This is a genomic window from Pyxidicoccus xibeiensis, assembly GCF_024198175.1.
In the GTDB taxonomy this organism is placed as follows: Bacteria; Myxococcota; Myxococcia; order Myxococcales; family Myxococcaceae; genus Myxococcus; species Myxococcus xibeiensis.
This window is the reverse complement of the sequence record NZ_JAJVKV010000001.1, coordinates 1,207,791-1,265,127: the sequence shown is the minus strand read 5'-3', so window position 1 is coordinate 1,265,127 and position 57,337 is coordinate 1,207,791. Positions and strand designations below refer to the sequence as shown.

The 57,337-nt window shown below is 70.9% G+C and carries 46 protein-coding genes and 1 tRNA gene (2 of these 47 only partly in view); 30 read left to right on the top strand and 17 right to left on the bottom strand.

Features of this window, described 5'->3' with window-relative positions:
- The 8 genes from LXT23_RS05100 to LXT23_RS05065 form a co-directional block, all read left to right on the top strand.
- On the top strand, positions 1-806 hold the 3' portion of the coding sequence (locus LXT23_RS05100; RefSeq protein ID WP_253978927.1) for a VWA domain-containing protein. Its footprint begins 208 nt before the window's first position; the window shows 806 of its 1,014 coding nt (coding positions 209-1,014); its start codon lies beyond the left edge, outside the window; it ends in the stop codon at positions 804-806.
- Positions 807-918: 112 nt separating this feature from the next.
- Entirely contained in the window at positions 919-3,396 is a 2,478-nt protein-coding gene (locus LXT23_RS50045; protein ID WP_267146672.1) for a hypothetical protein, read from the top strand.
- Positions 3,397-3,539: 143 nt separating this feature from the next.
- Positions 3,540-4,589: a DUF1986 domain-containing protein gene (locus LXT23_RS05090; RefSeq protein WP_253978926.1), complete on the top strand. Its 1,050-nt coding sequence runs from the start codon at positions 3,540-3,542 to the stop codon at positions 4,587-4,589.
- Between the two features lie 65 nt (positions 4,590-4,654).
- Complete coding sequence (locus tag LXT23_RS05085; protein WP_253978925.1) at positions 4,655-5,650, top strand: VWA domain-containing protein; 996 nt, start codon at positions 4,655-4,657, stop codon at positions 5,648-5,650.
- Between the two features lie 81 nt (positions 5,651-5,731).
- Complete coding sequence (locus LXT23_RS05080; protein ID WP_253978924.1) at positions 5,732-8,026, top strand: hypothetical protein; 2,295 nt, start codon at positions 5,732-5,734, stop codon at positions 8,024-8,026.
- Positions 8,027-8,028: 2 nt separating this feature from the next.
- On the top strand, positions 8,029-10,233 hold the full coding sequence (locus LXT23_RS05075; protein ID WP_253978923.1) for a hypothetical protein: 2,205 nt from the start codon (positions 8,029-8,031) through the stop codon (positions 10,231-10,233).
- 64 nt (positions 10,234-10,297) lie between these two features.
- Positions 10,298-10,615 (top strand): hypothetical protein, encoded by a 318-nt coding sequence (locus LXT23_RS05070; protein ID WP_253978922.1) that lies wholly within the window; start codon positions 10,298-10,300, stop codon positions 10,613-10,615.
- A 70-nt stretch (positions 10,616-10,685) separates the two neighbouring features.
- The gene (locus tag LXT23_RS05065) at positions 10,686-11,327 is read left to right on the top strand and encodes an FMN-binding negative transcriptional regulator (RefSeq protein ID WP_253978921.1); all 642 of its coding nucleotides are present in this window, start codon (positions 10,686-10,688) and stop codon (positions 11,325-11,327) included.
- 295 nt (positions 11,328-11,622) lie between these two features.
- On the opposite strand, the gene LXT23_RS05060 is transcribed toward LXT23_RS05065, so the two are convergent.
- The gene (locus tag LXT23_RS05060; RefSeq protein WP_253978920.1) at positions 11,623-14,418 is read right to left on the bottom strand and encodes a protein kinase domain-containing protein; all 2,796 of its coding nucleotides are present in this window, start codon (positions 14,416-14,418) and stop codon (positions 11,623-11,625) included.
- A 437-nt stretch (positions 14,419-14,855) separates the two neighbouring features.
- Here LXT23_RS05060 and LXT23_RS05055 point away from each other — a divergent pair, with 437 nt between their 5' ends.
- From LXT23_RS05055 to LXT23_RS05045, 3 genes are all read left to right on the top strand, one after another.
- Positions 14,856-16,523, top strand: coding sequence for a hypothetical protein (locus LXT23_RS05055; RefSeq protein WP_253978919.1), 1,668 nt, complete (start codon positions 14,856-14,858; stop codon positions 16,521-16,523).
- A gap of 50 nt (positions 16,524-16,573) precedes the next feature.
- Positions 16,574-17,629, top strand: a complete 1,056-nt coding sequence (locus LXT23_RS05050) for a metallophosphoesterase family protein (protein ID WP_253979527.1) — start codon at positions 16,574-16,576, stop codon at positions 17,627-17,629.
- Positions 17,630-17,788: 159 nt separating this feature from the next.
- Positions 17,789-18,313, top strand: coding sequence for a hypothetical protein (locus tag LXT23_RS05045; RefSeq protein WP_253978918.1), 525 nt, complete (start codon positions 17,789-17,791; stop codon positions 18,311-18,313).
- Between the two features lie 64 nt (positions 18,314-18,377).
- Here the strand turns inward: LXT23_RS05045 and moeB are convergent, their stop codons facing one another.
- The 10 genes from moeB to LXT23_RS04995 all read right to left on the bottom strand — a co-directional run bounded on the left by moeB (position 18,378) and on the right by LXT23_RS04995 (position 30,117).
- On the bottom strand, positions 18,378-19,535 hold the full coding sequence (gene moeB / locus LXT23_RS05040; protein ID WP_253978917.1) for a molybdopterin-synthase adenylyltransferase MoeB: 1,158 nt from the start codon (positions 19,533-19,535) through the stop codon (positions 18,378-18,380).
- Positions 19,536-19,581: 46 nt separating this feature from the next.
- Complete coding sequence (locus tag LXT23_RS05035; protein ID WP_253978916.1) at positions 19,582-20,754, bottom strand: zinc-dependent alcohol dehydrogenase; 1,173 nt, start codon at positions 20,752-20,754, stop codon at positions 19,582-19,584.
- 11 nt (positions 20,755-20,765) lie between these two features.
- On the bottom strand, positions 20,766-21,626 hold the full coding sequence (locus tag LXT23_RS05030; RefSeq protein WP_253978915.1) for an SRPBCC family protein: 861 nt from the start codon (positions 21,624-21,626) through the stop codon (positions 20,766-20,768).
- 161 nt (positions 21,627-21,787) lie between these two features.
- Positions 21,788-23,173: a hypothetical protein gene (locus tag LXT23_RS05025; protein ID WP_253978914.1), complete on the bottom strand. Its 1,386-nt coding sequence runs from the start codon at positions 23,171-23,173 to the stop codon at positions 21,788-21,790.
- A 29-nt stretch (positions 23,174-23,202) separates the two neighbouring features.
- Complete coding sequence (locus tag LXT23_RS05020; protein ID WP_253978913.1) at positions 23,203-26,241, bottom strand: TonB-dependent receptor domain-containing protein; 3,039 nt, start codon at positions 26,239-26,241, stop codon at positions 23,203-23,205.
- Positions 26,242-26,364: 123 nt separating this feature from the next.
- Positions 26,365-26,793, bottom strand: coding sequence for an ExbD/TolR family protein (locus LXT23_RS05015; RefSeq protein WP_253978912.1), 429 nt, complete (start codon positions 26,791-26,793; stop codon positions 26,365-26,367).
- Between the two features lie 12 nt (positions 26,794-26,805).
- Positions 26,806-27,213: an ExbD/TolR family protein gene (locus LXT23_RS05010; RefSeq protein ID WP_253978911.1), complete on the bottom strand. Its 408-nt coding sequence runs from the start codon at positions 27,211-27,213 to the stop codon at positions 26,806-26,808.
- A complete protein-coding gene (locus tag LXT23_RS05005) occupies positions 27,197-27,949 on the bottom strand; it encodes a MotA/TolQ/ExbB proton channel family protein (protein WP_253978910.1) in 753 nt (250 codons plus the stop codon). The genes LXT23_RS05010 and LXT23_RS05005 overlap by 17 nt, the downstream gene beginning before the upstream one ends.
- A 33-nt stretch (positions 27,950-27,982) precedes the next feature.
- Positions 27,983-28,753, bottom strand: a complete 771-nt coding sequence (locus LXT23_RS05000) for an energy transducer TonB (protein WP_253978909.1) — start codon at positions 28,751-28,753, stop codon at positions 27,983-27,985.
- 116 nt (positions 28,754-28,869) lie between these two features.
- On the bottom strand, positions 28,870-30,117 hold the full coding sequence (locus LXT23_RS04995) for a glycosyltransferase family 87 protein (protein ID WP_253978908.1): 1,248 nt from the start codon (positions 30,115-30,117) through the stop codon (positions 28,870-28,872).
- A 304-nt stretch (positions 30,118-30,421) separates the two neighbouring features.
- On the opposite strand from LXT23_RS04995, the gene LXT23_RS04990 reads away from it, so the two are divergent.
- Entirely contained in the window at positions 30,422-30,931 is a 510-nt protein-coding gene (locus LXT23_RS04990; RefSeq protein ID WP_253978907.1) for a hypothetical protein, read from the top strand.
- A 41-nt stretch (positions 30,932-30,972) separates the two neighbouring features.
- On the opposite strand, the gene LXT23_RS04985 is transcribed toward LXT23_RS04990, so the two are convergent.
- Complete coding sequence (locus LXT23_RS04985; RefSeq protein ID WP_253978906.1) at positions 30,973-32,370, bottom strand: dihydrolipoyl dehydrogenase family protein; 1,398 nt, start codon at positions 32,368-32,370, stop codon at positions 30,973-30,975.
- A gap of 474 nt (positions 32,371-32,844) precedes the next feature.
- Between LXT23_RS04985 and LXT23_RS04980 the strand changes: the two genes are divergently transcribed.
- The 8 genes from LXT23_RS04980 to LXT23_RS04945 all read left to right on the top strand — a co-directional run bounded on the left by LXT23_RS04980 (position 32,845) and on the right by LXT23_RS04945 (position 38,641).
- Positions 32,845-33,396 carry a ribosome-binding factor A gene (locus LXT23_RS04980; protein WP_253978905.1) on the top strand — a complete coding sequence of 184 codons (552 nt, stop codon included), beginning with the start codon at positions 32,845-32,847 and terminating at the stop codon, positions 33,394-33,396.
- On the top strand, positions 33,393-34,550 hold the full coding sequence (locus LXT23_RS04975; protein WP_253978904.1) for an RtcB family protein: 1,158 nt from the start codon (positions 33,393-33,395) through the stop codon (positions 34,548-34,550). The genes LXT23_RS04980 and LXT23_RS04975 overlap by 4 nt, the downstream gene beginning before the upstream one ends.
- A gap of 245 nt (positions 34,551-34,795) precedes the next feature.
- A tRNA-Gln gene (locus LXT23_RS04970) sits at positions 34,796-34,869 on the top strand.
- A gap of 63 nt (positions 34,870-34,932) precedes the next feature.
- Entirely contained in the window at positions 34,933-35,460 is a 528-nt protein-coding gene (locus tag LXT23_RS04965; RefSeq protein ID WP_253978903.1) for a non-proteolytic archaemetzincin-like protein, read from the top strand.
- Positions 35,461-35,564: 104 nt separating this feature from the next.
- On the top strand, positions 35,565-36,539 hold the full coding sequence (locus LXT23_RS04960) for a TolB family protein (RefSeq protein WP_407692867.1): 975 nt from the start codon (positions 35,565-35,567) through the stop codon (positions 36,537-36,539).
- Between the two features lie 4 nt (positions 36,540-36,543).
- Positions 36,544-37,365 (top strand): alpha/beta hydrolase, encoded by an 822-nt coding sequence (locus LXT23_RS04955; RefSeq protein ID WP_253978902.1) that lies wholly within the window; start codon positions 36,544-36,546, stop codon positions 37,363-37,365.
- 64 nt (positions 37,366-37,429) lie between these two features.
- On the top strand, positions 37,430-37,900 hold the full coding sequence (locus LXT23_RS04950) for an ankyrin repeat domain-containing protein (protein ID WP_253978901.1): 471 nt from the start codon (positions 37,430-37,432) through the stop codon (positions 37,898-37,900).
- Between the two features lie 186 nt (positions 37,901-38,086).
- Positions 38,087-38,641 carry a DUF2378 family protein gene (locus tag LXT23_RS04945; RefSeq protein ID WP_253978900.1) on the top strand — a complete coding sequence of 185 codons (555 nt, stop codon included), beginning with the start codon at positions 38,087-38,089 and terminating at the stop codon, positions 38,639-38,641.
- A gap of 112 nt (positions 38,642-38,753) precedes the next feature.
- On the opposite strand, the gene LXT23_RS04940 is transcribed toward LXT23_RS04945, so the two are convergent.
- Positions 38,754-40,967, bottom strand: coding sequence for a (Fe-S)-binding protein (locus tag LXT23_RS04940; protein WP_253978899.1), 2,214 nt, complete (start codon positions 40,965-40,967; stop codon positions 38,754-38,756).
- 578 nt (positions 40,968-41,545) lie between these two features.
- Here LXT23_RS04940 and LXT23_RS04935 point away from each other — a divergent pair.
- From LXT23_RS04935 to LXT23_RS04910, 6 genes are all read left to right on the top strand, one after another.
- Positions 41,546-41,710, top strand: a complete 165-nt coding sequence (locus LXT23_RS04935; protein ID WP_253978898.1) for a hypothetical protein — start codon at positions 41,546-41,548, stop codon at positions 41,708-41,710.
- Between the two features lie 413 nt (positions 41,711-42,123).
- Entirely contained in the window at positions 42,124-43,377 is a 1,254-nt protein-coding gene (locus LXT23_RS04930) for a vWA domain-containing protein (protein ID WP_253978897.1), read from the top strand.
- A 200-nt stretch (positions 43,378-43,577) separates the two neighbouring features.
- Positions 43,578-45,902, top strand: a complete 2,325-nt coding sequence (locus LXT23_RS04925) for a protein-disulfide reductase DsbD family protein (protein ID WP_253978896.1) — start codon at positions 43,578-43,580, stop codon at positions 45,900-45,902.
- A gap of 39 nt (positions 45,903-45,941) precedes the next feature.
- Complete coding sequence (locus LXT23_RS04920) at positions 45,942-46,523, top strand: thioredoxin family protein (protein WP_253978895.1); 582 nt, start codon at positions 45,942-45,944, stop codon at positions 46,521-46,523.
- A 179-nt stretch (positions 46,524-46,702) separates the two neighbouring features.
- Entirely contained in the window at positions 46,703-46,942 is a 240-nt protein-coding gene (locus tag LXT23_RS04915; RefSeq protein ID WP_253978894.1) for a hypothetical protein, read from the top strand.
- A gap of 93 nt (positions 46,943-47,035) precedes the next feature.
- Positions 47,036-47,665, top strand: a complete 630-nt coding sequence (locus LXT23_RS04910; protein WP_253978893.1) for a DUF6992 family protein — start codon at positions 47,036-47,038, stop codon at positions 47,663-47,665.
- 93 nt (positions 47,666-47,758) lie between these two features.
- On the opposite strand, the gene LXT23_RS04905 is transcribed toward LXT23_RS04910, so the two are convergent.
- Positions 47,759-48,370: a DUF998 domain-containing protein gene (locus LXT23_RS04905; RefSeq protein WP_253978892.1), complete on the bottom strand. Its 612-nt coding sequence runs from the start codon at positions 48,368-48,370 to the stop codon at positions 47,759-47,761.
- Positions 48,371-48,888: 518 nt separating this feature from the next.
- Between LXT23_RS04905 and LXT23_RS04900 the strand changes: the two genes are divergently transcribed.
- Both LXT23_RS04900 and LXT23_RS04895 read left to right on the top strand, forming a co-directional pair.
- On the top strand, positions 48,889-49,449 hold the full coding sequence (locus tag LXT23_RS04900; protein ID WP_253978891.1) for a hypothetical protein: 561 nt from the start codon (positions 48,889-48,891) through the stop codon (positions 49,447-49,449).
- Between the two features lie 542 nt (positions 49,450-49,991).
- Complete coding sequence (locus LXT23_RS04895; protein WP_253978890.1) at positions 49,992-51,329, top strand: M12 family metallopeptidase; 1,338 nt, start codon at positions 49,992-49,994, stop codon at positions 51,327-51,329.
- Between the two features lie 161 nt (positions 51,330-51,490).
- Here the strand turns inward: LXT23_RS04895 and LXT23_RS04890 are convergent, their stop codons facing one another.
- Positions 51,491-52,318: a helix-turn-helix domain-containing protein gene (locus LXT23_RS04890; RefSeq protein WP_253978889.1), complete on the bottom strand. Its 828-nt coding sequence runs from the start codon at positions 52,316-52,318 to the stop codon at positions 51,491-51,493.
- 161 nt (positions 52,319-52,479) lie between these two features.
- On the opposite strand from LXT23_RS04890, the gene LXT23_RS04885 reads away from it, so the two are divergent.
- Positions 52,480-53,436 carry an alpha/beta hydrolase family protein gene (locus LXT23_RS04885; RefSeq protein WP_253978888.1) on the top strand — a complete coding sequence of 319 codons (957 nt, stop codon included), beginning with the start codon at positions 52,480-52,482 and terminating at the stop codon, positions 53,434-53,436.
- A 604-nt stretch (positions 53,437-54,040) separates the two neighbouring features.
- On the opposite strand, the gene LXT23_RS04880 is transcribed toward LXT23_RS04885, so the two are convergent.
- Complete coding sequence (locus tag LXT23_RS04880; protein WP_253978887.1) at positions 54,041-55,336, bottom strand: iron chaperone; 1,296 nt, start codon at positions 55,334-55,336, stop codon at positions 54,041-54,043.
- Between the two features lie 56 nt (positions 55,337-55,392).
- Here LXT23_RS04880 and LXT23_RS49550 point away from each other — a divergent pair, with 56 nt between their 5' ends.
- On the top strand, positions 55,393-55,869 hold the full coding sequence (locus tag LXT23_RS49550) for a transposase (RefSeq protein WP_407692874.1): 477 nt from the start codon (positions 55,393-55,395) through the stop codon (positions 55,867-55,869).
- 294 nt (positions 55,870-56,163) lie between these two features.
- On the opposite strand, the gene LXT23_RS04870 is transcribed toward LXT23_RS49550, so the two are convergent.
- A protein-coding gene (locus tag LXT23_RS04870) for a carboxypeptidase regulatory-like domain-containing protein (protein WP_253978886.1) crosses the window boundary here: on the bottom strand, positions 56,164-57,337 show its final stretch. It continues 1,868 nt past the right edge of the window; the window shows 1,174 of its 3,042 coding nt (coding positions 1,869-3,042); its start codon lies off the right edge, out of view — the gene reads right to left on this strand; it ends in the stop codon at positions 56,164-56,166.

Genomic DNA, 57,337 nt, shown 5'->3' with positions numbered 1-57,337 from the left:
CCCCCACGCCCCGGCGCTATGCGTTCTGGAGGTTCTCCGGGACGGCCGCCACGCCCGTCTTCACCATCGACCAGAACAGGACGGCCGCGGAGGTCAAGGCGGCCGTCAACGCCTCGGTCGCGAGCGGCAACACCCCGCTGGCGCACTCCATCTGCGCGGGCATCGACCACCTGCTGAACTTCCTGCCCGCCCAGCTCCACACCAAGCGCGTGTACCTGGCCACCGACGGCCAGGAGAACACCACGCCGACCACGGACCAGTGCTACGGCCCGTACAGCTCGACGGCCTGGCCCACCCTGTCGGTGGGCAGCTGGCAGTGGAAGGTCCGCAACAAGGCGTGCACGGGCCTTCCCAACGAGCCCGGCGCCTGCGGCGACTTCCCCCCGCCGTACCCGGACGGGCTGACGATGATTGTCGACGTGGACCACCTGTTCACGGACACCATCCCCTTCGGCGCGGACGCGCGCTTCGACGGCGCCGAGGACGCCGAGCGGACCGCGAGCCTCACCGCGGGCGCCTCGCTGAACGCGGACGCCGCGTTCTTCCAGGGCGTCTCCCAGGAGACGCGGGGCCGCTACGCGGGCATCACCCCGACCACGCCTCCGGCCCAGGCCACGCCGCTGCCCGGAGACGCCAACCGGGACGGCTGCGTGAATGTCTCGGACCGCTCGCTGGTGCTGAGCCTGTACAACAAGCCCGTGCCGCCCGGCACGCCGTCTGACTTCAACCGCAACCTGGTCGTCGACGCCTCGGACCACCAGACGGTGGTGAACAACTACGGCCGCGGCTGCATCGCCGCGAAATAGCCGCCTCACGCCGCAAGCGCCGGGCGCGGCTCGAGTTCCGCGCCCGGCGTCCCCTTGTCTGTCCCGGCGAGCTCCGGTGGCGCCGGCACCGGAGTCCAGGAAGGTCCCTGCCATGTTGCTCCCAGGCTGGTCGCGAGTGCCGGTGTGTCTCCTGGTCGCGTTGCTCATGGCGTGCGCCGGGGATGCGCCGGGCGTTGTTCCTCCCGACGACGCGGGGAGCGAGGACTCCGGAGGAGCGCCCGACGCCGGTGGGCCCGACGGAGGCGTGCCGGACGCCGGTGGGCCGGATGCCGGTGGGCCCGACGCCGGTGGGCCGGACGGAGGCGAGTCCGACGCCGGAGCGTGTCACGACGACGACCCGTGCACGGCGGAGCGGCTCGACGAGTCCGGCAGCTGCATCTACCCCGCCGCGCCGGATGGCACCGCCTGTGATGACGGCGAGCGGTGCACGGCGGCGGACCGCTGCCTGGCGGGCGCGTGCCGGGGGGAGCCTGTGTCACGCCCCGCCGCGACGTTCGGCACCCTGTGGAGCTACGGCGCCGCCCCGGTGGAGCGCGGGGGGCCGCCGCTGGAGGGCCTGGCGGAGTCCGTGTCGGACGACCGCATCCTGTTCGGCGAGCGCCTGGGCGGAGGCGGGCTGTCGGTGTCCCTGGTCCGCGTGGCCCCGGAGGGGCTGGTGCGGTTGGACCAGCGCACCCTGGACCTGTACGTCGAGCGCTTCCTGGGGAGCTGGGACTGGTCGGACCGCTTCACCACCTTCTTCATCCCCCTGGGCCCGGAGCGCGTCGTCGTCGTGGGGACGCGGCAGCGCGTGGAGCTGCTGGGGCTGGAGGAGGACCGCCTCACCTCGCTGTCGCGGTACGCGCTGCACCCCGGCGGCGACAGCATCGTCGCCGGGGCCGGGCGGGGAGACCGCTTCTGGACGTGCGCGGGCTACGCGGTGACGGCCTGGCGCGTCGGGGGGGACCACTCGCTGAGCCAGGACGCGGCGCACACCTTCCAGCTCCCCGGAGGCACCTGCCGCGCGCTGGCGCTGTCTCCGGACGGCCACACGCTGTGGGCGGCCACCTCGGTGGGGCTCGTGCCGGTGCAGGTGTCCTCACCGTCGGGCCCCGTCGTCGGGGCTCCCCGCTTCAACACCCAGGCCTTCTTCCACGTGCAGGTGCGGGGCGCGTTCGTCGTGGCACACGAGCTGCTGCGCTACGGAGAGCTGGGCCGCATCTACGTGTACCGCGCGGCGGACCTGGCCGGCACGGGGACGCCCTCGCCGCTGGCGACCTTCGCGCCCCTGGAGGGCGCCGGGCGCTGGGAGCGGCCCCTGGGCTTCGTGCTGCTCGACGGCGAGCTGCTCGTCGAGTGGTTCCGCCTGAAGGGCACCGTCCGCACGTACACGCTGGAGCGGCACACGCTGACGGCGGGGGGCGTGTCGCCGGTGGTGGGCAGCCTCGCCCTGCGCGAGGGCGAGGAGGTGGGGCTGCACCTGTCGCCGCTGCTGCTCACCGGCGCGGGCCGGCACGCCGTGTCCCAGCCCTGGCGCCGCGTGCTCACGCTGGAGGACGGCGGGGCCCTGCGCTTCAAGACGGGCGTCCACCATGGCGCCCTGGAGCGCGTGCGCACCGCCCCGGACGGCACCCTCCAGGCCGTGGGGCCCTTCGAGTCCCACCGCGTGGACCTCTCCAACCCCGACCAGCCCACCCTGGCCGCGGGCGGCGTCCTGCTCCCGGCGGACACGCGGCGGCTGAGGCTCGCGCCCCCCGGCTCGGGGCCAGGCCCGCTGGAGTTGGTGACGGTGCCCGCGAGCGGCCCCAACGTGCACCAGGAGGAGGGCACCGCGGTGCTGAGCTGCCTGCGCCCTGGCGACGGAGGGCTGCTGGAGGCGGCCGGCCACGTCAGCGTCACGGGAGGTCCGGCGGCCCTGGCCTCCTCGAAGGGGCAGCTCTTCCAGGTGGCTCCCACGTCGCAGGGCTACCGGCTGCGGCGCTTCACGCTGCCGGGCACCTGCGCGGGCGCGGTGCTCGCTCCCGCGTCGGAGCGGACCGCCACACCGGAGGCTGGCGCGGGGACGCGCACGGGCTGGGCCTTCGCGGTGGACGGAGAGCACGAGGAGGTGCTGCTGGGCGAGGTCCGCTTCGAGGACCCCGCGAAGCCCTCGCGGCTGTCGCTGCACTGGTCCTCCTGGACGGGCGCGGGCGCGGCCACCGGCACGCTGTCCGGGACGACGGACCAGTTCACCGCCGTCGCGCTCGCGAAGGGCCTCGCCCTCGTCATCGAGAACGGCCGGCAGCTCCACCTGCTGGAGCGCCAGGGCACCCGCATCGTCACCCGGAAGCACGTGGACCTGTCCCTGCTCCCGACGCCGCTGGACGTGCGGCACATCCTCGCCTTCGACGGCGCGGTGGCGTACCTCGCCCTGGCGGCGCCGCCCTTCGGAGTCGTCGCCCTCGGCACGGACGACCTCTCCGTGCTCGCGCGCTACCCCACCCCCAGCGCCGTGCGCTCCCTCGCGTCCTCGGGCGAGTGGCTGGTGCTGGGCATGAACGACGCACTCACCGTGGCCACGCCGGTCTGTGGAGGAAATCAGTCTAGATAGGTTTTGCGCGAAGAAGTAAGGCCATTCCCGTTTTCATTTCGTGGCGGGTCTCATTCATGTCTGTCCTGGGCGCCCGGGTCTCCCGAGGTGCGCGTGAGACGTGTGTCTGCCATTGCAGCGAACAACCCAAGAAGGAGCGCCGCATGAAGACGGAGTCCTTGCAAGCGAGCAGGTCGGGCCTGGGGGCCGGGGGCGTGCTGCTGTGTCTGGCCCTGGTGGTGCCGCAGTCGGGCTGTGTGCCGTCCGAGGTCGAGGAGGCCGGGGACGGGGCCCTGGAGCCCGTGGCGTCCGTGGAGTCGGACATCATCGGCGGCACCGTGGCCGACGTGGGGGAGTACCCGTGGCAGGCGCAGCTCGCCGTGCCGGGGTACTCGCACTATTGCGGGGGCTCGCTCATCGACAGCGACTGGGTGCTCACCGCGGCCCACTGCGTGACGGGGCTGAGCGCGGGCAGCTTCACCGTCCGCCTGGGCGCGCACCGGCGGTCCGCCCCGGACAGCTACGTGCAGACGCGCAGCGTCCGCCGCGTCGTGAGGCACCCGTCCTACAACAGCGGGTCGCTGGAGAACGACGTCGCGCTGCTCGAGCTGACCACGCCCGTGACGTTCACCCCGCGCGTGCAGCCCATTGCCCTGCGGGAGACGGACGCCGCGGTGGGCGCCACCGCGCGGGTGAGCGGCTGGGGCAACACCTCGCCGGGGAGCGGCTCCTCGGACTACCTGATGGAGACGCTGCTGCCGGTGCAGGACACCACCACGTGCAACAACGCGGGGACGCTGCCGCTGACGGTGCGCGACAGCATGGTGTGCGCGGGCTACCTCAACGGCACGTCCGGCGGCTGCCACGGTGACAGCGGCGGGCCGCTCGTGGTGGAGAGCGGCCGGTTCAGCGGCGGCTGGGAGCAGATTGGCATCGTCAGCTGGGGCGTGGGCGGCAGCTGCAGCAGCTACACCGTCTTCTCTCGCGTGAGCCGGTTCGTGACGTGGATTCGCGGCTACACCGGCGCCGTCACCGTGTTCGGCGACGTCAACGCGGATGGCTGTGTGAACGACACGGACCTGAACCAGGTCACCGCGGCCTTCGGTCAGACGGTGCCTCCCGCGGACCCCGCGCTCGACCTGACGCGCGACGGCGTCATCAACATCCAGGACCGCCTCATCGTCCTCCAGAACTACGGGCAGGGTTGCCCGTAGCCCCGCCGTAGGCAGTGAACGAAGCGAAGTCGAAGCAGTGCATGAGCAATCCATGGGGGTTTCAAATGAAGACTGTGTTTCAGCGAGTATTTCCTCGGGCGGCGATGGGCGTGGCGTGCGCGGCGGCACTGACCTCCGGGGTGGCGAGCGCGGATGAGCACGTGCTCGTCCTGCTCGACAGGACCGGCAGCATGTCGCTCGAGTCCGTGCCCGGGAAGACGCGCTTCCAGGTCGCCAAGGAGCGCATCAACGCCTTCCTGGACATCGTTCCGCCGGTGGCCACGAGGTATTCCTTCTGGACCTTCGAGGGCACGGGCTACGTCCCGGTCTTCTCCTTCGCCCAGAACAAGACGGCGGCGGAGGTGAAGGCGGCGGTGAACGCGGCCGTCCTGGGTGGCAACACGCCGCTGGCCCACTCGGTGTGCGCCGCGGTGGACGAGCTCATCAACTTCCTGCCCAACCAGTTCCACTCCAAGCGCATCTACCTGGCGACGGACGGCGAGGAGAACGCCACGCTGACCACCGACCAGTGCTACGGCCCCAACAGCGCGACGGCCTACCCCACGCTGGCGACGAACAGCTGGCAGTGGAAGGTGCGCAACAAGGCGTGCACCGGCAATGCGAATACCCCGGGGCCCTGCTCCGCCGGCATCCCCCCCGCGGGGCTGACGCTCATCGTGGACATCGACCACCTCTATGACTTCGTCTCGTTCCAGGCCGGCGCCGTCACCGAGGACGGGGAGACGCCCCGCGACAGCTTCGCCGCAGCCGCGTCGCTGAACAACGACGCCACGTTCTTCGGCGGGCTGAGCAACGAGACGCGCGGCCGCTACGCGGGCATCACCCCGTCGACGCCGCCCAACCAGGCCACCCCGGTGCCGGGTGACGCCACCGGCGACGGCTGCGTCAACGTGACGGACCGCTCCGCCGTGCTCTCGCAGTTCGGCCAGACGGTGCCCGCCGGCACGCCGACGGACTTCAACCGCGACCGCATCGTGAACATCTACGACCACAACACGGTGCTCCAGAACTACGGCCGCGGCTGCACGAGCGCGAAGTAGCCAGACGTTTCTCACCGCGGCCCGGGCATGGCTGTCCTGCCCGGGCCGCGGCTGTCCTTCGCTCAAAGGGGAACCGGACCCATGAACCCGCCCGACGTGATGACGCCCGTGGTGTCTCGGAGCAGCGTGCTCCTGCTGGCCCTGCTGTCCTGCGCGTGCTCGGCCGGCGCGGCCCCTTCCCACGCCGAGGCTCCACCGGAGCAGGACGGCGCGTGGCACGCGGGCGCCATGGACACGCCGGAGCAGGACGGCGCGTGGCACGCGGGAGCCGTGGACACGCCGGGCGCGGCGTCCTGGTCCTCGGGCACGGTGCTCAGCTACGGCGCGGACCCGGCCGAGGGCGGACGTCCTCCGCTGGAGGGGCTGGCGGAGTTCGTCTCGGAGGACCGCATCCTCTTCGGCGAGCGGCTGGACGGCGCCGGCATGTCCGTCTCCCTGGTCCGCGCGGGCCCTGACGGGCTGCGCCTGCAGGACCAGCGGGTGTTCGACATGTACGTGGACCGCTTCTTCGGAAGCTGGGACTGGTCGGACCGCTTCACCACCTTCTTCATCCCCCTGGGGAACGCGCGCGTCGTCGCCGTCGGCAGCCGGCAGCGGCTGGAGCTGCTGGACCTGGCGGCGGACCGCATCGACACGCGGTCTCGCTACGCGCTGTCGCCCGTCAGCGACAGCATCCTCTCCGGCGCGGGCCGGGGAGACCGCTTCTGGACGTGCTCCAGCTACTGGGTGACGGCCTGGCGCGTGGCGCCCGACGGCACGCTGAGCGCGGACACCGCGCAAAGCTTCGCGCTGCCGGCGGTGTGCCGCTCGCTGGCCCTCTCGCCGGATGGCACCCGGCTGCTCGCCAGCACCCAGCGGGGCTTCGTGTCCGTGGACGTGTCCCTCCCCACGCCCGTCGTGGGCCGCCAGCACTTCCCGCGGCAGGCGTTCTTCCAGGTGCAGGCGCATGGCGCCCACGTGCTGGCGCAGGAGCTGGTCTCCTATGGCGGCATGGGGCGCATCCTCGTGCTGCGCGCGGCGGACCTGAACGGCGCGGCGGACCCCGTGCCCGTGAAGACGTTCGCGCCCCGGAACACGCCGCAACTCTGGGAGGCCCCGGTGGGCTTCCTGGTGAACGACGCGGGGCTGCTCGTGGAGTGGTTCCGCGTGCGGGGCGCCACGCGTGCCTACGAAGTGGAGTCCCATGCGCTGACGGACGCGGGCGTCTCCCCGGTGCGGAGCACGCTGCTGGTCCGGGAGAGCGACGAGGTGGGGCTCCACGTCTCCCCGCTGGGGATGACGGGGCGCGGGCGCCATGCCGTCGTGCAGCCGTGGCGCCGCGTGCTGGAGGTGGAGCCTTCCGGGGCGATGCGCTTCCACACGGGCGTGGGGCACGGCTCGCTGGAGCGCCTGTGGGTGGGCGCGGAGGGAGACGTCACCGCCCTGGGGCCCTTCGCCGTGCACCGGCTGACCCTCGGTCCCTCGGACGGGCCGGCCGTCGTCGGCGGGGGGATGGCGCTGGCGCCCGGGGCGCAGCGGCTGCGGCTGCTCCCCCGGTCCGGCGAGGATGACACCTGGGAGCTGGCGACGGTGAGCGTGGGGGAGCCCGGCGTGTCGCAGGAGGCGGGCACCGCGCGGCTGAGCTGCCTGCGGCCGGGCCTCACCGGCTTCCTGGAGGAGCGCGGCAGCGTGCGCGTGGCGGGAGGGCCGGCGGCGCTGGCCACCGCGCGGGGGCAGCTCTTCCAGGTGGCCCTGCTGTCCTCGGGCGAGTACCGCGTGCGGCGCTTCGCGCTGCCCCGCGACTGTGACGGGACGCTGCTGGCCCCGGAGCGCGAGGACATCGTCCGGGGCGGGCACCCGGATGGTGTGACGCCCTCGGGCTGGTCGCTGGTGGCGGATGAGGAGCGGGGCGACCTGCTGCTGGGCGAGGCCTTCTATGACGTCTCCACGGGCGGCGCCCGCTTCATGCTCTCGTGGTTCTCCGGCGACTCCACCGGCTCCGTGGCCCGGGGCGAGCTGCCCGGCACCACCGACCAGTTCACCGCGATGGCGCTCGCCCGGGACAGGGCCGTGGTCATCGAGAACGGCCGGCAGGTCTACGTGCTGGGACGCGAGGGAGAGCGCATCGCCGTCCTCGCGCACACGGACCTGTCGCGCGGCTCGGCCCCGTTCGACGTGTCGCGCATCCTCGCCTTCGACGGGAGCGTGGCCTGGCTGGCCCTCAACGTGCGCCCCAGTGGCGTCGTCGCCCTGAGCGCCGACGACCTGTCCGTGCTGGCGCGGCACGAGACGCCTTCCGCCGTGCGCTCCATCGCCTTCACCGGCGGACGGCGGGTGATGGGGATGAACAACGCCGTCACCGTCGCCCCCGAAACTCCTCCACTCCAACCCAGGTAACCATGCACCACCGCTACCCGCATCGTCCGCTGTCCTGCCTGCTGCTGGCGGGCAGTCTCCTGCTGGCAGGGGGCTGCTCGAAGGAGCCGTCCGAGAAGTCCCCGCCCTCCGCGGCCGGGCCGGAAGTCCTTGCCCGCCAGTCCCGGCTCGAGCCCCTGGACAAGCTGCCGCAGACCGAGCCGGAGAAGGTCACCTCGCGCTTCCTCCAGCGGCTCCAGTCCTCCGCCGGGCTGGACGAGGACGTGGTGGTCCACGTCAAGCTGCCGCCGCCAAAGAGCAAGCTGCTCGAGGACAGCCTCGTGCGCATCGTCGGTGAGCCGGAGGACGCGCAGCTCCTGGTCCGCTCCGACGCGCTCCAGGCGCTGGGCCTCATCGAGGAGAGCCCGGGGGCGGGCACCTTCGGCCTGCTCGGCCAGCTCGACGCCACCGAGGTGACGCGGCGGCTGGAGGCGGAGGAGCTGCTCAAGTCCGGCCAGTTTGGAGAGACGACGGAGCGGACCATCGTCTTCGAGGGGAGGACGCCCGTGGCGGTGAGCCGCGGCGTCGCGTTCAATCGCGAGCTGTTCGAGGCCGGTCGCCCCGTGGGGCTCAACCTCTGCCCGGTGCTCCCGGTCTCCACCGCGCGGGCCTGGGGCCAGTCGCTGTTCATCACCGCGAAGGAGGTGGTCCAGGACCCGGCGCGGACGTGGGACCCCTGCACGGACACGGGCACGAAGGGCGGCGTCTGGACCTTCGCCTACCTGATGCGGGAGCTGGCCGCGGCGTCGGGGCACACGGCGGAGGACTTCGTGCTCGCGTGGCTGTCGCTCTGGCTCAACGACGTCACGGTGAATGGGGACACGGTGGAGGCCCGCGTGGAGATGTTCCACCGCGTCCTCGAGCCCTGGGCCCGGGCGAGCGGCCGGACGGCCTCGCTGGTGGAGCGCAAGGAGGGCCGCGAGGTCGTCCTCGACGGGCCGCTGGACCTGGACCTGGCGCCGTTCCGCCTGCTGGCCATCGTGAATCGGCCGGACCTGGGAGGCGTGGGCCGGGGGCGGGGCTCGTACGGCGGCGGGACGACGGGCGTGCCCACGGACGCGGGAGAGCTGCGCTTCGTCTTCTCGGTGGTGCGGCCCGGGCCCAAGGGCGACCGCACGGAGGCCACGTGCGGCCGCGAGCGCTTCACCACCATCCTCGAGTACGGCGTGCCCATCACCGGCTGCGCCCAGGTGGCGAAGTGGGCCCAGAAGTGGACCCGCCTCAACACCTTCCGGGGCTTCACTCCCGACTACCTGGAGCGGCTCCAGAAGCTCACCGAGGAGGTCGTCCGCTCCGGCGCCGCGCCGGACAGGGGCAACAAGAGCGCGCTGAAGCAGGTGCGCACGAGCGAGAACGCGCTGGTGGACCTGGGCCCCGGTGATGGCTGGGAAATGCGCGAGTTCACGCTGACGGACGAAAAGCCGGAGCAGGACACGGACACACCGTCCAGCGGCCTGTTGCGGCCGCACACGGTGGCGCAGACGCCGGACGACGTCCGCTACCCGAGCACCGGGAACGGCGCCACGGACGCCTTCGTGCTGGGCAGCGTGCGCGCCGGGATTGCGGCGCCCTTCGGGCCGCTGCCGGACCGCTGCCGCTCCAGCTACACCGTCCCGTACACCTTCCAGGGGAAGCCCTTCCGCGGAGGGCACTCGCACATGGCGCCGTATGCGTGGGAGGCGTGGGTCATCGACCCGGCGCAGCCTCGCGACGTCTGCGCGCGCCACGACTTCTCGCTCAACACGTGCAACGGCTGCCACTCCGGTGAGACGGACACCTTCTTCACCCACGTGGACCCGGAGTCCGGAATCCCCGCGCAGCTCTCCCGGTTCCTCACGGGCGGAGGCCCGGGCAGCTTCCACGAGTCGCCGGACTGGCAGAACGTCACGCCCCGCTGGCGCTTCGCGGACCTGGAGCGCCGCTTCCAGCGCCTGTACGAGCTGGCGTGGTGCACGTCGTGCGTCCAGGTGCCGGCCTTCAGGCCGGAGCTGCTGCCCAAGCTCCAGGACGTCCTGGGCGTCGTCCCCATCGACCCGCTCGGCCTCGCGGAGAAGCCGCCGTTCGAGGTGGGCCCCATCCGCGACCTCGAGCAGGTGAAGCAGGTCCTGGAGCTCCGCAAGGACCTGCTCACGGGCTTCCGGGACCAGCCGGTGGACGACATCCGTCAGGTGGAGTCCTTCGTCCACTGACACGACGGGAGCCCGGCTTTCGTGCTCAACTGGCTCCAGGGTCCTCCCCCCTGGAGTCAGTGCCGTGGCGAAACAGCTTCCCGACCACATCCGGGCGCACGAGCGCTCCAACCAGCACCGCGACGAGGTGCTGGCCAGCGCCCTGTGCGGGTGCTTCCACTGCCTGGCCACCTTCCCGCCCGAGCGCATCCGCGAGTGGGTGGACGAGGACGAGGCGGACGTCGGCCAGACGGCGCTGTGTCCGGAGTGTGGCCTGGACACGGTGCTGGGCGCGGGCGCCGGCTTCCCGCTGACGCAGGACTTCCTCCGCCAGATGCAGGCCTACTGGGGCGCCGACGCCGGTGCGGAGCCCGAGGTGGACGACCCGGCGGACGACGCGTGACGCCGCGCGCACTGTAACCGTCCCCACCCCGGGTTGACTGTGCGGTGGCTCCTGGGGGACGCAAGGGGCCATGTACACGCCTCGGCACTTCCAGGAGCAGGACCCGGAGCGCCTCGTCGCGCTCATGCGGCAGCACAGCTTCGCCACGCTGGTGACGGTGGGCGAGGACGGCGCGCCCTTCGCCACGCACCTGCCCTTCCTCGTCGAGCGGGACGCCACGGGCGCCATCCGCCTGCGCGCGCACATGGCGCGGCCGAATCCCCAGTGGCACGCCTTCGCGGCGGAGCGGGACGTGCTCGTCCTCTTCCAGGGGCCGCATGCGTACGTGTCGCCCACCTGGTACACGCCGGGCCCGCCGCAGGTGCCCACGTGGAACTATGCCGCCGTGCATGCCTACGGCCGCGCGCACGTCCTGGAGTCCCCGGACGAGGTGCTGCGCCTGCTCGGCGACAGTGCCGAGACCTACGAGGCGGGCAACCCCCAGCCCTGGCGCCCCGACTCGGTTGCGGAGTACGTGCGCAAGCTGATGGCGGGCATTGTCGCGTTCGAGGTCCGTGTCTCCCGGCTGGAGGGCAAGCTCAAGCTCAGCCAGAACAAGGGCGAGGAGGACCGGCGGCGCGTCATCGCCGGGCTGGAGCGCAGCGCCTTCCCGGGAGACCGGGAGGTGGCGGCGCTGATGCGCGCACGCGAGGAGGAGCCCGCGGGCGGCTGAAAAGACCCGTGGGCCCGGTGCCCGCCTCGGCTCCGCGCCCACGTGCCTTTCCCGTCCTTGTCGAGCCGGGCCGCCATGCCACGCGGCCCCCGCTAGCCCTTACGGCAGGAAGCAAAGCCTCCCGGCTCACTCCACCGCGCCCCCGCACCGGTGAACTCCATGAGGGTATCCATCCACGCCATGCCGGGAGCGTGGGCGGTAGGACACTCGGATTCGGGTGCTGGAGCAGGCTCGTGGGGCAGGGAGGCGGATGGGGGCCTGCCCGCCCGCCTGCCTTTGGAGTCTCGCGAAGCGCCTAGCGCTCGGAGCGGCGCGAGCCCTTGAGCGCCTCGGCGCGCTGCTTGCGGGACATCACCGTCACGTCCACGACGTCCACCTCGATGGCGCCCTGGTTGTCGGTGACCTTGCTGTCCGGGAAGGTGCAGCGCAGGTCCTCGGCGCCGGTGACCTGGTAGCGCTTGCCCGTCTCCAGGACGCGGTGGGTGGAGCGCGCGGAGGCGCCTTCCGGGCCTCGCTCCACGCACAGCACCTGGCGCACCCGGCCATTGCCGCTGGAGCGCAGCTCCGCGAAGTCGTCGCGCACGGTGAAGAGGTAGGTGGAGCGCGGGTTGAGGCCGCGCAGCGCCACCTGGTGCTCCGGCTTGAGCTGCACCGCATGCTGCTTCGCATCGAAGGAGAGGTATCGCGGCGGCACGTACGCGGACTGGCGGATGACGACGCGGATGGTGCCGCTGTTGTCCTCCGGCCCGCTGTCGTCCAGCGCGAACACGTGCAGCCGCTTCGCGCCCTTGATGGTGCGCATGGACGCGCTGAGCAGGCCGAAGCTCGCGTCCGCGGACACGTCGCCCTCCACGAAGTACGCCAGCGTCCCGGACGCCGTGCCCCGGCCCTCGGAGAGCGAGGCGCTGCCCTGCGTCCACACCGAGTAGGACGCACCCGGGTTCAGGTCGATGCTGGCGGTGGTGTACTCGGGGATGGGGGCGGCGTTGTACATGGGCCGCAGCACCAGCACGCGCGTGGGGTAGTCCACCTCGTTCATGGTGCGCAGCGCATCCTCCGGCTTCACCTCCGTGCCGCCGTCCTCCGCCGGGGCCGCGCTGTCGGCCACCACCGCGGCGCCGCCATCGGGCGTCACGACGGCCACGGCCGGGACTCCGGCGTCCGGGGGCGTGGCCACGACGGGCTGCAGCGCGACGGGCGCGGCCGCCTGCCCCTCCGCGAGCGGCTTCAGCTCCGCGTTCACCGGCTCCACCAGGGTGGAGGTGGGGGTGAAGCGCCGCGTCCAGGCCAGGTGGCCGGGCAGGGTGAGCACCAGCGTGTTGGCGTCGCCGACGATGACGCCCTCGACCATCAGGGGCGTGCGGCCGGTGAGGTCCCGGCCATTGAGCTTCACCTGGGCGCCCTCGGGCTTCGAGGTCACCCACAGCGTGGTGGTGGTCTGCGCCTCGGTGGGCAGCACGTCCGCCTTGAAGACGAAGTTGTAGAGCAGGCCGCCGAAGAGCAGGAGGACGGCGGCGCCGAACATGGAAATCGTCAGGGTGCGCGCCTGCTCCTTGCTCCGCGCGACGCGCTCGGCCTCCTCGCGCGCCAGCTTCTCGCGGGCCTCGTCGACGGAGGTGCGGAACCCGGCGGGCCCGCGCACCGGAGGCTGCGGCACGGTGCGCGTCGCCGTCGGCAGCGTCCCGTCGTCCTCGACGACGGCGGCGGGCACCTCCACCGGGGTGTCGCGCGGCACGGCCAGCGTGGGCGCCGCGATGGGCGCGACGCCCGCGTCGGTGCGCGGCTCCTCGGGCAGCTCCGGCACGGGCGGGGCGGAGCGCTCGGACGTGACGGGCCGGCGCCCGCCGTCCGAACGCGTCATGCTGGGGTTCGTCACGCGGCGCACCCCGTCGGCGCTCGTCACGCGGCGCATGCCCGGGTTGCTGGTGGTGGGCCGGCGCGGGCCGCCGTCGCTGCCGGGCCTGCCACTGTCACTGCCGGGCCGGCCGCCGTCGCTGCCCGGCCTGGAGCGGATGCCAGAGCTGGAGCCCCGCTGCGCGTTGCTGGAGAGCGGCCGTGCGCGGCCCTGCGACGGCTCCGAGTAGCCCGTCTGCCAGGTGGCCAGCTGCTCCTTGAAGGCGGGCGTGATGTCGACCTTGCGGCCCTCGGCCGTGAGCTCCTCGGCGAAGAGGAAGGCCATCAGCTCCGACAGCAGCGCGGGCGTGAAGCGCGGGTTGTCGCGGTAGAGCAACTCCACCAGCGACGCGCTCAGCTCCTTCGCGGACTGGTAGCGCGCGTCGCGGTCGATGGCCATCGCGTGGGAGACGACGTTCTCCAGCTCCGCGCTGACCATGGTGTTGATGGCGGACGGTGGCAGGCAGTCGCCGGTGATGATGCGGGGCAGCACCGTGACGAACTCACCCTCGTAGGGGCGCTTGCCGCACACCATCTCGTAGAGGACGACGCCGGCGGCGTACACGTCCGTGCGCGCGTCGAGGTCCTGCCGGCCCTGCGCCTGCTCCGGGGAGAAGTACGGGTACTTGCCCTTGAGGGTGCCGGGAGACGTCTTCGCCTCCACCAGGCTGGTGGCCTTGGCGATGCCAAAGTCGATGACCTTGATTTCGCCCTCATACGAGATGAGGACGTTGTCCGGGGACACGTCGCGGTGGACGAGGCCCATCACCTCGCCGTCCTCGCCCACGTGGCGGTGCGCGTAGTCCAGCCCGTCACACAGCTTGCTGGCGATGTGCAGGGCCAGGGGCTCCGGGAAGAAGCCCATGCCGGCCTTCTGCGCACGGCGCAGCACCTTGGACAGGGGCTGGCCCTGCACCAGCTCCATGGCGATGAAGTACTGCCCGTCCACCTCGCCGAAGTCGAAGACCTGGGCGATGTTGCTGTGGCTCATCCCCGCCACCAGCCGCGCCTCGCTGATGAACATCTCCACGAAGTCGGTGTCGTCGACGAAGTGGGGGAGGATCTGCTTGATGACGCACGGCTTCGTGACGCCCGCCGCCCCCGTCATCCGGGCTCGGTAGGTGACCGCCATACCGCCCGCGGCAATCTTCGAAAGCAGGACGTATTTGCCGAATTGCTGGGGGCTGGTTTCCGCCACGGGTGCTGGGCCAGGGAAGTAGATGAGGGAGGCTGAGCATACTCCCCTTTGGGAGAAAGTCCCGGAAGCCGCTCGCGCGGCACGCGAAGTTTTCGCTGTCAGTGCTTGGATCAGCGGGGAGGGAAGCGACCCAGGGCCCGGTGGGATGATCCACGCGTGCTGCGACTCTCGGAGTGAGGCGGGCCGGTCTCAGAATGATTGGTTGAGACACCTGAAACAATTCTCCGGCCGTGTAACCAGCTGGAATCAGGGGCCGGGTGACGCTGCGCGGCGGCTGCACGGAGGGTGCGTTGAGTCAGCCTGTCAGCTGGCTTCACACTTCTTCAAGGTGTTCCCTGAAGCAACGCGCCGGATGGCGGTTATCTAGGCGGGCACGTCCGGCGGAGCCGGCGGGCGAGGGGCGGCCGGTCCCTCGTGGCGAGAAAGAGGCAACGCAGATGGTGTCCGAGCTCCCCCCGCGCTCACGCTGGGCCGCCCTGGGGATGATGTGGGTGCTGGCCATGACGCCTCGCGTCAGCTTCGCCCAGGGAGTGTCCGCCTTCGACCTGCTGTCAGCGGGCCCCGAGCTGGGCGGCCTGGACGTGCCGAGGGAGCTGCCAACGGTGCTGCCCGCGTCCGTGCCGCCCATCCGAATCGGCGTGGAGCAGGGGCTCGCGCAGGGGCGGGTGGACGTTGCGCCTGGGCGCACCTTCTCGTTGATGGGCGACGTGCCCACGGCGGCGGGCACCATGCCGGATGCCGCCGCGGCCGACGTGGCGACGGAGTCGGGCCCGGACACGGCGAGGGCTTCGGTGTCCGACGTGGCGGCGGCGGCCGTGGTGGCTGCCGGCGTTTCGGTGTCGGACGGGGCCACGGCTGACACAGCCAGACCGGACGCACCTGTGCGACAGGTGCTCGCAGAGGGGGCCGAGTCGTCGGTGCCTGCGGGCTCCTCCGGCTCGCAGGCGGAGGCCGCCATCTCCACGCTCGGCACCGAGGCGGCACCGTCCAGCTCAGACGGGGCCGGCGTCGCCGCGCACCTGCCCGGGAGGCCCGGTGTGCTGCCCGGTCCGCTCGCGCCCAACGAAGGGGTCCTCTCTCCGGGCATGTCCCCGCACCTGCCGATGCAGGAGCGCCCCTTCCAGGTGCTGCCCGTCGCGGCGTCGGTGCTGCCGGGGCTGCTCTTCCATGGGCTCGGGCCGCTCATCGCGGGAGACACGCACACGGCGAAGCGCCTCTTCGCGATGGAGGGCGCGGGCCTGGGCCTCATCGCGCTGGGCGGCGTGCCCATCGCCTTCACGGGCGCGTCGCGGCGCACGATTGCCCCGCTGTACGCGGTGACGCTGGCGGGCTTCAGCATGTTCGGCGTGTCCGCGCTCGCCAACCTCTACGCCGTGACGTCGCCCGCGTTCGACCCGGGCGTGCCCGCGTCCTCGCTTCCGCCGCTGGAGCTGGAGCTGGGCTACCAGTACGTCAGCGACCCGTCCTTCGAGTACGGCAGCTTCGTGTCGGTGGGCGCGCTGGCCCGGTTCGACTCGCTGCAGCTGAAGGGCTCCGCGCTCATGGCCCCGAGCGAGGGCAACACGCAGGTCCGCCTGGGCGGCGCATACCGGCTGCTCGGCGAGTCCGAGCGCGCGCGTGGAAGCTCGGACGGCACCTCGCTGGATGCGGAGCTCTTCGGCCTCTACCACCGCTACCCCACGGAGGGCTTCACCGTGGCCGGCGCGGAGGTGGGCCTGCGCGGCCGCTACGCCATGGCGCGAGTGAGCCCGGCGCTGGCGGGCTCCTTCGCGGAGGCCAGCCTGGGCACGTCCTTCCATGGCTACAGCTACCCGGGCGCGGTGGATGACGGGAACCTGAGCGAGCAGCTCCTCTTCACCTTCGGCTACGGCGTGTGGCTGGGCCGGGGCGGGCCGGTGCGAGGCGACGCACTCCTTTATTACGACCACCGCAAGGACGACTTCGCGGGTGGCATGCGCACGCGCGGCGGCGGAGTGATTGGGAGCTTCGGTCTCAGGGGGCGCGCACTGCTGACCCAGGACTGGGGCGTCGCCGCCGAGGTGCAGGCGGGTGGCGCCGTCGTCGGCCGGCTGTCGCTCATCTATGCGGTGGGAGGTGACCTGTGATTCGCGCGGGAGCAACGGGAGTGATGGCGGCGCTGCTGCTGGCCGGCTGCATGCGGCCCGCGGAGAACCGCGCGGTGCGCGACTCGAAGGTGGGCCGGGCGGACAGCGGCGGCATGTCGCTGGAGGTGGCGGACGGGCTGGCCGCCGTGCGGAGCCTCGCGGAGGGAGAGCTGGTCCTCTGGGGCAACGCACCGGCGTTCACCGCGCGAGCCACGCTGGCGGGGGACGCGCGCTCCGACTGGCTGCTGACGGTGCGCAACGCCATGCCGGACGCGGAGCTGGTGGCGGAGACGGAGGGTGGCGAGCCGCTCGCGGTGGAGCCGCTGCGCAACGCCATTTCCACCGTGAAGTCCTGGCGCGTGGCGCTGCCCGCGGGAGCCACGGCGAAGCTGACGGTGGCGCCGCCGGACTGGCAGTCGCGCGAGGCGTTCCGCTTCGCCGCGCTGGCGGACGTGCAGGAGGCCCTGCCGCGCGTGGGCGACATCTACGAGCGGATGAACAAGGACGAGACGCTGCGCTTCATCCTCTTCTCCGGAGACCTGACGGAAGGGGGCAGCCGCGAGGAGCTGCAGGAGTTCCAGGAGCGGCTCGAGGCCACGTCGAGGATTCCGCTGTACGCCACGCTGGGCAACCACGAGACCTTCTCGAAGGACGCGGAGGAGTACACGGCGCTGGTGGGCCGGGGCAGCCAGAGCTTCGTCTTCCGGGACGTGCGCTTCTCGGTGGTGGACTCCAGCAACGGCACGCTGGACCCGGGCGTGGAGGAGCAGCTGGAGACGTGGCTGGCGGCGTCGCGCAACGGGGTGCACATCGTGTCCATGCACGTGCCGCCGCAGGACCCGGTGGGCCTGCGGGGCGGAGGCTTCGCCAGCCGGGGTGAGGCGGCGGGACTGGTAGGGAAGATGGCGCGCGAGGGCGTGGACCTGACGCTCTACGGCCACATCCACTCCTACTACTCGTTCACCAACGCGGGCATCCCGGCCTTCATCTCCGGCGGAGGCGGCGCGATTCCGGAGACGTTTGACGGGGTGGGCCGGCACTACCTCGCGGTGGACGTGGACGCGGCGGAGGGGCTGCGCGAGGTGTCGCTGGTTCGCGTGGACTGACGTCCGTGCGCTGGCACTGAACAGGATGGCGGTGGGGAGGGTGCGGAAGAAAACGCGCGCGGGGCCGATAAACCGGCTCCACAGCGTACCCTCTTGATCTGACACTGAACATCTGGGCAGATAGGCGGACCTTCCCGCCCGGAACCCGGAGGACCGCCCATGTTCGATTCGAACGACAACGACCCTATTTCCCCTGCGCTGCGCGCGTTGCTGGAGCTGTTCGCCACGGAGCTGTCGGAGGTGCGCTTCCCGGACGTGGACGCGGAGGTGCTGGACGACGCGGCGGCGGCGGTGCGCGCGAAGGCGGAGGCGGTGGCGAAGGCTCAGGCGGCGCTGGACTCGGCGCGCCTGGCGCTGCACGAGAGCCAGGACGCGCTGCTGCAGAAGGGGCAGCGGGCGCTGGCGTACGCGCGGGTGTTCTCCGAGGAGAACGCGGAGCTGAGCGCGAAGCTGGAGGGCATCAGCCTGCCGCGCGCGACGCGCAAGAGCGCGCGGGTGGAGGGTGCGGTGGCCGAGCCCGCTACGGCGACCGCGGGCAGTGACGAGAACGCTCCGCGCCGTCGCGGCCGTCCGCCGAAGGCCCGCACGGCCGCCGGTGGCTCGCTCTTCGCGGACGGTGCCACGCCCGAGGCGCTGGCCAATCACGCGCACGAGACGGGCAACGGCGTGCTGCCCACGGCCTGAGTCCCGGCCACACGGTGAAGTGCCCTGCGGCCCGGTGCCTCGTGGAGGTGCCGGGCTGCTTCATTCACGCGCTGGCGCAGAATTGCTCGTAGTCGATGAACTCCACCTTCGCGCCCTCCGCGCACACCGGGCACTTCGCGTCGCGGCGCAGCTTCAGCTCCTGGAAGCGCGTGCTCAGCGCGTCGAACGTCAGCAGCCGTCCGATGAGCGGCTCGCCCTGGCCGAGGATGAGCTTCAGCGCCTCGTTGGCCTGCATCAGCCCGATGATGCCGGGCAGCACGCCCAGCACGCCCGCCTCCGCGCAGGACGGCGCCAGCTCCGGCGGCGGTGGCGCGGGGTAGAGGCACCGGTAGCACGGGCCCTGGCCCGGGACGAACGTCGTCACCTGGCCCTCGAAGCGGAAGATGGAGCCATGGATGTTCGGAATCCGCTTCACCACGCACGCATCGTTGAGCAGGTAGCGCGTGGGGAAGTTGTCGCCTCCATCCAGCACCATGTCGAACCCATCCAGGATGCGCAGCACGTTCTGCGCCGTGAGCCGCTCCGCGAAGGGCACCACCTTCACGTCCGGGTTGAGCGCTTCAATCGCGGCCTTCGCGCTCTCCACCTTGGGCTGGCCCTGGCGCTCGCGGGTGTGGATGACCTGGCGCTGCAGGTTGCTCACGTCCACCACGTCCATGTCGACGATGCCCAGCGTGCCCACGCCCGCGGCGGCCAGGTAGAGCGCGGCGGGCGAGCCCAGCCCTCCCGCGCCCATCAGCAGCACCTTCGCCTTCAGGAGCTTCGCCTGTCCCTCCTCGCCCACCTCGGGGAGGATGAGGTGACGGCGGTAGCGCTCCTTCTGCTCGGCGGTGAGGACGAAGGGCTTCTCCACCGGGTACGCCGCGTCGCTCCACCGGTTGTACCCGCCGGCCAGCGACGCCACGCGCTCGTAGCCCAGCTCCCGCAGCGTGCGGACCGCGAGCGCCGAGCGCGTGCCGCCCGCGCAGTACACGACGAGTTCCTCGTCGCGCTGGGCCTTCGACTCGATGCGCAGCTCCAGGTAGCCCCGGGGGATGTGCACGGCCCCGGGCAGCCGGCCGGCCGCGTGCTCGTCCGACTCCCGGACGTCGATGAGCTTCACCGGCGCCCGGGCGTCCAGGAGGCGGCGGACCTCCTCGACGGAGACCTCGCGAATCTCGCGCTTCACTCCAGACAGCAGCTCTTGAAAGGTCGTCGCCATGCGGAGGGCACTTATAACCCGGCGCCCTCCGCGTCGCTCCGCGTCTTCAGTTGGGCTGGAACACCACCCGCACGCACCCGTCCTGCTTCTTCTTGAACATCTCGTACCCGCGCGGCGCGTCTTCCAGCGGGAACCGGTGCGTCACCAGGAACGACGGGTCCAGCTCGCCCTTCTGCGCGTGCTCCAGCAGGCGCGGCAGGTACTTCTGGCCGTGCTGCTGCGCGGTGCGCAGGGTGAGCCCCTTGTTCATGATGGTGCCGATGGGGAACTTGTCCATCATCCCGTAGACACCGAGCACCGACAGCGTGCCGCCCTTGCGGCAGGCGAGGATGGCCTGGCGCAGCGCCTGGCCCCGGTCCGTGTGCAGGTGCAGCGCCTGCTTTGCCCTGTCGTACGCGTAGTCGAGCCCCGGCCCGTGCGCCTCCATCCCCACCGCGTCGATGCACGCGTCGGGGCCGCGCCCGCCGGTCAGCTCCTTCAGCACGTCCAGGACGCTGTCGACCTCCTCGTAGTTGATGGTCTCCGCGCCCACCTGCTCGCGCGCCAGCTTCAGCCGCTCGGGGAAGCGGTCGATGGCAATCACCCGCTGCGCGCCCAGGAGGAAGGCGCTCTTCTGCGCCATCAGTCCCACGCCGCCGCAGCCCCACACGGCCACCGTCTGGCCCGGCTGGATGCCGCAGAAGTCCGCGCCCATGTAGCCGGTGGGCGCCGCGTCGGAGAGGAACAGGGCCTGCTCGTCCGTCACACCCTCCGGCACGAGGAAGCAGTCGGTGTCGGCATGGGGGACGCGCACGTACTGCGCATGCGCGCCCGCGTAGCCGCCGAAGGCATGGGTGTAGCCGTAGATGCCGGCGGTGGGGTAGCCCAGCAGCGGCTCCTGGAGCTCGGCCTTCGGGTTGGTGTTGTCGCAGAGCGAGTACAGGTCGTGGCTGCAGTACCAGCAGCTCCCGCAGGAGATGAAGGAGGGGACGACGACGCGGTCGCCCTTCTTCACCTTCTTCACCTGGGGGCCCACCTCGACGATTTCGCCCATGAACTCGTGGCCGATGACGTCACCCTCGCGCATCGTCGGGATGTACCCGTCGATGAAGTGCAGGTCCGAGCCGCACGTCGTCGACAGCTTCACCTTGAGGATGACGTCATGCGGGTTGACGATGGACGGGTCCGCCACCGTCTCCACGCGCAGGTCGTTGATTCCGTTCCAGCAGAGTGCTCGCATCGACGTGTCCCTCAGTAGGAGTGGCCGCCATCGCGGGCAGCGGGATTGGGCCCGGTCGTCGGAAGCTCGCCGGTCTCCATCAGGCTCTTGAAGCGCCGGAGCGCCCGGTGCGCGAAGGCGGAAGGCGCGTCGCCCAGCAGCTTCACCACGGCCGAGCCGAGCGGGCCGCCCGGGGGGCTGAACTCCATCTTGAGCGTCACCACGGTGCCCCAGTCCTCCGGCGCGGGGCGGAAGCGCACCCAGCCCGCGTTGGGCAGCTGCGAGTCCTCGGTGGCCTCCCAGCGCAGGTACTCGCCGGGGTGCTCCTCGACGATGCTCGAGTCCCACTCGAGGCTCATCCCCACCGGGCCCCGCAGCTTCCAGTGCTGGAGGTGCGAGCCCACGTCGGTGACGTCGGCGAAGTGCCCCATGATGAGCGACAGCGTCGGCGCGGCGCGCCAGGCGCGATAGAGCTCCTGCGCGGGCTTCTGGATGGTGATGGAGCGCTGCAGCACCGTCATCGCGCCCAGTGAGCCCGAGCTGCGCCGCCGGCGGATGCTGCGCGAGAGGATGCCCACCTTGTGGGGTGCCTGCGTGCGCTCGCGGGTGCTTCGGAAGAGCAGCCCACCCCCCGCGATGGCCAGGGCCACGCCGCCGATGGAGCGGCGCTTGAGCCCCAGCGCGAGGAGCGCTCCACCCAGCACGGCCGAGACCACCTGCATGGCGCCGCTTCCCTCGTCAGAGGAGGACGCTTCCTGGGCGCGCAGGTCCCTGTCCACGCACTGGGCCGTCGACTCGACACCATGCCACTCCCACTCCCGGGAGGAGCCAGGAGTATGGCCTCGGGCGCCTGGCGGCCCGAAGCCCGACGGCTGCTGTGTCTTGACTGTCATGAACGCTCTCTCCTCGGCCGCGCGGCGATCCGGCCTCGTAGAACCTTGAGAGACCTGCTCGCCGGGGCAAGCCCGGTATGGACGCGAGGACAGGTCGCGCAGGGCTGGCGGCAGGGCGAGCAGGGAGAGGAGCGACTGGGCGTGACTTCGAAGGCGTCCGGTTACCTCTCCGGGTAGGCCGTCCAGCCGCGCGTCCAGTCCGTGGCGCCGATGGCGCCGATGAACCGGGCGGAGGTGTCGAAGCCGGCGGACGGCGTGAGGGTGGCGTCGGCGTTCAGGGCGGCGGAGCCGGCCGCGGGCGCGAAGTTCGGCGCGGTGAGGTTCAGCGGGTCGCTGAGCCGCGGGTCGCTCATCGTCACCTTGTTGGCCTCGGACAAGATGACCTTGGACTCATCCAGCTTCGTCAGGTCCGGGTCCGTGGTGGTGCCGTTGGTCACCACCGGGTTCGGAGCGAAGGGGATGGCGTCGTTCTTGTCCGCGATGTCCCAGAAGAAGACGCTCTTGAAGGACAGGCGCGCGTCGCCCGCCTCGCTGAACAGCCCCGCGGAAGCAGCGCCGTCAATGTCCACCGCCTGGTTCTTCCAGTGGGCGACGATGGAGTTGCGCATCCGGACGCCGGCGCCCGTGTTGAACACCAGCGCCTCCTGCGTCGGGTTGGTGCCCGGGGCCGCGCCGGAGCCGATGAACGTCGCGTTCCAGATTTCGGGGATGGAGATGGGCTCCTGGCCCGGCGTGGACTTGTTGCTGGAGGCCTCGATGCCGCGGTCGCCCACGGAGGGGCTCTGCTGCACCACCAGGAACTGCACCTTGCCGCTGTAGCCGAAGTCGTAGTCCAGCGCGTCGTCGTCCGCCTGGGTGATGACGATGTGCTTCAGGGGCGCGGTGCCGCCGAACATCTCGATGCCGTCGTCCAGGCCCTTGTGGACCTGCACGTAGTCGATGTCCGTCGCGCTGCCGCAGCCGCCCGTCGTCAGGCCGTTGAGCTCGTTGTTGGCCGCCAGCTCGAAGCCGGCGAACTCGATGCGAGCGTACTTCAGGGTGCCGCAGTTGTGCGCGTCGTCCTGGCCGCCGTACTTCGTCAGTTCGTTGCCGGCGGAGGTGAAGAAGCCCTCGATGGTCGTCTCGCCGCCGCTGACGTTCAGCTTCGCCTTGCCCAGCAGCACCAGACCGCCCCAGTCGCCCGGCTCGCGCTGGCCCGGCTCCTTCGACGACGTGAAGACGATGGGCGCCGCCGCCGTGCCGCGCGCGTCCAGGCGGGCGTTGCGGGTGATGATGAGCGCGCTGCGCTCGTCACCCTGGATGGTGACGCCCTCCTCGATGGTGAGCGTGCCGCTCTCCACGAAGACGTAGTTCTTCAGCGTATAGGTGTTGCCCTTCTTCCAGGTGGTGTCGCCCTTGAGGTTCTCCGCGACGTCCACCTTCTCACCGCCGGACTCCTCGGGAGGCGGGGTGGTGACGGGCGGCTGCTTGTCGTCGTCGTCGTCGCCGCAGGCGGCGGCCAGCGTCAGGCTGGACAGGGTGAGGAGGGAGGCAAGGAGCCGCTTCATGGGAGTCATTCCTTTCGGCGAGGGAGGGACTACAGGGACAGGCCGAGCGAAGCGGAGAACGCGATGCCCGGGCGGTACTCGAGGATGGTGACGGTGCCCTGCTGGAGGGTGACCTTCGCGTCGAGCAGGTTGGCGGCGGTGAGCTTGAGCTGCGTGGCCGCGCCCAGCCGCTGGGTGAGCGCCACGTCCACGCGGTGGAAGGGCTGCTCGTAGACGTCCGGCAGCCGGTTGGTGCCGACCTCGCTGATGCGCTTGCCGTAGACGTTGTAGAGCAGCGCCACCTCGGTGCCGCTCTCGGGGCGCTCGTAGCCCAGGTTGACGTTGGCCACGTAGGGCGACTGGCCCTGGAGCGGACGCTGCGCGCTGGTCTGCAGCCCCTGCACCGCGCCCAGGTCGATTTCGGAGCGGATGAGGGTGAGGTTGGCGCCCAGCCGCACCGGCCGGAGCACTGAGGCGACGCGGCCCAGCGAGGTGCGCGCCTCCAGCTCCACGCCGTAGGTGTCGGCGCCGGCGGCGTTCTCGAAGCCGACGTCGCCCGCGCCCTCGGTGTTGATGACGCGCTCGATGGGGTTCTGGAAGCGCTTGTAGAAGACGCTGGCGGCGAGCACCTCGTTGTCCCCGACGAACCACTCCACGCGGGCGTCCACGTTGTGGATTCGCGTCTGCTTCAGCGCCGGGTTGCCGGACACGTTGCGGCGGCGGGTGAAGTCGTAGAAGAGGAAGGGCGCCAGCTCGCGGAAGGTGGGCCGCGCCAGCGTGTAGCTGTAGCCGGTGCGCAGGTTCACCGCCGGGGTGAGCGCGTAGATGGCGTTGAGCGTGGGCAGCCAGTCCAGGTAGTCGACCTCGTTCCGGGAGGCCTCCTCGCCCGTGAACTGGTCCAGCGCCGTCAGCTCCTGCCGGCTGCTCTCCAGGCGCAGGCCGCCGATGAGGCGCAGGGCCTCGGTGGGCTTCGCGTCCGCGGACACGTAGCCGGCGAAGATGCCCAGCGAGGCGTCGTAGGCGTCGGACTCGGGACGGGTGAACTCGCGCAGGCGCATGCCGTCGCCGAGCTGGTCGGCGCCGAAGAGCTGCTCGGGGGGCAGGGTGCGGTCCACGTCGGTGCTGGGGACGATGCCGTAGCGGAAGCGGCGGGCGCGGAAGTCACGGAAGGACAGCTGCGTGAGGCCGCCCACCTTCACGCGCACGTCGCTGAAGGGGAGGGTGAGGTTGAGGCTGCCGCCGGTGGACGTCTCGCCCAGCTCGGCGAAGAAGCGCTCGCCGCTGTTGGCCTGGTTGGGGAAGGAGAGCGAGCCGGTGGGCGTGCTGAGGCTGTCGCTGTAGAGCGTGTCGCGCGTGTCCGGCTCGTCGCGGTCCACGCGGGACAGGTTGGCCTGCCAGTCCACCTCGGCGTCGCCGAACAGGCCGATGCGGTGGAAGCCGCGCAGCTGGTTGAAGGAGAGCTGGCGGACGATGAACTGGAGGCGGCTGCCCTCGTAGCGGTCGCCCTTGAGCGAGTCGATGCCCGTGCTCGTCACCGTGCGGGTGTCGGTGCCGCGCGTGTAGAGGCTGAAGGCGGTCAGCTCGTTGTCGCGGTCCAGCTGGTAGCCCACGCTGGCGAGGCCGCTGAGGTTGGCCGTCTCCACGCCCTGCGTGAGCTGCGCGTCGTCGTTGCGGACGTAGGCGTTGTTCTCGTTGCTGGCGCGCGCGTAGCTGCTGACCTGCGAGGACTCCTTGTGGCCGTAGTTGACGGTGGCCAGGTAGCCCAGGCGGCGGTTGTCGAAGCGCAGCGTGTCGCCGAGCGACGCGCTCAGACCCAGGTTGGGCAGCGCCGTCTTCTTCCTCGCACCCCACACGTTGGGGAAGCTCTCCCACTGGCGCTCCAGCTCCTCGGGGGACTCGCCCGCGTCGCCCAGTTCGTGGCGGGTGGGGATGGCTTCCGGCAGCTTGCGCTCGCCGCCGGGGAAGCCGAGGAACTCCAGGCCGCCGCCCTGCTGGGTGTTGCGCTCCTGGCCCGTCGTCACGGTGTCTCCGCCGAGGGTGATGCGCGGCTTGAACTCGAACTGGGTGGGGTAGGTGTTGGTCTCGATGAGGAGGGTGCCGCCGCCGAAGGAGCCGGGCAGGTCGGCGGTGTAGCTCTTCACCACGTTGAGGTTGGCGAGCAGCGAGGTGGGGAAGAGGTCCAGCGGGACGCTGGGCTCGTCCGGCTCGGGGCTGGGGAGCAGGGCGCCATTGAGGAGGGTGGTGCTGTAGCGGCCACCGAGGCCCCGGAGCAGGACGTAGCGGCCATCCACCACGGTGGCGCTGACCACGCGCTTCACGGCGTCGGAGGCGCTGGAGTCCGGCGTGCGGGCAATCTCCTGTGCGCTGATGGCGTCCGACACGGCGGCGGCCTTCTTGCGCTCCTGGAGGAGGGCGCCCTCGGCGCGGCGGTCCGCGCGGGCCTCCACGACGACTTCCTGCACCGCGCCCACGTCCGCGCTGAGGGCGACGTCCAGCTTCGTGACCTTGCCCTGCGTGACGACGACGCCGGTGATGCGGCGGCCCTGGTAGACGTCATAGAAGACGCGCAGGTCGTACTTCCCGGGCGGCAGCGCGAGCCGGTAGTTGCCGTCGAGGTCGGTGAGCGCCTGCTTCTGTGCGCCGGTGACGACCTTCACGGTGGCCTCGATGAGGCCCTCACTGTTGGCTTCGTCCACCACGCGCCCGTGGATGCCGGTGAAGCCCGGGGGCGGCTCGGCGGACTCGGCCAGCATGACGTCGTCAGTCGCGGCGCCCTCGGTGGCCAGGGACTCGGCGGGCTCGGCGGCGGAAGGAACGTTCGTTCCAGGCTGAGGCGCCGCGTCCTGGGCCGACGAGGCGGAAGGAACGTTCGTTCCAGGCTGGGGCGCCGCGCCTGGGGTGGAAGGAATGTTCCTTCCGCTGTGGGGCGCCGGGGCGGGCGCCCGCGGTTGCGCGGTAGACGGGGACGTAACGTCCTGACCTGAGGGCGGCGCCGCTACGTCGGTGCCGCTCACCTGCGCGAGCGCGGACGTGGTGATGACGGCGAGCGCTGCCACGAGGGCGCGCGAAAGGGCGGTGCGAGGCAACACGACTCTCCTTGCCGGCGGTCGGCGCTCGTAAAGAACGCGACACGCGTGGCGGGGGAATGGATGGGCTGTGACGATTCAGGCGGCGGACCGAAAACTCGTCGTCACGGTCCGCCGAGGGCCGCTTCAGTCCGCGAGCTTGTCCGGCAACACGCCGACGGTGATGTTCCCGCCCCGGGCGAGGTCCAGCACGTCCATGGCGGCGCCGTACGGCACGTCATCACTGGCGTCGAAGAAGACAATCTTGTCCGGGCGCGCGTTGAGCATCCGCTGGAGCCGCGCCACCACCTGGTCTCGCGGCACCTCCTCGCGGTTGATGCGCAGCACGCCGCCCTTGTCCACCGTGAGCACCACGGGAGGCAGGGCGTCGGGCGGAGGCGGCGGCTGCTCCTCCTGCTTGTCGTTCTTCGCCGGCACGTTCATCCACATCTGCCTGGTCAGCAGCGGGGTGACGACCATGAAGATGATGAGGAGGACGAGCACCACGTCCACCAGCGGCGTCACGTTCATGGACGGGCGGAGTCCGCCCCTACCGCCTCCGAGGTCGAATGCCATCGCGCGTTCCTCCTAGTGCTTCGGCTTGTCGATGACCTGCAGGTTGATGCCGGGAAAGCCCAGGTCCTGCATCGCCTTGAAGACGCCGCGCACCTCGGAGTAGCGCACGCCGCGGTCGGCCTTGAGCACCACGCGGGTGTCCGGGTCCTTCTGGTGCAGGGCCTTCAGCTCCGCCATGAGCGCGTCGCGCTCGAGCTCCTTGCGCTCCAGGAAGAAGGAGCCATTCGCGGCGAGGCTGACGATGGTGGGCTCGAGCTCCTTGTTCTCCGGGTCCGGGTTCGTCGCGGCGGGCAGCTCCACCGAGGCGCCGGCTTCAATCTGGGGCGTGACGACCATGAAGATGATGAGGAGGACGAGCACCACGTCCACCAGCGGTGTCACGTTCATCTCGGGCGTAATCGCCCTACGCGGGGTGGACATCGCGCCCCTCCTTGCGAGCGGCCAGCTCCGGCCCGGTGGCCACCGCGGCGCCGTTGGCCGGGGCGGGCTTCTGCGGGCCCAGGTCCTCCAGGTAGTCCATGAACTCGCCCCGGGCCGCGTCCAGCGAGAGCTGGAGCGCATCCGCGCGGGTGGACAGGAAGTTGAACATCAGCACCGCGGGGATGGCGACGAGCAGGCCGAGCGCGGTGACGACGAGCGCCTCGGCGATGCCGGCCGACACCGCGCCCAGGCCGCCGGAGCCCTCCTTGGCGATGCCGGCGAAGGCCTCGATGATGCCCACCACCGTGCCGAGCAGTCCGACGAACGGCGCCACCGAGCCCACGGTGGCGAGCACGGACATGCCCCGGCGCACGTCGGCGCTGACGCGCTCGTTGATGCGGACCAGCTCGCGGCGCGTCAGCTCCACCGGGCCCAGCTTGCCGGCGGGGACGCGGGACTTCGCGAGGAACGTCTTCATGCCACCGCCGAACAGCGTGGCCAGGTGGCTGCCCTTCGTCGCCTCGGCCTCCTTCACCAGGGCGTCGTGCTGGTGCTGCACGAGGAGCTGTCCGGCGCGGGCGGCGAAGCGCCTGGACGCCGCGCGCGAGCGGGCGAAGACGAAGAGGCGCTCGAAGAACACCGCCAGGGACGCGATGGCGAAGAGGATGAGCGTCCAGGCGATACCCAGGGCGAACACGCCCATGTGGTTGTAGATGTCCCTGAGATTGAAGTTCATGACGGGGGCTCCTGGGGGCAGGGCGGGTGAGGCCTACGACTTGAGGCGGAAGGGGACCTTGAAGATGCGGTAGACGGCGGCGGGCTGGCCGGAGACGACGGCGGGCTTGAAGCGCCACGTCCGCACCGCCGCGAGCGCGGCGCTGGCGAAGGGCTCGTCGCCGCGCATCACCTTGAGCTGGGTGACGCGGCCGTCCACCTCGACCACGCCCTTGAGGATGACCATGCCCTCCAGCCCCTTGGAGCGGGCCTCGGAGGGGTACTCGGGGATGAGGTTGGACTCGAGCGGCTCCGGAGGCGTGGCGGACTCCGGCAGGTTGATGGGCGCCACGCGGCCACCGCCGCCCGCGAGCCCGTCACCCCTTCCGAGTCCTCCCACCACGCCGCCCGGGACGAGCGCGCCGGTGCCGCCCACGGCGATGGGCGCGGCGGCAACGGTCTCCCGCTCTGCCTCGGGAGGCTTCGTCAGCGGCACGGTGTCCGGAGCCACGAGCGGCGCGGGCGCCACCACGGGCGCGGCGGGAGGCGGCGCCTTCGCGGCGACGGGAGCCGCGGGCTTCGGGGCCAGCTTCGGCTTGGGCGGAGGCGGGGGCGGCGGGGGAGGCTTCACCTCGACGACGGGCGGAGGTGGCGGACGGAAGACCACGTCCGTGCCCTTCTTCTCCTGGATGACCTCGCGCACCTTGCTGGCCGCGGAGACGACGGCGACGCCGATCATCACGAAGACGCCGATGGACGCCGTGGTGGAGAGCGCGAACCGCCGCGCCGAGCTGACGTCGGTGGCGCTGTCGAACGTTTCGAACATGGCTGAACCGCGTATAGCGGCGCCATGTCTCACGGGTGTTCACGGGCCGTGACACTTCACCTCCAAACGAATGGAGGAAGCGTCACGGCGCGCGCGCCTGCGGGATTGCCACTACGTCACGGCGCGCGCATGCCGGGCAGGGTGCGAGGCAGCCGCGCCAGCTCGCCCGTGGCCGTCACCGCGCGAGGCGCCCCCGCGCGGCGCGCCTGCCACAGCAGGGCGAGCAGCAGCACGGAGTAGACGACGGCGAACGGGCGCCAAAGGAGGACCTGTCGGGACAGCTCGGGGCCGAAGCCCGAGTCGGAGACGAGCAGGCCCGTGAGGGCGATGAGCGCGACGAGCGCGAGGTTCGGCTTGTAGCGGCTCTCGGCGGCGGCGCGCACCAGCGGCCACGCGAGCACGTAGTTGGCGCGCCACGCCAGCGGTGACAGCAGCGTCACGCCCAGGCAGCACATGGCGAGCAGGTCGGCCGGGCCGGGCCGCGCCCAGAGGACGGCGGCGAGGAAGAGGCTGATGGCCACCGCCTGCGCGAGCGTCATGCTCCCGGGCGGTGGAATGGACTCGGCGGGCAGCACGAGCGACAGCAGCAGCGTGGGCAGGCCCTGCGGGTTCGCCCCCAGCGCCCACGGAGGCGTGGTGCGCGCCAGCGTCTCGCTCCACAGCTGGAGCTGGGTGAGGGTGCCGTCCCAGCCGTAGCGGGCCAGGGTGGGCAGCGCGAGCACGATGCCGATGGCGGCGGTGGCGCCGATGACGCGCCAGTGGCGGCGCCACAGGAAGAAGAGGCCGACGAGCGCGGCGGGAGGCTTGAGGAGGAAGGCGACGGCGAACGCGGCGGCGGGGCGCCACACGTGGCCGCGCTCGGCGCCGAGGGTGGAGAGGATGATGAGCAGGAGCAGGACGGCATCCACCTGCCCGTAGAACAGCTCGAAGGTGAAGGCCGGCAGCAGCGCGAAGGTGGCGAGGCCGGGGCCCCATGCCCACGGCGCGGCCTCACCCGGGCCCGGCGCGGTGCGCGTGGTGAGGCGGGCCACGGCCGCGAGCGCGAGGATGGAGCCCAGGTTCCACAGGGCGACGGCGACGCGCGCGGGGAAGAAGGTGAAGGGGATGAACAGGGGCGCGGTGACGGGCGCGTACTTGAACGGCATGGTGCCGTCGGAGACGCGGTAGAGGTCGGTGCCCTCGAGGAAGCGCTCGGCGGCGGTGAGGTAGACGCGGAAGTCCACGCCCCGGCGCGGGTGCTGGCCCACGGCCACCGCGGCCACGAGGAGCACGGCCAGCACGAGCCACCAGAACCAGCGGGCCCAGGTATCGGAGCGGCTCATGGTGGTGTCCGGCACGGTGGCGGAAGGCGGCGCGAGGCTCACGGGTGCCTCGCGGACAGGGGCGCGGTGCTGCCTGCCGCGTGCAGGGCTCTCTCAGACGGCGAGCGCTGGAGGGAGGCGTGGCGTGGGGCGCGGGGGCGCCCCGAGGCGGCGGTGTTCATCGAGCAAGGGGGAAAGGTGGGGGAAGGGCACCATTTCACGCCGGCCGGCACACGGCAACGTGGTGATGCATGCGGAAACTTCCCGGCCGCATGGAAGGTCGGCAGGTGGCTGGTCCAGCTTCTTGCAACCTGATTACGCTGGATTCGCGGCACTCCCGCCGCGTCACGCCGAGGAGCAGCTGAACATGAAGCGGAACCTGGTTCGCCTCATCCCCTCCGTGGTCCTTCTCACCCTGTCCGTGGCCTGCGCGGGGCCCGAAGATGCGCTCACCGAGCCGACCGGGACAGACCCGGCGGCAGGGCTGGCCAGCTCCGAGGCACAGCTCGGCTACGGCAGCTTCTCCGCGTTTCCTGCCACGGTGGTGGTCGACCGATACACGCACCTCGGCTCGACGCAGATCTGCTGGAGCGTCAGCGGCCACCACTCGACGGCCGAGGTCTGGCTGAGCATAGACGGCCTGCCCGAGACGTTCTTCACCCGCGCCCAGAGCGGCTGTCAGATCGCGGACTGGATTCAGGCGGGGCCTCAGTACGTCTTCAACCTCTATGCGGACACGAGCCACAGCCACTGGCTCGCCAGCGTCGAGGTCCGGGGTCTTCCGCCGGAACCGGTGTGTGGCGTTTGCCCCAGGGGCTCCTCGTGTTATCGCTGTGGCGAAGCCTTCTGCTGGCCGGACAACCGCCCTTGCCCGTGAGCCATGCCCCGTGCCGCCGGGCCTTCCCGGCGGCGCGGCGGTCAGAGGCCGTAGGTCTCCAGCAGCCGCAGCCACACCTCGCTCATGGTGGGGAATGACGGCACCGCGTGCCAGAGCGTGTCGAGCGGCACCTCGCCCGCGACGGCGATGGTGGCCGCGTGCAGCATCTCGCCCACCTCGGGGCCGGTGAAGGTGGCGCCCAGGATGATGCGGCGCTTCTCGTCCACCACCAGCTTCGCGGTGCCCTTCAGCTCCCGGCCCAGCAGCCCCGTGCCGGCCACGTCCTGCAGCGCGTACTGCACCGTGCGCACCGGCAGCTTCGCCTCGCGCGCCTGCGCCTCGGTGAGCCCCACGCTGGCTACCTGCGGGTGCGTGAAGATGACCTGCGGCGTGGCCTTCGCGTCCGCCCAGGCGTGCACCTTCTTCCCCGCGATGATGTCCCCTGCGATGCGCCCCTGGTACTTGCCCATGTGCGTGAGGAGGTTGCGGCCATTCACGTCGCCGCACGCGTAGAGCCAGCCTCCGTCCACGCCCTTCGCGCGGAGCTGGTCGTCCACCTCGAGGGACTTTCCCTCCTGGAGCTGGAGGCCCACCGTCTCCAGGCCTAGGTCCTCCGTGCGCGCCACCCGGCCCATGGCCACCAGCAGCGCGTCCGCGCGCAGCTCCTCGCCGTTGGTGAGCGTGACGGACACCTCGCCCGTGCCACCGGGCCGGCGCACGCTCGCGGCGGTGGTGCCCAGCAGCACGCGCACGCCCGAGTCCCGCAGCGCTTGCGCCACCTGCTCACCCACGAAGGGTTCGTAGCGCGACAGCAGGGCCTTGCCACGCTGGGCCAGCGTCACCTCCGCGCCCAGCGAGCGCCACGCCTGCGCCAGCTCCACGGCCACCACACCGCCGCCCAGCACGAGCAGCCGCCTGGGGACTTCCTTGGCGCCGGTGCCCTCGCGGTTGTCCCAGGGCTTCGCGTCCTTGAGGCCAGGAATCTCCGGCAGGCGCGGCCGGCTGCCGGTGGCCAGCACCACGGCGCGGCGGGCCTCCAGCTCGCGCACCGTGCCGTCCCGGGCCTCCACGCGCACCTTGCGCGGGCCGGCGAGCTTCCCGCTGCCGCGCACCACGGTCAGCTTCGCGCCCTCCGCCCACTTCACCTGGGAGTCGTCCTTGTAGTCGCCGACCATGTAGTCGCGGTGCGCCAGCACGGCGCGGGCGTCCAGCGGACCCTTGATGGCCTCGCGTGCGCCGGGCGCCTGCTGGGCCAGCCAGAGCGCCTCCGCCGGACGGAGCAGCGCCTTGCTGGGGATGCAGGCCCAGTACGAGCACTCACCGCCGAACAGCTCGTGCTCCACCAGCGCCACCGACAGCCCCGCTGCCGCGGCGCGGGCTCCGGCAATCTCACCCGTGGGCCCTGCGCCAATGACCACCACATCGAAGGCTTCCGCCATGTGCATGACTCCTTGCCTCCTGCGTAGGCGCGGAAGGCGTGCCGAGCCATGCGGCAATGGGGTCCACGTCGGCTGGTGGAAAGAATGGCTGGTGGCCAGCTGACACCTCCCGCTCCATGAAGGCCTCGCGTCAGGTTTGCCGGGGCCCGTGCGTCGGGTGCCCGGTTGACGTGGGCGAAGGCGCGGTTTCACCTTGCCCGTGAACGAGTGACGGTCCGTGCCGGGTGCGCGGCGGGAGGTGTGCCATGGGGACTGTAATGAACGGTGTCTCGGGTCGCTTCGCGCCGTGTGCGTCTGACCGGGTGTGACCTTCTCCCTCGCTGAGCCGAAGTGCTGAGCTGGATGGAGCGGGTTCCCACCTTCCCTGGACCCATGCGCGCGCAGCTGTAGCCGTGCAACCGGCCGGCGTGTGCCCCGTGCGCTCCTCGTGACGCATGCGGCCCGTGCGGCCTGCTGGGAACCGTTCGTCCACTCATGTCTTCTTCCAGGAATCGCCGTACCCGCGCGCCCCGCCGGCGTGAGGGCGCTTCGCTGTCGTCGTCGTCTGAAAACCCGTCCGCGCGTCACCTGCGCATCCAGTCCACTCTGTTCCAGGAGGTGTCCCTGCTCTTCCGAGACGGGCTGTCCGACCCCCGGCTCGAAGGCGTGTCGGTGTCGTCGTTCGAGCTGTCAGCGGATGGCCGCCTCGTCCGTATCGGCTACGCGCTGACACCGGAGTCCGCGGCCTCCGGCACCCGTCCCGTGCAGGAGGCGCTCGAGCACGCGAGCGGCTACCTGCGCTCGCAGCTCGCGCAGCACCTGGACCTCAAGCGAGTCCCACAGCTGCGCTTCATCTACCTCGGCGTGGCGGAGCGCTCGCTGGAGGCTCCCGACGTGGGCCTCCTCACGGGAACCTCCGACCTCGACGAACCTGTCGCGGAGGTACCGGAGGACGACTCCGACCTCGACGAACCCGCCCGGAGGCCCGGAGGGAAGTCCCATCGAGGCGACGCCGACTCCGATGGTGAGGAAGGGGGTGAGCAATGATGCCCCGCCTCCTCCCGGCCGCGCCCGGCGACGTCCCCATCCTCGTCTGGGCGCGCACGCTGCCGCCGGGCGCGGAGAAGCAGCTCCGCCACATCGCCACCCAGCCCTACGTCGTCGAGCACGTGGCCGCCATGCCGGACGTCCACGTGTCCTCGGGCGTGGCGGTGGGCACCGTCTTCGCCACCGCCCACCACGTCGTCCCTGGCGCGCTGGGCGGCGACCTGGGCTGCGGCGTCAGCGCGTACCGCTTCCCCCAGCCCGCCACCGTGCCCGGCCGCGACGTGCTGGAGCCCCTGCTGGCGCGACTGGCCCGCGAGGTGCCGGTGGGCGACGCCGTGCACCGGGGCCGGGGGCAGCCCCTGCCGCCCGAGCTGGAGTCCCCGCCGCTGTCCACCCAGAAGCTGTGCCACGCCTGGGAGCGGCTGGCGCCGCGACACCTGGGCACGCTCGGCGGAGGCAACCACTTCCTGGAGCTGGACCGGGACGCGGACGGAGACGTCTGGCTGCTCCTGCACACCGGCTCGCGGGGCGTCGGGGCCGCCATCGCCGACCACCACCTGCGCGCGGCCCGGGCGCGGGGGGAGGGCAGCCTTCCCGGCCTGAGCACGCATACCCCCGAGGGCGCCGCGTGCCTCGCGGACACGGCGTGGGCCTGCCGCTTCGCCCGCGCCAACCGCGACGCCATCGCCGCGCGCGCGGTGGCGCTCGTGGCCGACGCGCTCGGCGTCCCCATGGACCCGGAAGCCACCTTGGACGTGCACCACAACCACGTCGCCGCCGAGGACCATGGAGGCCGCACGCTCCTGGTGCACCGCAAGGGCGCGGTGGGCCTGGAGGCGGGGCAGCGGGGGCTCATCCCCGGCTCCATGGGCACGGCCTCCTACGTGGTGGAGGGCCGGGGCGAGCCCCGCGCCTTCCGCTCCTGCTCGCACGGCGCCGGCCGCGTCCTCACCCGGACCGAGGCCCGCGCCCGCATCCGCCCGGCCGCGCTGGAGCACGCGCTCCGGCGTGTGGTGTACGACCGCGCCCGCGCCGGGGCCCTGGTGGAGGAGGCCCCCGCCGCCTACCGCGACCTCGCCGAGGTGCTGGAGGACGAGGCCGACCTCGTCACCCCGCTCCTGCGGCTCACCCCCCTCGCCGTCCTGAAGGGGTGAGCCGCGGACCCCGTTCTACCGACCGGTAGGCCAGGGGGCCGCCTCGCCGCCGGCCCACGGGCCTGGCTTCACTCCGGGTCCATCCGGGAGTGACGCCGGGCCCGGGTTTCCGGCCTTCCCCGGGCAGATCCACGCCAGACGGGCCCTGGCGGCCCCGGGGAGGGCCCGGAACGTTGTCAGGGTGGGTTCCCGAGCCCGTCGGGATGCCGTAGACTCGGGCACCAGACTCACACGTGCGAACCTGCTGGGGCGTCGTCTAATGGCAGGACATCAGACTTTGACTCTGATTATCAAGGTTCGAATCCTTGCGCCCCAGCCACTCCGCTCCGGGGGGACGCGGTAGCAAGCGCGTCCGTCCGCGTGCATGAAGGACGGTGGCCCGATGCCGCAGAAGACGCTCCTGCTGGTCTCCGTGGGTAGCCCGTCGGCCTCACTGCTGAGGGACTTGCAGGACCCGCTGGCGGCGCACATGAGCGCCCAGACGGTGCTCGCGAAGACGGCCCTTCCTTCTCCCGCCTACGCCTTCAACAAGGACCGGGGCCAGTACCACTGCAACGCCATCATGCGGCGGCTCACGCCCATGCTGGAGCCGGGGCAGTCGGCCGTCATGGGCATCACCGACGTGGACCTCTTCGTGCCGGACTCGCCCTTCGTCTTCGGCGAGGCGGACCGCGAGTCCAAGACGGCGGTGGTGAGCCTCTTCCGTCTGCGTCAGGGTGCGGACGGCGACCACCTGCGGCGCCGCATCCAGACCGAGGTGGTGCACCAGGCGGGGCACCTGCTCGGGCTGTCCTACTGTGAGGACCCCCGGTGCGTGATGTTCTTCGCCCAGACGCCCCAGGACTGTGACCGCAAGCAGCTGTCGCTGTGCAACACCTGCCGCAACGAGCTGGTGAAGCTCAACCGCTGACACTTCCGGGCCCATTGAATCTCCCGTGACGCGTTGACGTCCGACCCGGCGCGCCCTGTAGTACGGGGCACTCACGTGGCCGGGACGCGGAGCGGAGCGGAGCGATGATGGGCATGCGGAGGTTTGTCGGGGGAGTGCTGGCGGTGGGACTGCTGGGTGCGTGTGAGCCCCTGGACGACGGTGGTGGCGGTGGCATCGGCGACGTCCTCTTCACCTCGGGCTTCGCCTTCGTGCGCGAGGACGACCGCAACGTCTTCGTGGTGGACGACGATGGCGACCCCAACAGCCCGCAGCGGCTGACGTCGGCGGGCGGGGCGTACTGGCCTTCCGTGTCGCGCGACGGGCGCAGCATCGTGTTCGTGCAGCGCACCGGCTCCAGCACGTCGCTGCAGACGGTGCCCACCTCGGGCGCCACCACGCCGGCCACGCTGTTCAGCTCGGGCGACGCGGCGTGCGCGCGCGGCTGCACCAACTTCCGCACGCCCACCTTCAGCCCGGATGGCCGCAGCGTCGTCTTCGTCTTCTCTCCGGCGGGCAGCAGCGTCACCTCGCTGGGCCGGGTGAACACGGACGGCAGCGGCTTCCAGGAGCTCACGCCGAACACCACCATCTCCTACGGCGCGCCCACCTTCATGCCGAACGGGAGCGCGGTGATGGTGCCCTCGGGCAGCAGCCTGCGGCAGCTCAACCAGCTTGCCCACGTGCCGCTCAACGGGAGCAGCATCACCTACAGCTCCCTGGGCAACGAGGTGCTGGCGGTGGAGAACCGCGTGGCGGTGTCGCCCAATGGCTCGCAGGTGGCCTTCGACGGGCGCCTGGGCTCCGGCAGCACGCGCATCTTCGTGGCGTCCGTCACCGGCAACAGCGTGGGCGTCGGCCAGCGGGTGACGACCCTCAGCGGCCCCGGCGTGCAGGAGTCGTGGCCCAGCTGGACGCGCTCCAACCAGCTCGGCTTCCTCTCCTCCGACTCGGCGGGCAGCGACCCCGGCATCTACGTCGCGGGCGTCGGCAGCGGTGCCACGGGCTCGGTGACGCTCGTGATTCCCAGCGCCGCGGAGCCCTCCTACGGGCCGCAGTAGCCGCGTGAAGGGGGCCGCCGGCCTCCTGCTGCTGCTGTGCGCCGCGTGTGTGGCGGGGCGGCCCGTGCAGGCCCCCGTCCCCGTCCTCGCGGAGCCACCTCCGGGAGTCCGCCTGCACACCGGCGCCCCGGAGGGCGGCCCGCCGTACCGGCTGTTCCTCTCCGAGGACGCCACCGCCGCGCGCCCGCACCGGCTCCTCGTGTGGCTCCATCCCTCGGGGAGCGACGGGCTGGGCCTGGTGGAGCCGCTGGTGGCGGACTTCGCCCGGCGGGGCTTCGCGCTGCTGACGCTGTCCCGGAAGGACTTCTCCGGCTGGCGCGGCGTGGACGCCAATGCGGTCATGCTGAAGGGGGTGCCGGACGCGGCGCGGGTGCCAGGCGTGGACGCCCGGAAGCCGGTGCTGCTGGGCTACAGCGCGGGCGCGCAGATGGCGCTGGAGCTGTGGTCGGCGCGTCCGGGGGCCTTCGGCGGGCTGGTGCTGCTGGCCGGTGCGCCGCGCTTCTCTCGTGGGGACGAGTCCACACCTCCCACCGGGGCGGCGTACACCCGCGTGCCGCTGCTGGCCGTGGTGGGGGAGGGGGACGGAGACGGGCCCGCCCTGTGGCGTCGTGCGTCGGAGACCTGGCGCGCGGCGGGAGTGCCGCTCCAGACACGCGAAGTGCCCGGTCGCGGACATGAGTGGCTCCTGCTGGAGCCGGCCGAGCGGGAGGCAGTGCTGGCCTGGCTGGAGGCGCTGCCTCCGGTGGCAGGAGTCATGCCCGGGTCGCTGGCGTCCGGGGACGAGGCGGTGCTCGCCTGGCTGGACGCGCTGCCTCCGGTGGAGTGAGTCACCCCGGGGGCCGCTGGCGTCCGGGCCCGCGAGGCGCGATGCTGCCGCTTGGAGGTTGGTGATGTCCCTCTTCGATGCCGTGCGCGCGGGTGACCGCGCGGCCCTGATGGCCCAGCTCGACGCCGGGGCCGACCCCAACCCGTTCGACGCCGAGGGGCGCACGCCGCTGATGGCCGCCGCCCGCGCGGGCCGTGCCGACCTGGTGCGCCTGCTGCTGGAGGCGGGCGCGGACCCCGAGCTGACCGACAGCCTGGGCGAGCCCGCGCTCATCATGGCCGCCGCCCACGGCCACGTCGAGGTGTGCAAGCTGCTGCTCCCCCACGCCAAGGACGACGAGCGGGACCTGGCGCGCACGCTGCTATCAGGCATCGGCATCACCGACCTGCGCCTGGACCCCTCCTCCGTGCCGCCGGATGACCTGCGCCGCAAGCTGGCGTCCGCGGGCGCCTACGTGGCCGGCAAGCTGGGCGATGACGGGCCGACGAAGCGGCTGGAGCGCGCCCTGCGCGCGGAGAAGCCCCGCAAGCCCTGAGCCGCCGTCGACTGGCGGACACTCCTGCACGGCGGTACGTCACCGGTTACATCAGAAATCGGGTTTCTTCAGGTCTGTCCACGCGGTCCATCCTGGTCCGCGTGGGTCCTCCGGACGTGGCATCAGGCTGTTCCCTGGGGGGAGGCGCCGGGCCGGCGCGCCTCCACGTCGCCGTGGAGCCGTGACATGGAGACGCCGGATCCGCGCCTCATCTTCAGCGGCACCGTGCAGGGCCTGTTCCTCGTCGGCCTGCGCGAGCGCCTGTCCCTGTCCACGCGCGCGTCGCTGCGTGAGGCGGGGCTGGACCTGGACCAGGACCTGCTGCCGGCCTACCCCCTCTCCACGTGGCTGCGGTGCCAGGACATCGTGCTGCGCACCGTCTGGCCGGACCTGCCCCGCGAGGAGGCGCAGCGGCGGCTGGGCCACGCCGCCGTCGACGGGATGATGGCGACGATGCTGGGCCGGGTGATGTCGGCGGCGGCGCGCACCCTGGGACCCCGGATGGGCCTGGGGCAGCTCAACCGAGGGCTGCGCGCCTCCAACAACTTCCAGGAGTCCCGCGTGACGGAGCGCGGGCCCGGCTCCATCGAGGTGTGGATCAACGACATCGCCGGCCGGCCGGCGTACTACGTGGGCATCCTGGAGGCGTCGGTGCGGGTGATGGGGGCTCGCGACCCCCGGGTGTCCGTTCTTCGCCACGAAGCGCCCGCCTGCACCTTCCTGGTGGAGTGGGTGGGGTGAGCCGGCCCGCTGGAACGACGAAGGCCCGGGGCTTCACGGGGGAAGCCTCCGGGCCCTCGCTTCACGGTGACGGAGAGGGTGCGTCCGCCACCGCTGCTTCACCGCCTGAGCGCTACTCCGGCTTGGCGCTCACCGTCACGCCGGGCGTCACGGTGCCCGCGCCCTTGCGCGTCTCCACCAGCGCATCGGCGACCAGCTCGGTGATGTCCTTGATCTTGATGTTCTCGCCACGCTCGGTGTCGTTGACCGCGTCGTTGAGCATCGTCGAGCAGAACGGGCACGCCACGGCCACTACGCCGGTGCCGCCCTTCTCCTTGTAGTCGCCCACCATGCCCGGCTTCTTCTTGTCGGAAGCGGACGGGTACGGCGTGGACGGGTCCTCGGCGTGCTTCAGCGTGAGCGCCGCCTCGTTCAGGCGGTTGTGGTTGATGCGCGTGCCGATGTGCTCCTCCATCCACATGCGCCCGCCGCCGGCGCCGCAGCAGAAGCCCTCGCGCTTGCTGCGCTGCATCTCCACCACCTCGAGCCCGGGGATGGCGTTGAGCACCTCGCGGGGCGCGTCGTACACGCCGTTGTGCCGGCCCAGGTAGCAGGGGTCGTGGTACGTGAGCTTCGTGTTCATCACCGCCGAGAGCTTGATGCGCTTCTCGTTCAGCAGCTCGTTGATGAGCTGGGTGTGGTTGATGACGCGGTACTCACCGCCGAACTCCGGGTACTCGTTCTTGATGGTGTTGAAGCAGTGCGGGCACTGGGTGATGACCGCCTTCACGCCCATCGAGTTCCACGTCTCGACGTTCGTCTTGGCCATCGTCTGGAACAGGTACTCGTTGCCCATGCGGCGCGCGGAGTCGCCGTTGCACATCTCCTGCTTCGACAGCGTGGCGAACGACACGCCCGCCTCGCGCATGATTTTCACCAGCGAGCGGCTGACCTTCTTCTGCTTGTCGTCGTAGCTGCCCGCGCAGCCCACGAAGAAGAGGTACTCGTACGGGCCGCCGCCGTCACCCCAGGTGGGCAGCGCCAGGTCCTCGGCCCACTCGTCGCGCCTGTCCTGCCCGATGCCCCAGGGGTTGCCCTGGCGCTCGATTCCCTCGAACACGCGCTGGATTTCGGGCGGGAACTCCGCCTTCACCTGCACCTGGTAGCGGCGCATGTCGATGAGGCGCGGGACGTTCTCGATGAACACCGGACACGCCTGCTCGCACCAGCCGCAGCTCGTACAGGCCCACACCGTCTCGGCCTTGAGCGCCGAGCCGATGATTTCCGGCAGGGGCTCCTTCACCTTGTTGGGGCTGTAGCCCTCCTCCGCCCACTGCTCGTGCTCCCAGAGCCAGTGCTTCAGGTCCTGGTTGACGCCCTTGTGAGTGAGTGGCTTGCCGGTGATGTACGTGGGGCAGTGCGTCTGGCAGCGGCCGCACTCGGTGCACGAGTAGAGGTCCAGGCCCTGCTTCCAGGTGAGGTCCTTCACCGTGGCGGTGCCGAACTCCTCCTTCTCCAGATTGGGCGTGGGCAGCTTGCCGGTGGAGTGGGTGCGCTGGAAGAAGACGTTGGGCAGGCCGGTGATGATGTGGAAGTGCTTCCCGAGCGGCAGGAAGTTCAGGAACGTGAGGATGATGACCAGGTGCACCCAGAAGCCGGCCACGCCCACGGCATGGGCGGCATTCTCACCCAGCGGCATCATCGCCAGGCCGACGAGGCTGGTGAGGGGCTCCCACCAGACGAGCGCCGCCGGCGTGGTGGGCACCTGCGTGGCGCCCATCTGGACCTGCTGGGCCGCGGCGTGCGCGGCGACCATGTGGCTGCCGCCGAAGAGGAACTCGGAAATCATCAGGCCGGAGATGAAGCCCAGGATGAGGTACGCCTCCCAGGACTGCGTCATCCGGTCCGGCTTCACCTTCCAGCGCATCCACACGTAGTAGGCGCAGCCGACCAGGGCCAGCCCGGCCACGATGTCCTTGGCCAGCAGGTAGACGCGGTAGGCGCCGAGCAGCACCGCCTGCTCCGCCCAGAACGGGTGGCTCAGGTCCGTCAGCACCTCCAGCGCCGTGGACGAGAAGCCCATGGCGAAGAGCATCACCGTGCGCAGCGCCAGCACCACGAAGGCCGCGTAGATGAGCACGTGCATCAGGCCCGGGGTGAACTCCTCCGGGTCCACCATGCGCTTCTGCCCGAGGCCGAAGAGCACGAGCCGCTTGATGCGCAGCGGGATGTTGTCGAGCCGGTTCTCATGCTTCATCGAGAGGAGCACGCCCAGACGGCCGGACATGGTCATCACGAAGATGGGGATGGCAACGGCGAGCAATAGGCCGGTGATGATGGGACTCATGGGACGCTGGGACCTCTGGGGGCGCGCGCGGCGGAGAAGGCCCGGTTGCCGCGGCGCGGCAAATTCTGAGTTCTCGTCAACCCTAACAGCGTTGATTCGCGAATCAAGAGACGTGCGGCGAGGGGTGTCCACCACTGTAGCCGCAGCGCGAGCCCCGCTGGTGGGGAGTCAACCGGCGCACGCATTTACACGTGTGAAAGCCCACACGGGGGCGACTTGAAAATGGGGCCTCCGTCAATCTTGTAGAGCCGCCGGGGGTCAACGGGAGGCCATACACGGTGCGGTGTGGGTCTCCACTGTATGTTGGTGCACTATTCCCCAAGTGCCTGGATTCACGGGCCTGCCTGGAGCTGGGCAGGCAGGCAGGCGTACGGTGTGTGACGCGGACCGAACTTTGATGCCCCAAGGGCTTTACAACGCGGAGCGACATGCTCAACATGTTCGGTAAATCGGTCAACGCTTGAACGGTTGGGCACCACATGGGGTGGGCCTGAGTCGACCGACAGAAGGGCGCCCAAGAAGAGGCGAGCCGAAGAGGCCGTCCACTTCCCAAGGCGGAGCGCCCGAAGGAGCCGAGCATGGTTCACGACGACACCACGTACATGGACGACGAGGGGCTTCCCTATGTGGACCGCGGTGACGACGCGGAGCGCGAGGGCGTGAGTGAAGTGGAGGGCGGCCCGGGCGGTCGGATGTGGGGCTACGGCGAGGAAGCGTGGGGCGGTTGGCAAGCGGCGGAGTAGCACGGGGCCCCCGCGGCCCGCGCCAGCGCGGGGGCATTCCAGTGGCACCTGGCACGAGGCAGACGAGGCCCGAGCGGCGGCTCCCTTCACGGTGAGCTCCCGGGTCTGAACGCCCACCTGGCACGGCCCTCCTCCACGAGGCGCCGGCCCGCTTCATCCGGAAGATCCACACACCCACACTGGCAGGGACGCGCAGTCCGTGTGCACGAACCCGAGGTCCGTGTTCGCACCGGGTGCAGGCGGCCCCTCTTGCCCGGAAGCGCGACTCCCGACATTCTCTGAGCCTGAAGCCTTTCCCCTGGGAGCCCCCGCTTCCCGGCGTTGTGGCCCATGAGACTTCTGGTGGCGGGGGACGTCATTCCCCGCAGAGTGATTCGCGGCACAATGCCTCGTGAGCGCACGGGGGAGTACGGATGAAGCAGACGGCCTGGGCAGTGGAGCGCGATGCCGAGCACGGCCGCGAGGTGCTTCTCCTCGTCACCCTGGAGGCGGACGCCGACGCGCCCCGCGCCCCGGTGGCCATCAACCTGGCCCTGGACCGCAGCGCGTCCATGCGCGGCGTGCCGCTGCTCGCCGCCGTGCAGGCCGCGCAGGCCCTGGTGGACCGCGCCAGCCCGCGTGACTACCTGGGCCTGCTCACCTTCGACGCCGAGCCCGAGCAGGTGCTCCCCATGCGCGCCATGGAGCCCGGCGCCAAGGCCGCGTTCCTCAAGGTCCTCTCGCGCCTCGAGTCCGGCGAGGGCACCGCCCTGCACGAGGCCGTCGAGCGCGCCACCGAGGCCGTGCGCCGCGTCCTCGTCCCCGGCGCCCGGCCCCAGGTGCTGATGCTCACCGACGGCGAGCCCTCCGTCGGCTCGTCGCAGCTGCCGGACTTCAAGACGCTGGGCACCCGCGTGGCCGAGTCCGGTGTCTCGCTGCACGCGCTCGGGCTGGGCCGGCACTACCTGCCCGAAATCCTGGAGGCCCTCACCGGCCCCTCGGGCACCGGCTTCGTCCACGTGGATGACCCGGAGGGCCTTCCCATGGCGGTGGGCCAGCTGGGCGCGGAGCTGTTCGGCGAGGTGGTGTCCGACGCGCGCGTACACGTGCTGCCCTCGGGCTTCGCCGACCTGCGCTGCCGCCACCGCTACCCCGCGCGCGTGGAGGGGGACTCCATGAGCGCCGCCCTCGGCGCCGTGTCCCAGGCCTTCCCCCGGCGCGTCCTCTTCTCCGGCCAGCTGGGGGCGGCGGAATGGAACCTGGGCGTGTCCACCTCCTACACGGAGCACGGTGACACGCGCCGCATCACCGTCCCGGTGACGCGCGTGCTGCCGGAGAGCGAGCAGGGCCGCTACGTGCGCGCCGTGTCCGCGGAGCTGGAGCTGGCGGCCGCCGAGTCCGCCGCCTGGAAGGCCCTCGGCCGCCGTCACCAGGAAGCGGCCGAGCGGGCGCTGGAGTCCGCCGACATGGCCCTCTACCGGCTCGCCCGGCTGGGGGCGCCGGAGCTGTCCGCGCAGCGCCACGTGGAGCGGCTGGCGGACCTGCGCCGCTTCGTGGAGCGCCGCGCCAACCAGCTCCCCGCCCTGGTGATGCGCCGCGCGCACTCCGAGGTCTCCCGCATCACCATGAGCCGCGTGGGCCCCGCCGCCCCCGTACCGGCGCTGCTGCCCTGGAAGACCGAGGAGTAGCCGCGCCGCCCGCCCGCCTGCCTCTCCCGGAGGTCCGGCGGGCCGCTCCACACCTGTAACCGCCTGGACTCCGGCTCCGTATCTGGGAGTGTCAGGCATCCTGGCGGCGGGGAATGCCCGCCTGCCCGGATGGTTCATCCGTGTGGGAGACACGTGCCCTTCGCTGGCGGCCCGGCCTCCAGTGGGTTAACGGGAGGCGCATGAAGCGTCAGCAGGTGAAGAGGCTCGGCCAGGCCGGAGTTGCCGGTGTGCTCCTGGTGGCGGCGGTGGCGTGGGCGGAGCTGCCCCCTTCGGCGGTGGGCACCAGTGCTCCCGACGAGGGAGACCCGCGCGTCGAGGCCGCGCTGCTGGTGGACGCCACCCAGGTGAAGCCGGGCGACACGTTCCGCGTGGGCGTGCGCTTCCGCATGGACCCGGGCTGGCACATCTACTGGAAGAACCCGGGCGACTCGGGGCTGGAGACCGAGGTGACCTGGGACACGCCCGGCACCACCGTGGGGCCGCTGCAGTGGCCCTACCCGCACACCTTCCGCACGCCCGACGGCTTCATCGTCACCCACGGCTACGCCGACGAGGTGCTCCTCTTCGCCCAGGCCCGCGCCGTGGAGAGCGCCACCGGCTCGCTGATGCTGGCGGCCGCGGTGGAGGCGCTGGTGTGCGAGGTGCACTGCATCCCCGCGGAGCTGATGCTCACCCGGAGCGTGCCCCTGGGCCCGCAGACGGTGCGCGACGCGGAGTTCGCGCCCACGTTCGACGCGGCCCAGGCGAAGGTGCCGCGCCCGGTGGCGGACACCGGCCACACCGTGCAGCTCGCGCTGGACGGCGACACGCTCACCGCCGGCAGGGAGTTCACCGGCACCGTCACCGTGACGGGCCCGGGTGGCGCCGCGCTGTCCGCGGTGGAGGGCGACTTCTTCACGCCCGAGCGCATCCCCGGCGTGGAGCGCGTGGCGCTCACGTCCACGGGCGGCGGCCGGTTCAAGCTGAAGGGCAAGGCGGAGCCGGACGCGCCGGCCGAGGCGCCGCGCCTCACCGGCGTGCTGCTGCTGGGCACGAAGGCGTCGGGCTACCAGCCCCTGGCGGTGGACGTGCCGCTGGCGCGCGTGGTGGCCGCCGGCGGCGCCGTGGCCGGGGCTCCCGCCGTGGTGAAGCCGCCCTCGGTGAAGGACAGCATCGCGGCCGTGAAGCCGGTGGCCACGTCGGCCCCGTCGCCCGTCGCCGCCGCCACGCCCTCCGTGGGCCTGGGCCTGGCGCTGCTGTTCGCGTTCCTGGGCGGCGCGCTGCTCAACCTGATGCCGTGCGTGTTCCCCGTGCTGGCGCTCAAGGCGTACGGCTTCACGCGCATGGTGCAGCAGGAGAAGGGCCGCGTCGTCGCGCACGCGGCGGCGTACGCGGGCGGCATCATCGGCAGCCTGCTGCTGCTGGCGGGCGCGGTGCTCGCCGTGCGCGCGGGCGGCGCCCAGGTGGGCTGGGGCTTCCAGTTCCAGGAGCCCCTCTTCGTCGCGGCGGTGTGCGGCGTGCTGGTGGCCTTCGCGCTCAACCTCTTCGGCGTCTTCAACGTGGGCATGGACGGCACCGCGCTGGCGGGCAAGGTGGACCAGAGCCACGGCCTGATGCACAGCGCGGGCGAGGGCGTGCTGGCGGTGGTGCTGGCCACGCCGTGCTCGGCGCCGCTCCTGGGCACGGCGGTGGGCTTCGCCTTCGCGGCGGGGCCCGTCACGGTGCTCGCCATCTTCACCGCGCTGGGCCTGGGCCTGGCGCTGCCCTTCTGCCTGCTGGTGCTGGTGCCGGGACTGGCGAAGCGGCTGCCCAAGCCGGGCGCGTGGATGGAGCGCTTCAAGCAGGTGCTGGGCTTCGCGCTGCTGGGCACCACCGTGTGGCTGGTGTGGGTGGTGGGCGGGCTGGCCGGCGTGGACGGCATGGCGCGGCTCTTGGCCTTCCTCGTCGCGGTGGGGCTGGGCACGTGGCTGTACGGCCAGTCGCAGGCGCAGGACGGCGGGCGCAGGTGGGCCACGCTGGCGGTGGCGCTCGTGGTGCTGGTCGCCTCTGGCGTGACGGCGCTGCGCTTCGACACGGCCGCCGCGGCGCGGGGGCCGGTGTCCTCCGCGGTGGCCCAGGCGCAGCCGTGGGACGAGGCGGCGGTGTCCGCGGCCCTGGCGGCCGGGCAGCCGGTGTTCATCGACTTCACGGCGGACTGGTGCCTCACGTGCAAGGTGAACGAGCGCACCGTGCTGGCGCGCGAGGAGGTGCGCGCCGCCTTCGTCGAGCACCAGGTGGCCTTCTTCGTGGCCGACTGGACGCGCCGGGACGCGCGCATCTCCGCGAAGCTGGCCGAGCATGGCCGCGCGGGCGTGCCCATGTACCTGGTGCTGAGCCCCGGGGCTCCGGACAAGCCGGAGGTCCTGTCGGAGCTGCTCACCACGGACGCGGTGGTGGACGCCGTGAAGCGCGCGGCGGAGTGCTCGCCGATGAAGCGCGTGGCGGGCTCGAGCATCGTCTGTGCCGCGGGCTTCCCGCGGCCCTGAAGTGTGTCTTTTCGCTGTCCCAACCTGAGGAGGAACGCCATGAAGCCTGTCTTCACCGCACTCGCGCTCGGTACGCTGTTCGTGGGCGCCCCCGTCTTCGCGGACGCCGAGGTGGGCAAGCCCGCGCCGGCCTTCACGCTGAAGGACGAGGCCGGCAAGGAGCACTCGCTGGCGCAGTACAAGGGCAAGGTCGTGGTGCTCGAGTGGACCAACCCCGAGTGCCCGTTCGTGAAGCGGCACTATGACGCCGACACCATGGCCAACACGCTGAAGGGCTTCGACGCCAAGAAGGTGGTGTGGCTGGCGGTGGACTCCACGGCGCACAACACGCCGGACAAGTCCGCGGCCTGGAAGAAGACGGAGGGCTTCATCTACCCGGTACTGCAGGACGCGAGCGGCACGGTGGGCAAGTCCTTCGGCGCGAAGACGACGCCGCACATGTACATCATCGATGCCGAGGGCGTGGTTCGCTACGCGGGCGCCATCGACGACGACCCGCGCGGCAAGAGCGACAAGAAGGTCAACCACGTGAAGACCGCGGTGGACGCGGTGCTGTCCGGCAAGCCGGTGCCCGCCGCCACCACCACGCCGTACGGCTGCTCGGTGAAGTACAAGAGCTGAGTCCCGCGCCCACCTGGGTTGCGCTCCGAAGGCCCTCGTCCCTGTGTGGACGGGGGCCTTCTTCGTTTCTTCCCGGCCCTGCGGCGCCTCCTGGTGGAGGGAGCGGGCTGTGGAGCCCCGCCTGGTGCCTTGTCCCGCAGGGTGTGGATTCGGACCTTTGTCGCCAGAGGAGGAACGACATGGCCGACAACAAGGGCAAGCCGGTGAAGGGTGACGAGCGAACGGACGCGCAGAGCGCCGAGGAGCTCCGGAAGCAGGCGCGGCACCAGGAAGGCGAGCAGCGCGGGGAGGTCATCGACGAGGACGCGGGGGTGGACCGCATCCTCCAGAAGGGGATTGGCGGCTATGGGGCCCAGGAAGGCACCGAGCCCGCGCGCCAGTCACCTCCGGTGAGCGACGACACCGACCGCAAGCGCTGAGCCCGAAAAGGGCGGAGCGCACGGAAATGGCGCGCGACGCGGAAGACCTTCGGACATCCGAGCGGCGTCCTGACTGCGTCCTCGGAGGTCCGCATGTCCCCGCTGTCCCGTAGCGTGCGCTCCAGCCTCGTCCTGGGGTTGCTCTTCCTGGCGCTGCCCGTGGTGGCCCAGGAACAGGTACCCGAGCCCGCTGCGCCCTCGGCCCGCGAGTGGCTGGCCGCGCACAACGCGGAGGCCGTGCACCTCAACCGCGTGGCCATGGGGGTGCTGTTCGGCTGGGCGGTGCTGAACATCGGCACCGGCGTGGCGGGACACTTCGCCACCGAGGGTGAGAAGCGCGCCTTCTTCCAGGCCAACGCGGCGTGGAACGTCGTCAATCTGGCCATCGCCGGGTTCGGCTACCACGGGCAGGCCACCGCGGAGCCGGCCACGTGGGACCTGGCGCGCAGCCTCGCCGAGGGGCAGAAGATGGAGAAGCTGCTCCTGCTCAACACGGGCCTGGACGTGGGCTACCTCGCCTTCGGCGCGTTCCTGTGGGAGCGCGGGCTGCGCAAGGACTCAGAGCGGCTGCGCGGGTGGGGGAAGAGCCTGCTGGTGCAGGGAGGCTTCCTCTTCGCCTTCGACGCCGTGCTGTGGTTCCTCAACTCGCGGCTGGATGGACAGCTCACCGCGCGGCTGGTGCCCGCGCCGGGCGGAGTAGGGCTGATGCTGACGTGGCCGTGAGGCCGTCATGCAGGCCTGGAGGGGCGCCGCTGGTGCCATTGGACCCGATGCACGACCGAGCCGCCGATGACGTCGCGCAGGCGACGGACGGAGTCATCCGACGGCTCCGGCAGGGCGGCGGACGAAAAGGGCGACGGCCACGGTCCACACGGCCAGCGAGAGCTCGACCACCCGCTGCGCGGCGCCGTAGAATTCGAAGGCGGGCTGGAGCAACCCGAGCCCCATGGCCGCCGGCACGCCGCACAGCAGAGCGACGTTGAACAGGCCGCGGCCGGCGGGGCGGCTCCGCATCGCCAGGCCGATGACGAGGACCCCGACGAGCCCGGCCAGATAGCCGAGCCCGCCGAGGAGCTCGTGCAGCATCGCCGCCCTGCTGGGCGATTCCAGCGAGCACCGGAAGTCGCAGCGGAAGACGCCGCTGAAGAACAAGCCGAGGCCGTTCAGCACGCTGAGGCCGAAGCCGACGAGCAGCAGCGGCGACTTCGGAAACAGGCCGGCGCACATCAGCCAGAAGGCAGCCAGCAGGGCGCCCGAGACCATGAAGGAGAGACTGACCGCCGGTCCGGTCTCCGCGCCCGTCGCCCCCAGCTCACTGATGTACTGCCGAAGATGGTCGTAGCCCGGGTAGGCCAGGCCGCCCGCGATGGTCGCACCCGCCAGGATGAGCAGGCTCAGGAGCGCGCAGGCAAAGGCAATGGTTCGCAAAAGGTCAGTCCCCCCGGGGCCGCAGCTCCGTCATCATCCAGCCGTTTGCCCGTCCTGACCAGGGGAACCGACGCGCCGCCGGGCGACCATCGCGAGGCTCACCCGGACGTTCCAGGCGTGCTCCGCGCCGTTGGAGGCGGCGGGAATCGAAGCCTCACAGAGGCGACGCCCCACGCCAGGCGCCGCTGTTTCCGAGTACGAGGGTTGAGAACGCAGCCTGGCTTCCGTGAGGAGGGGTTTGCGCGCCTCCGGTGCTCAAATCGCAGTCAGGAATTGAGCGCAGACCGTGCGGGGAAGGCCTCATGCCTGGTAGTTCAATCCTGGCAACACCATTCCGCTGCCAGTGTCGGCATCAACATCGCGCCTGGTGGCGGACCTCGTGGGCCACAACAGGTGTCTATCCAGCAGCCGATGTACAGAAGCAGCTAAAAAGGCATTAGTATGCAGGATGCGGTTGCCCGTCGCCTCGTGTGCCGGCGCTACGAGCGGGGGAGTCCATCTACCGGCGGAGTTCTGTCATGAAGCCTACCCACTGCTTCGCGGTCATCCTCTTCGCGGTCACCCTCTTCTTCAGTTCCGTGGCATCCGCGCAACCCTGCACATCCCTGACGCAGAGCCAGTTCAACTGGGTGCTGCAGGGCGGTGGCCGGTTCATCACTATCACAGGTGTGTCTTTGAAGACGGCCACAGAGACGACCGAGCCCGTGAGCTCATCCTTCACGAGCTTCTTGTTCACGTTCAAGCCAGCACGACTGGTCATCGACCCGACCACCGGCGAGATCATCACCATGCCCGCCCGCCTGCTCAGCGAGGTCAGCAAGGGCCACCAGCTCTTCAGCAACCGGGTCTATTCCGTTACCCAGAACGGTGTGACCCGGGAGCAGCCCTACTCCATCTTCTCGCATGAAGACATCGAGCTTGAGCTGGAAGAAACCGGGAAGATGATCATCATCAACAAGAAGCTGCTCAATCCTCGAGTGGCCGTGTCAACTTCCACCTGTGAGGGCAACATGTTGACGGGCTTCGTCGGGACCACGCTGTATGCCTTCACCTTCCAGCAGGGCTTCAGAATCGACTGACCGGAACGTATAGGCGGAATGGGCGGCCTGTTTCACCGCGGCGTCCGGTAGCCCCCCCACTGTGCGCCCCTCTTGGATGCTGGCGGGCCGTGGCCCTCGATTGGTGCGCGGCCCCCCGCCGTCTGCCTCCGCGGTCCCTTCCGACGCCCGCCGCAGTCAGGACAGGTGAAGACGTCGAAGTCGAAACGGCGCTTCAGCACCGTCGCCCAGTCCCACCGCGCAGCGCGCTGCTCCCTCCGCACCTCCGCAGCGCCTGCTGGGGCGTCAGCTCTGACCCCCATCCATGGGCGCGAGTCATGGCTTGCCACAAACTGCCGTTACTCCTGGAACCCGAGTTCAAGAGCCATGACATATACGGGTAATCCACATGGTCCCGTTCGCCTAGGTAATCCGAAAACTACAGACACAGCGCATGCTCTTCCATTCAGCGAGGCACCGGGACATGCCACGATTTAGTGAAGGGGCTCAAATGCTTTCAGTAGACGTCAGTGTCATATGGTTATCTTCGCCCTCCCCGGAATGCCCTCCGGAAAGGAGGCACCATGCTTCGAAGCACATCGAAGGCTGCTCTGGTAGCACTGTTCATCCCCTGCCTGCTGCTCACCGCCTGTGGTGAGGAAGGTTTGGAGTCGCGTCCCGGTCTGGACCCGGAACTGGCCAGGGTGCCGGCTGGCGCCCCGGTTCGCGAGGGCTACGCCTGGAATGCCGCGAGAGGGAAGCTGGTGCCGGTGAAGTATGCCGAGGTGGATGGACTGGCCATCCTCGAGGGAGACATGGTCCTCGGCACGGTGGAGGAGATGGAGGCGCGCGTGCGCGCGGTGAAGGCCCGGGGCGGCCTCGACGCCCTGGGAGTCCAGGCCCAGGGCGTGGCCATCACCGGGGCGAACTTTCGCTGGCCCGACTCCCAGGTGCCCTACAGCATCGACCCGGCCCTGCCAAACCAGGTGCGGATCACGGACGCCATCAACCACTGGCAAGCGCGTACGCACCTGCGCTTCGTGCAACGCACCGTGCTCAACGCAGCCCTTTACCCGGACTACGTTCACTTCCAGTCAGGCCCCGGGTGCAGTGCCCACGTGGGACGGATTGGTGGCAAGCAATCGGTGTCGTTGGCTGGCACGTGCACCACGGGCAACGTCATCCATGAAATCGGACATGCGCTGGGCCTCTGGCACGAGCAGTCACGCGAGGACCGCAATGCGTACGTGAACATCCGGTACGAGAACATCATCGCGGGCGATGCGTTCAACTTCGACCAGCACATCGCCGACGGCGACGACATCCTCGGCTATGACTACGGCTCCATCATGCACTACCCCAGGACGGCGTTCTCGAGGAACGGGCTGCCCACCATCGAGACACTGGGGGGGCAGGCCATCGGGCAGCGCGATGCGCTGAGCATCACGGACGCGGCAACCGTGGCGCGTCTCTACTCGAGAACCATCTCCCTGCGTTCCTCGGGCGGCTACTACGTGGTGGCCGAGCTCGGCGGCGGCGCCATGGTGGACGTCAACCGCACCGCCGTGGGTGCCTGGGAGAGGTTCCGACTGGTGGACCGCAACGGCTTCGAGCTGCAAACCGGCGACCTCGTCCACCTGCAGACGTCCAACGGCAACTATGTCATGGCCGTGAACGGTGGCGGCTCGGCGATGACAGCCACCCCCACGGCGCCTGGCGACTATGAAACCTTCCGCATCTGGAAGATGGCTGGCACGGGCCTCCTCACCATCGGCACCGGAGACACCGTGGCCCTGGCGACGCTCGATCTCGCCAACACCCGCTACGTGGTGGCCGAGAACGGCGGCGGTGGCAGGCTGAACGCCACCACCACCAGCCTCAACTTGGGTCCTTGGAACAATTTCGTCATTACCTTCGAGTGAGGGACGGTCCGAGGTAGGGCCCAGGAACTCCGGGCGAAAGCAGACACGCGTCTGGGCGGGCGTGGTCGCGGGCAGTCCCGTGGCCACTCCAGAACCCGGACGCCGTCACGCCTCCCGAGGGCCAGGACTGACGTCCGGGCCCGCCGGGTTCCCCGGCCGGGTCATGCCTGCACCGGGACGGGGCACGGCGAAGCGTCACCGTTGCCGAGGTCGCGGAGCCGGTCGGCTACAGCTCCGCGAGCACCTTCACGCTTCAGGAAGGCACCCGGGGTGAGCCCGACGAGCTCCCGGAAGTTGGCAATGAGGTGCGCCTGGTCGTAATAGCCCGCGGATGCGGCGATGTGTCCCCAGTCCTTCGAGGTCGCCGCCATCCCCACGGCACGCTGAAGGCGAGCGGCCCGCGCGAAGTCCTTCGGCCCGATGCCGACGCTCTCCGTGAAGGCGCGGCGAAGATGCCGCGCCGTGACGCCAAGCTGCTTCGCCACGCTCTCCACCCGAACCTCGTCACCTTCCAGCAAGCGAACCGCGCGGCGAGCGAGCCGTGCCGATGCCGGGTCGGAGGTCTGGCGGGTCCGAAGGGCGACCGCGTGGGAGACTCGGTCCAGCATCTCCGGCAGGCTTCGCGCCGCGAGGAGCTCGTGGCAGAGGTCGCCGCCCGAACGGCCCCAGATGTCCTCCAGCGGGACGATGCGGTCCGTCAGCGCACTCGCTGCCACGCCCAGGAGCGGCGCCGACCAGCCTGGCTTGAACTGAAGGACGACCGCCCGCGCGAAGCCGGTTGCGTTCTTGAAATGCGCCCGCGTTCGCGGGCCCGCGACGCACACATCTCCTTTCCTCCCTTCCTCGAGCACTCGAAAGACAAGGATGGTTCTTCCGTCGGGCAGCCGTTCGTGACTTGCGCGTCCAGCGACTGGCACGACATCGCGAACATCCTCGATGAAGCGGGAGAGCGAGAACGTCGAGGCGGCAGGGTCCATCGTGCGCTGCATCTGCGTATTGTCGCGCGTCCACCGCGGCCGTTCAAGGCGGCGCTGAAGGCGCGATGAAATGTCCGGTCCTTCCAAGCCACGGAGCGCGACGCGCCACATAGTCCGCGCACTCGTCTCCGGTCCTTTTCACGGGGGCGAGCCCACGAAAGGACATCCACATCATGAGCCAACCGACTCCCGCGGCCAGCACCCCCAGCGCACCCACGCCGGTCCTCTCGATAAGCCCCATCGTCCTGCCAGCTCCCGGCCGTCCTGTCGCTCTCCAGGTGCGAGTCTCCGCGCCCGTGACCGGAGGCGAGCTGCCCATCATCCTGCTCTCGCACGGCCACGGCCGCTCCAACCACCTCTCCTCGTTGAACGGCTACGCCCCACTCGCCAACTACCTGGCGGCCCACGGCTTCGTCGTCATCCAGCCCACCCATCTCGACTCGAAGACGCTCACCCTCGGCGCCGATGTCCCCGATGCGCCGCTGTACTGGCGCTCGCGGGCCGAGGACATGAGTCGCATCCTCGACCAGCTCGACGCCATCGAGCGCGCCTTCCCCGCGCTCGCCGGGCGCCTGGACCGAAGCCGGGTGGCCGTCGTCGGGCACTCGATGGGCGGGCACACCGCGAGCCTGCTGCTTGGCGCGCGGCACAAGGAGCTCCGTGACGGAACGGAAGTGAACCTCTCCGAGCCCCGCATCAAGGCGGGCGTGCTGCTCGCCGCGCCGGGCAGAGGCGATGCCCTCAGCAAGTTCGCAGCGGAGAACTACGCATTCTTCTCCACCATCGACTTCTCCAGGATGACGACGCCCGCGCTCGTGGTCGCCGGCGACAAGGATGACTCTGCCCACCTGACGGTCGCGGGCGCCGCCTGGCACGCCGACCCCTACCTCCTCGCCCCAAGCCCCAAGTCCCTGGTCACCCTGTTCGATGCAGAGCACGGGCTCGGCGGAGTCTCGGGATACGACGTCGCCGAGACCACGGACGAGAACCCCGAGCGAGTGGCTGCCGTCCAGCTTCTCATCTGGGCCTACCTCCGCACCCAGCTCTACCCCGGAGACTCCGCCTGGCGGGAAGCGCAAAGGGCGCTGACGGGCGCAGCCCACCCGCTCGGACGGGTCGAGTCCAAGTAGGCGCAGGAGGCTGTCGCGCGTCGGTGTCCTGGGCTCCGGAATGCCCTTGACGCGTGTGACGCCGGGGCTTCATCGAGACCGTGCCCGAGGAGGTGCGCCGGCACCTGAACCATCGCCTGGTCAGCAAGCTGGAGCCCGTCGTCCAGGCGCACACCCTCGAGGGCCGGGTGATGGGCGTGCCCTGAGCGGGCGACCGCATGGCGGGGGACCGGAGGGAGGCCCCGCCGGGCGCTCCCCCCCGTGCTCCGGTCCAATCTGTGGCCCCGCCGGTGGCGCTGAAACCGAAGTGTCGGGGGGCCTCTGCCCTTCAGTGCAGCCAATGCCCTTGGGGCGGGCCTCGTGCAGAGGCCAGGGGCAAGGGGACGGTGGGCCACCCCAGGTGCCTCCACACCGCAGCGGCCAGGACAGGTGAAGACGTCGAAGTCGAAACGGCGCTTCAGCACCGTCGCCCCAGTCCCACCGCGCAGCGCGCTGCTTCCTCGCCACCTCCCCAGCGACAGCTGGGGCCTCATCAACGGTTCCCACCGCTTCGCGGGCGCCTGGACGCACTGAGGTTCGGGACGCTCCCGGCGCCGAGGCGAGCATGGCCTCGGCGCCGGAGCTGTCAGGGCCTCGAATACCGGTAGGGTGCGCTCGCGAAGCCCATCGCGGCCAGCTCGGCCGCTGTGCGGAGATACGGATTGGGCGTTGCGGCGATGGCCGCCAGCATGGCGTCGATGCGGGCGGCGCGGTCGACGCCGGAGAGCTCGAAGCCAGGATCGAAGGCCTCCCGGGGCAGCGGCGTGCCCCACAAGGTGTCAGCGACACCGAGCAGGTCGTCGTCCACGTCTCCAGGGTCGGCATGCCCCGTCTTCCTGGCAGGCGGGACCGACTCCACGGGCAGGCGCACGAGCACCGCCTTGAACCAGGCCTGGAAAGCCTTGTCGTCCGGCAGCACGAAGCGCACGAGGTTCGCGTCCCCGCGCAGGTAACGCACCAGTCCGAAGTCGAGCTCGGAGAAGAGGTCTGCGGCCTGCACGAGTTGCCACTTGAAGGACTGCAACGGCCCGTGGATCGGGCTCACGTCGTCCTGGGGGAAGCGCATCGTGTCGAGCTTCAGGTAGCGCCAGTCGATGGACGCGGCCCAGATTGCCTCGATGGCGAGGCGAAGCTCGGTGTCGTCGTGCAGGTGTTCGAACCTGCGGTGCATCCATTCTCCGAGCGCCGCCGCCAACCCGAGCAGGGCGCGGAACGAGAGCGCGGCGAGTTTGTTCTCGACGGTCCGGTTCGTGTTGCCAAACGACGCCATCGCGTCACCCGGTCCCCACCGGTGCACGACCGGACGACCGATGATGGAGGCGTGCTGCAGGTATGCTGGGAGCGGCATTGGCATCTCTCGTGACTCCGTCGTCATTCCTTCGCGAGTCCTTCGAGCACCCCGGACCCGTGCTCGCGCACCTCGGCACTCACCGGCCGTGTCCAGCGCGCGCATCCACCCCTTCCAGTCCCGCCCGGTCGCCTCCTTCACGGCGCTGTCAGTCACCCGGTCGGTAATGCGCGCCTTCTTCGCGGCCGCCTTCTTCTTGGTGGCCGAGGGCTTCTTCCCGTTCGTGGCAATCTCCGCGAGCCGCGCCTGCACGAGCGTCTTCACCAGCTTCGCCGGGAGCGGCTTGTCGGGCGGGAAGGAAATGCCGCTCTTCGACGTGGTGTAGCCGCAGTGGGTCTTGAGGTAGGCGAAGCCGGCCACGGCGTTGCCGTCGACCTTGAAGGTGGGCATCCGGTAGCTGACGGTCTCCGTGGCGCCTGGAAGCAGCTTCCGGAGCTGCATGCGCAGCGCCCCCAGCGTCTTCTTCGCCGCCGGGTCCTCCAGGCTCTCCAGATACGCGTCGATCGGCTGCGATTCTCTCGGATTCTTCGCCATGGTCTTCGGGCCCCTGAGGTGTTCTCAGAACTCGGTACGCAGCTGCACTCTGGCGCCTGCGAACATTACCGCGAGTAGACCTGTTCGCGGTACGGCGGGCCCTGCGTCCTTCCTCGCGGCCGAACGGTCAGCACATAGGTCACATCCTGGCTACGTATCGAGGAGATGAAGCGGCCGGCCAGCCACGGACGTGGAATCAGGTGGAGGCGTACCTGGGCCTGGTCCCCAGCGAGAGGAGTAGCGGGGAGAAGCAGCGCAAAGGCCCCATCACCAAGGCAGGCAACGAGCGGGTGCTCGGGTTGCGGGTCCAGGTGGCCCTCTGGCTGCTGTGGGGAAGAACCCCAGACGGCGCACCTGCGAGAATGGGCCGAACGGATTGCCGCCAGGCGCGGCAAGAAGACAGCCGTGGTGGCGCTGGCGCGACGGCTGGCTGGAATCCTCTTCGCGATGATGCGCGATGGGACGGAGTACCCCCCGCCGAAGCCAGCAGAGCTGGAGGCCGCTGCATGAGGTCGCCTCAGTCAGCCGCCTGACGAGCAGCGACCTCTCCCATGGGTTTCGATGAGCGGGTGAGCGCGCATTCCGCCTTGGCCCCACCCCAGGTGCCTCAACTCCTCCTTGACGCCGGGGCCTTTGAGCACCGCCAGTCCCCTGCGGCGCCCGCCGCAGCCAAAACAGGTGAAGACGTCGAATCGGTAGAAGTCCTGCTCCTTGAGCACGGTGCGCTTCTGCAGGCGAGGGCCCAGCGGCTCCAGCACATCCTTGGCAGCGAACTGGCCGAAGCGCCGGCAACGGATGGGTGGACGGCAGGGACCTGCCCTTTCCTCCTACTTCGAATCGATTGTCCGCCACACCGGCTGTAGCTCTCGTGACTCCGTGCCACTGGCGGGGATGTCCAGTTCCTCGGTGTGGACTCGCGACCCGTTCTCCGAGCCACCCAGGAGGAAGGCGGTGGCCCGACCCTCGGGCACATGGAGGAAGGTGGCTTCGTCCGCTGACTTCACGGAAAGCAGGTCCAGGGGAATCAGGTGCAGCATCTCCGCGAGCGTCCCGGGCGGAGGCACGCTGCCCGGGAGCAGGAAGATGTTCCAGCCTCTGACGTCGGGCGCGCGCAGCTTCACCGTGGCACCGCCCGCGGCCTCCTGGAAGATGAGGGGAAGCCGGCCGCTCACGGGCGCCTCCACGTCGGCGCCCTGGGTCAGCAGCACCGTCAGCGTCTCCGTTCCCGGGGCCACGGTGAGCTCCCGCCGCGGATAGCGGCGCTCAGCGACGACATGAAGGGTGAAGGCGTGCGAGGTGTCCACGGGGGACAGCTCGAAGAACCCCTCCGCGTCCGTCATGTCAGCGGCCCTCAGGAAGCGCTCCGTCGAGCCATTGCCGGGCCGGGTGGTGCTGTAGACGTGGGCTTCCTCCACCGGGGCCCGCGTCTCCGCGTCGAGCACCCGGCCGCGGACCGTGCGCGCCGCCGGCATCCGGACGCTGCCCAGGTCCAGGTCCGCTCCCGCCGCGCGCGGCTCCACCTCGAGCATCAGCGGAGGCAGCCCTGCCACATAGAAGGAAAGCCGTGTGGGCTCCTCCGACTTCAGGGGCAGGGTGAAGGCGCCCGTGGGGTCCTCCACGGGCTTGCCGTTCAAGTAGAAGCGCTGGAGGGGCGCGTCATCGGGGCCGACGAGCCGGCCGGAGACGTGGACGCGTCGCTCCATCACCAGGCGCACCTGGAGCGTGTCGTTGCCGACGCGCAGCCACGGCGCCACCTTGGACAGCAGCGGGTCCACGCCCTCCACGGGCCGGCCCCCCACCGAGCTCCCGGCGGAGAAGTCGTAGCCGTCCTTCGAGGCGGCCACGTTGTACTCGGGCTCCGCCAGGTGCCACACGGTGAAGCGGCCGTGCGGGCCGCTGAGGATGCCCCGGGGCGGTCCGTCCTGGCGCCTGCGGCCCTCCCGCTTCCATGGCGGCACTCCCTCCTCGGGAGGATGGATTCGGATGAGGGCTCCGTCGACG

Excerpts from the sequence above, each read along its gene's own strand:
- LXT23_RS04975 (WP_253978904.1), top strand. The coding sequence starts at position 33,393 with ATGATGCCCCGCCTCCTCCCGGCCGCGCCCGGCGACGTCCCCATCCTC.
- LXT23_RS04940 (WP_253978899.1), bottom strand. The coding sequence starts at position 40,967 with ATGAGTCCCATCATCACCGGCCTATTGCTCGCCGTTGCCATCCCCATC.
- LXT23_RS05045 (WP_253978918.1), top strand. The coding sequence starts at position 17,789 with ATGTTCGATTCGAACGACAACGACCCTATTTCCCCTGCGCTGCGCGCG.
- LXT23_RS05080 (WP_253978924.1), top strand. The coding sequence starts at position 5,732 with ATGAACCCGCCCGACGTGATGACGCCCGTGGTGTCTCGGAGCAGCGTG.
- LXT23_RS04925 (WP_253978896.1), top strand. The coding sequence starts at position 43,578 with ATGAAGCGTCAGCAGGTGAAGAGGCTCGGCCAGGCCGGAGTTGCCGGT.
- moeB (WP_253978917.1), bottom strand. The coding sequence starts at position 19,535 with ATGGCGACGACCTTTCAAGAGCTGCTGTCTGGAGTGAAGCGCGAGATT.
- LXT23_RS04890 (WP_253978889.1), bottom strand. The coding sequence starts at position 52,318 with ATGCAGCGCACGATGGACCCTGCCGCCTCGACGTTCTCGCTCTCCCGC.
- LXT23_RS04935 (WP_253978898.1), top strand. The coding sequence starts at position 41,546 with ATGGTTCACGACGACACCACGTACATGGACGACGAGGGGCTTCCCTAT.
- LXT23_RS04885 (WP_253978888.1), top strand. The coding sequence starts at position 52,480 with ATGAGCCAACCGACTCCCGCGGCCAGCACCCCCAGCGCACCCACGCCG.
- LXT23_RS04965 (WP_253978903.1), top strand. The coding sequence starts at position 34,933 with ATGCCGCAGAAGACGCTCCTGCTGGTCTCCGTGGGTAGCCCGTCGGCC.
- LXT23_RS05065 (WP_253978921.1), top strand. The coding sequence starts at position 10,686 with ATGTACACGCCTCGGCACTTCCAGGAGCAGGACCCGGAGCGCCTCGTC.
- LXT23_RS05090 (WP_253978926.1), top strand. The coding sequence starts at position 3,540 with ATGAAGACGGAGTCCTTGCAAGCGAGCAGGTCGGGCCTGGGGGCCGGG.
- LXT23_RS05005 (WP_253978910.1), bottom strand. The coding sequence starts at position 27,949 with ATGAACTTCAATCTCAGGGACATCTACAACCACATGGGCGTGTTCGCC.
- LXT23_RS05030 (WP_253978915.1), bottom strand. The coding sequence starts at position 21,626 with ATGACAGTCAAGACACAGCAGCCGTCGGGCTTCGGGCCGCCAGGCGCC.
- LXT23_RS04985 (WP_253978906.1), bottom strand. The coding sequence starts at position 32,370 with ATGGCGGAAGCCTTCGATGTGGTGGTCATTGGCGCAGGGCCCACGGGT.
- LXT23_RS04880 (WP_253978887.1), bottom strand. The coding sequence starts at position 55,336 with ATGGCGAAGAATCCGAGAGAATCGCAGCCGATCGACGCGTATCTGGAG.
- LXT23_RS04910 (WP_253978893.1), top strand. The coding sequence starts at position 47,036 with ATGTCCCCGCTGTCCCGTAGCGTGCGCTCCAGCCTCGTCCTGGGGTTG.
- LXT23_RS05050 (WP_253979527.1), top strand. The coding sequence starts at position 16,574 with ATGCGGCCCGCGGAGAACCGCGCGGTGCGCGACTCGAAGGTGGGCCGG.
- LXT23_RS05055 (WP_253978919.1), top strand. The coding sequence starts at position 14,856 with ATGGTGTCCGAGCTCCCCCCGCGCTCACGCTGGGCCGCCCTGGGGATG.
- LXT23_RS04895 (WP_253978890.1), top strand. The coding sequence starts at position 49,992 with ATGCTTCGAAGCACATCGAAGGCTGCTCTGGTAGCACTGTTCATCCCC.
- LXT23_RS04915 (WP_253978894.1), top strand. The coding sequence starts at position 46,703 with ATGGCCGACAACAAGGGCAAGCCGGTGAAGGGTGACGAGCGAACGGAC.
- LXT23_RS04950 (WP_253978901.1), top strand. The coding sequence starts at position 37,430 with ATGTCCCTCTTCGATGCCGTGCGCGCGGGTGACCGCGCGGCCCTGATG.
- LXT23_RS05000 (WP_253978909.1), bottom strand. The coding sequence starts at position 28,753 with ATGTTCGAAACGTTCGACAGCGCCACCGACGTCAGCTCGGCGCGGCGG.
- LXT23_RS04990 (WP_253978907.1), top strand. The coding sequence starts at position 30,422 with ATGAAGCGGAACCTGGTTCGCCTCATCCCCTCCGTGGTCCTTCTCACC.
- LXT23_RS04945 (WP_253978900.1), top strand. The coding sequence starts at position 38,087 with ATGGAGACGCCGGATCCGCGCCTCATCTTCAGCGGCACCGTGCAGGGC.
- LXT23_RS04920 (WP_253978895.1), top strand. The coding sequence starts at position 45,942 with ATGAAGCCTGTCTTCACCGCACTCGCGCTCGGTACGCTGTTCGTGGGC.
- LXT23_RS05085 (WP_253978925.1), top strand. The coding sequence starts at position 4,655 with ATGAAGACTGTGTTTCAGCGAGTATTTCCTCGGGCGGCGATGGGCGTG.
- LXT23_RS04900 (WP_253978891.1), top strand. The coding sequence starts at position 48,889 with ATGAAGCCTACCCACTGCTTCGCGGTCATCCTCTTCGCGGTCACCCTC.
- LXT23_RS04960 (WP_407692867.1), top strand. The coding sequence starts at position 35,565 with ATGATGGGCATGCGGAGGTTTGTCGGGGGAGTGCTGGCGGTGGGACTG.
- LXT23_RS05035 (WP_253978916.1), bottom strand. The coding sequence starts at position 20,754 with ATGCGAGCACTCTGCTGGAACGGAATCAACGACCTGCGCGTGGAGACG.
- LXT23_RS04980 (WP_253978905.1), top strand. The coding sequence starts at position 32,845 with ATGTCTTCTTCCAGGAATCGCCGTACCCGCGCGCCCCGCCGGCGTGAG.
- LXT23_RS05025 (WP_253978914.1), bottom strand. The coding sequence starts at position 23,173 with ATGAAGCGGCTCCTTGCCTCCCTCCTCACCCTGTCCAGCCTGACGCTG.
- LXT23_RS05010 (WP_253978911.1), bottom strand. The coding sequence starts at position 27,213 with ATGTCCACCCCGCGTAGGGCGATTACGCCCGAGATGAACGTGACACCG.
- LXT23_RS05075 (WP_253978923.1), top strand. The coding sequence starts at position 8,029 with ATGCACCACCGCTACCCGCATCGTCCGCTGTCCTGCCTGCTGCTGGCG.
- LXT23_RS05015 (WP_253978912.1), bottom strand. The coding sequence starts at position 26,793 with ATGGCATTCGACCTCGGAGGCGGTAGGGGCGGACTCCGCCCGTCCATG.
- LXT23_RS50045 (WP_267146672.1), top strand. The coding sequence starts at position 919 with ATGTTGCTCCCAGGCTGGTCGCGAGTGCCGGTGTGTCTCCTGGTCGCG.
- LXT23_RS04930 (WP_253978897.1), top strand. The coding sequence starts at position 42,124 with ATGAAGCAGACGGCCTGGGCAGTGGAGCGCGATGCCGAGCACGGCCGC.